The organism is Streptomyces sp. NPDC000983, assembly GCF_040299205.1.
GTDB lineage: Bacteria > Actinomycetota > Actinomycetes > Streptomycetales > Streptomycetaceae > Streptomyces.
The window spans coordinates 1-57,415 of record NZ_JBEPBM010000033.1 but is presented as its reverse complement, the minus strand read 5'-3'; the positions used below and the strand labels follow the sequence as shown (position 1 = coordinate 57,415).

At 69.1% G+C, this 57,415-nt stretch carries 50 protein-coding genes and 4 pseudogenes (1 of these 54 cut by a window edge); 29 read left to right on the top strand and 25 right to left on the bottom strand.

Annotation, left to right across the window (positions count from 1 at the left end; genetic code table 11):
- Positions 1-571, top strand: partial view of a fatty acid desaturase family protein gene (locus ABT296_RS29615; protein WP_351931738.1) — the 3' portion only. The gene continues 473 nt to the left of window position 1, outside the view; the window shows 571 of its 1,044 coding nt (coding positions 474-1,044); its start codon lies off the left edge, out of view; its stop codon occupies positions 569-571.
- Positions 572-684: 113 nt separating this feature from the next.
- Here the strand turns inward: ABT296_RS29615 and ABT296_RS29610 are convergent, their stop codons facing one another.
- From ABT296_RS29610 to ABT296_RS29600, 3 genes are all read right to left on the bottom strand, one after another.
- Positions 685-1,365, bottom strand: a complete 681-nt coding sequence (locus ABT296_RS29610; protein WP_351931737.1) for a hypothetical protein — start codon at positions 1,363-1,365, stop codon at positions 685-687.
- Positions 1,362-1,730, bottom strand: coding sequence for an STAS domain-containing protein (locus ABT296_RS29605; RefSeq protein WP_351931736.1), 369 nt, complete (start codon positions 1,728-1,730; stop codon positions 1,362-1,364). Before ABT296_RS29605 ends, ABT296_RS29610 begins: the two co-directional genes overlap by 4 nt.
- Before the next feature lie 730 nt (positions 1,731-2,460).
- Positions 2,461-3,063 carry a DUF5994 family protein gene (locus ABT296_RS29600; protein WP_351931735.1) on the bottom strand — a complete coding sequence of 201 codons (603 nt, stop codon included), beginning with the start codon at positions 3,061-3,063 and terminating at the stop codon, positions 2,461-2,463.
- A gap of 277 nt (positions 3,064-3,340) precedes the next feature.
- On the opposite strand from ABT296_RS29600, the gene ABT296_RS29595 reads away from it, so the two are divergent.
- Positions 3,341-3,778, top strand: a complete 438-nt coding sequence (locus ABT296_RS29595; RefSeq protein ID WP_351931763.1) for a TetR/AcrR family transcriptional regulator C-terminal domain-containing protein — start codon at positions 3,341-3,343, stop codon at positions 3,776-3,778.
- Positions 3,779-3,991: 213 nt separating this feature from the next.
- Here the strand turns inward: ABT296_RS29595 and ABT296_RS29590 are convergent, their stop codons facing one another.
- Positions 3,992-4,264 (bottom strand): hypothetical protein, encoded by a 273-nt coding sequence (locus tag ABT296_RS29590; RefSeq protein WP_351931734.1) that lies wholly within the window; start codon positions 4,262-4,264, stop codon positions 3,992-3,994.
- 244 nt (positions 4,265-4,508) lie between these two features.
- Here ABT296_RS29590 and ABT296_RS29585 point away from each other — a divergent pair, with 244 nt between their 5' ends.
- Positions 4,509-5,045 (top strand): DUF5994 family protein, encoded by a 537-nt coding sequence (locus ABT296_RS29585; protein WP_351931733.1) that lies wholly within the window; start codon positions 4,509-4,511, stop codon positions 5,043-5,045.
- A gap of 811 nt (positions 5,046-5,856) precedes the next feature.
- Here the strand turns inward: ABT296_RS29585 and ABT296_RS29580 are convergent.
- Positions 5,857-6,456, bottom strand: coding sequence for a DUF5994 family protein (locus tag ABT296_RS29580; RefSeq protein ID WP_351931732.1), 600 nt, complete (start codon positions 6,454-6,456; stop codon positions 5,857-5,859).
- Positions 6,457-7,190: 734 nt separating this feature from the next.
- Positions 7,191-7,586, bottom strand: coding sequence for a winged helix-turn-helix transcriptional regulator (locus tag ABT296_RS29575; RefSeq protein ID WP_351931731.1), 396 nt, complete (start codon positions 7,584-7,586; stop codon positions 7,191-7,193).
- Between the two features lie 158 nt (positions 7,587-7,744).
- On the opposite strand from ABT296_RS29575, the gene ABT296_RS29570 reads away from it, so the two are divergent.
- Together ABT296_RS29570 and ABT296_RS29565 are read left to right on the top strand one after the other, a co-directional pair.
- Entirely contained in the window at positions 7,745-8,476 is a 732-nt protein-coding gene (locus tag ABT296_RS29570) for an alpha/beta hydrolase (RefSeq protein ID WP_351931730.1), read from the top strand.
- A 282-nt stretch (positions 8,477-8,758) separates the two neighbouring features.
- On the top strand, positions 8,759-9,175 hold the full coding sequence (locus ABT296_RS29565) for a hypothetical protein (protein WP_351931729.1): 417 nt from the start codon (positions 8,759-8,761) through the stop codon (positions 9,173-9,175).
- 124 nt (positions 9,176-9,299) lie between these two features.
- Here ABT296_RS29565 and ABT296_RS29560 read toward each other — a convergent pair whose 3' ends face one another.
- Positions 9,300-9,908, bottom strand: a complete 609-nt coding sequence (locus ABT296_RS29560) for a YdeI/OmpD-associated family protein (RefSeq protein WP_351931762.1) — start codon at positions 9,906-9,908, stop codon at positions 9,300-9,302.
- Positions 9,909-10,175: 267 nt separating this feature from the next.
- Between ABT296_RS29560 and ABT296_RS29555 the strand changes: the two genes are divergently transcribed.
- The gene (locus ABT296_RS29555) at positions 10,176-12,596 is read left to right on the top strand and encodes a helicase C-terminal domain-containing protein (protein ID WP_351931728.1); all 2,421 of its coding nucleotides are present in this window, start codon (positions 10,176-10,178) and stop codon (positions 12,594-12,596) included.
- Between the two features lie 133 nt (positions 12,597-12,729).
- On the opposite strand, the pseudogene ABT296_RS29550 reads toward ABT296_RS29555, so the two are convergent.
- Positions 12,730-13,069 (bottom strand): annotated as a pseudogene (locus ABT296_RS29550) (NAD-binding protein); the annotation flags it as partial.
- Positions 13,068-14,135 carry an enoyl-CoA hydratase/isomerase family protein gene (locus tag ABT296_RS29545; protein WP_351931727.1) on the bottom strand — a complete coding sequence of 356 codons (1,068 nt, stop codon included), beginning with the start codon at positions 14,133-14,135 and terminating at the stop codon, positions 13,068-13,070. The pseudogene ABT296_RS29550 and the gene ABT296_RS29545, both read right to left, overlap by 2 nt.
- A gap of 170 nt (positions 14,136-14,305) precedes the next feature.
- On the opposite strand from ABT296_RS29545, the gene ABT296_RS29540 reads away from it, so the two are divergent.
- Entirely contained in the window at positions 14,306-15,490 is a 1,185-nt protein-coding gene (locus ABT296_RS29540) for an RNA-guided endonuclease InsQ/TnpB family protein (protein WP_502977352.1), read from the top strand.
- A gap of 892 nt (positions 15,491-16,382) precedes the next feature.
- On the opposite strand, the gene ABT296_RS29535 is transcribed toward ABT296_RS29540, so the two are convergent.
- A complete protein-coding gene (locus tag ABT296_RS29535) occupies positions 16,383-16,880 on the bottom strand; it encodes a peptidoglycan-binding domain-containing protein (protein ID WP_351931726.1) in 498 nt (165 codons plus the stop codon).
- 151 nt (positions 16,881-17,031) lie between these two features.
- On the opposite strand from ABT296_RS29535, the gene ABT296_RS29530 reads away from it, so the two are divergent.
- Positions 17,032-17,181, top strand: coding sequence for a hypothetical protein (locus ABT296_RS29530; protein WP_351931725.1), 150 nt, complete (start codon positions 17,032-17,034; stop codon positions 17,179-17,181).
- A gap of 237 nt (positions 17,182-17,418) precedes the next feature.
- Here ABT296_RS29530 and ABT296_RS29525 read toward each other — a convergent pair whose 3' ends face one another.
- Positions 17,419-17,856, bottom strand: a complete 438-nt coding sequence (locus tag ABT296_RS29525) for a peptidoglycan-binding domain-containing protein (RefSeq protein ID WP_351931724.1) — start codon at positions 17,854-17,856, stop codon at positions 17,419-17,421.
- A gap of 632 nt (positions 17,857-18,488) precedes the next feature.
- On the opposite strand from ABT296_RS29525, the gene ABT296_RS29520 reads away from it, so the two are divergent.
- The 6 genes from ABT296_RS29520 to ABT296_RS29495 all read left to right on the top strand — a co-directional run bounded on the left by ABT296_RS29520 (position 18,489) and on the right by ABT296_RS29495 (position 24,004).
- Positions 18,489-19,154 carry a TetR/AcrR family transcriptional regulator gene (locus ABT296_RS29520; protein WP_351931723.1) on the top strand — a complete coding sequence of 222 codons (666 nt, stop codon included), beginning with the start codon at positions 18,489-18,491 and terminating at the stop codon, positions 19,152-19,154.
- A gap of 84 nt (positions 19,155-19,238) precedes the next feature.
- A complete protein-coding gene (locus ABT296_RS29515; protein WP_351931722.1) occupies positions 19,239-20,414 on the top strand; it encodes an alkane 1-monooxygenase in 1,176 nt (391 codons plus the stop codon).
- 254 nt (positions 20,415-20,668) lie between these two features.
- A complete protein-coding gene (locus ABT296_RS29510; protein WP_351931721.1) occupies positions 20,669-21,553 on the top strand; it encodes a DUF1963 domain-containing protein in 885 nt (294 codons plus the stop codon).
- Between the two features lie 338 nt (positions 21,554-21,891).
- Positions 21,892-22,722 (top strand): AraC family transcriptional regulator, encoded by an 831-nt coding sequence (locus tag ABT296_RS29505; RefSeq protein ID WP_351931720.1) that lies wholly within the window; start codon positions 21,892-21,894, stop codon positions 22,720-22,722.
- An 83-nt stretch (positions 22,723-22,805) separates the two neighbouring features.
- A complete protein-coding gene (locus tag ABT296_RS29500) occupies positions 22,806-23,273 on the top strand; it encodes a cupin domain-containing protein (RefSeq protein WP_351931719.1) in 468 nt (155 codons plus the stop codon).
- Positions 23,274-23,284: 11 nt separating this feature from the next.
- Positions 23,285-24,004, top strand: a complete 720-nt coding sequence (locus ABT296_RS29495; RefSeq protein ID WP_351931718.1) for an SGNH/GDSL hydrolase family protein — start codon at positions 23,285-23,287, stop codon at positions 24,002-24,004.
- A gap of 185 nt (positions 24,005-24,189) precedes the next feature.
- Here the strand turns inward: ABT296_RS29495 and ABT296_RS29490 are convergent, their stop codons facing one another.
- Complete coding sequence (locus ABT296_RS29490; RefSeq protein ID WP_351931717.1) at positions 24,190-25,431, bottom strand: Rieske 2Fe-2S domain-containing protein; 1,242 nt, start codon at positions 25,429-25,431, stop codon at positions 24,190-24,192.
- 495 nt (positions 25,432-25,926) lie between these two features.
- On the opposite strand from ABT296_RS29490, the gene ABT296_RS29485 reads away from it, so the two are divergent.
- A complete protein-coding gene (locus tag ABT296_RS29485; protein ID WP_351931716.1) occupies positions 25,927-30,228 on the top strand; it encodes a HAMP domain-containing hybrid sensor histidine kinase/response regulator in 4,302 nt (1,433 codons plus the stop codon).
- Between the two features lie 258 nt (positions 30,229-30,486).
- A complete protein-coding gene (locus tag ABT296_RS29480; protein WP_351931760.1) occupies positions 30,487-32,847 on the top strand; it encodes a SpoIIE family protein phosphatase in 2,361 nt (786 codons plus the stop codon).
- Between the two features lie 154 nt (positions 32,848-33,001).
- Here the strand turns inward: ABT296_RS29480 and ABT296_RS29475 are convergent, their stop codons facing one another.
- Positions 33,002-33,991, bottom strand: coding sequence for a LacI family DNA-binding transcriptional regulator (locus ABT296_RS29475; protein ID WP_502977351.1), 990 nt, complete (start codon positions 33,989-33,991; stop codon positions 33,002-33,004).
- 288 nt (positions 33,992-34,279) lie between these two features.
- Between ABT296_RS29475 and ABT296_RS29470 the strand changes: the two genes are divergently transcribed.
- The 5 genes from ABT296_RS29470 (at position 34,280) to ABT296_RS29450 (ending at position 41,889) form a co-directional block, all read left to right on the top strand.
- The gene (locus tag ABT296_RS29470; RefSeq protein WP_351931715.1) at positions 34,280-35,206 is read left to right on the top strand and encodes a carbohydrate ABC transporter permease; all 927 of its coding nucleotides are present in this window, start codon (positions 34,280-34,282) and stop codon (positions 35,204-35,206) included.
- Between the two features lie 3 nt (positions 35,207-35,209).
- Positions 35,210-36,148, top strand: a complete 939-nt coding sequence (locus tag ABT296_RS29465) for a carbohydrate ABC transporter permease (RefSeq protein WP_351931714.1) — start codon at positions 35,210-35,212, stop codon at positions 36,146-36,148.
- Positions 36,149-36,255: 107 nt separating this feature from the next.
- Positions 36,256-37,593 carry an ABC transporter substrate-binding protein gene (locus ABT296_RS29460; protein WP_351931713.1) on the top strand — a complete coding sequence of 446 codons (1,338 nt, stop codon included), beginning with the start codon at positions 36,256-36,258 and terminating at the stop codon, positions 37,591-37,593.
- A 79-nt stretch (positions 37,594-37,672) separates the two neighbouring features.
- Positions 37,673-39,718, top strand: coding sequence for a beta-galactosidase (locus tag ABT296_RS29455; RefSeq protein WP_351931712.1), 2,046 nt, complete (start codon positions 37,673-37,675; stop codon positions 39,716-39,718).
- Between the two features lie 140 nt (positions 39,719-39,858).
- The gene (locus ABT296_RS29450; protein ID WP_351931711.1) at positions 39,859-41,889 is read left to right on the top strand and encodes an RICIN domain-containing protein; all 2,031 of its coding nucleotides are present in this window, start codon (positions 39,859-39,861) and stop codon (positions 41,887-41,889) included.
- A gap of 282 nt (positions 41,890-42,171) precedes the next feature.
- Here ABT296_RS29450 and ABT296_RS29445 read toward each other — a convergent pair whose 3' ends face one another.
- Positions 42,172-43,371 carry an RNA-guided endonuclease InsQ/TnpB family protein gene (locus ABT296_RS29445; protein ID WP_351931710.1) on the bottom strand — a complete coding sequence of 400 codons (1,200 nt, stop codon included), beginning with the start codon at positions 43,369-43,371 and terminating at the stop codon, positions 42,172-42,174.
- 181 nt (positions 43,372-43,552) lie between these two features.
- Between ABT296_RS29445 and ABT296_RS29440 the strand changes: the two genes are divergently transcribed.
- The 3 genes from ABT296_RS29440 (at position 43,553) to ABT296_RS29430 (ending at position 45,238) form a co-directional block, all read left to right on the top strand.
- Positions 43,553-44,293, top strand: a complete 741-nt coding sequence (locus tag ABT296_RS29440) for a Type 1 glutamine amidotransferase-like domain-containing protein (RefSeq protein WP_351931709.1) — start codon at positions 43,553-43,555, stop codon at positions 44,291-44,293.
- An 82-nt stretch (positions 44,294-44,375) separates the two neighbouring features.
- Positions 44,376-44,672: a hypothetical protein gene (locus ABT296_RS29435; RefSeq protein WP_351931708.1), complete on the top strand. Its 297-nt coding sequence runs from the start codon at positions 44,376-44,378 to the stop codon at positions 44,670-44,672.
- Between the two features lie 62 nt (positions 44,673-44,734).
- Complete coding sequence (locus tag ABT296_RS29430; protein ID WP_351931707.1) at positions 44,735-45,238, top strand: GNAT family N-acetyltransferase; 504 nt, start codon at positions 44,735-44,737, stop codon at positions 45,236-45,238.
- A 124-nt stretch (positions 45,239-45,362) separates the two neighbouring features.
- Here the strand turns inward: ABT296_RS29430 and ABT296_RS29425 are convergent, their stop codons facing one another.
- The 3 genes from ABT296_RS29425 to ABT296_RS29415 form a co-directional block, all read right to left on the bottom strand.
- Positions 45,363-46,289 (bottom strand): hypothetical protein, encoded by a 927-nt coding sequence (locus ABT296_RS29425; RefSeq protein WP_351931706.1) that lies wholly within the window; start codon positions 46,287-46,289, stop codon positions 45,363-45,365.
- A 199-nt stretch (positions 46,290-46,488) separates the two neighbouring features.
- Positions 46,489-46,860: a RidA family protein gene (locus ABT296_RS29420; RefSeq protein WP_351931705.1), complete on the bottom strand. Its 372-nt coding sequence runs from the start codon at positions 46,858-46,860 to the stop codon at positions 46,489-46,491.
- Positions 46,861-47,093: 233 nt separating this feature from the next.
- Entirely contained in the window at positions 47,094-48,971 is a 1,878-nt protein-coding gene (locus ABT296_RS29415) for an AMP-dependent synthetase/ligase (RefSeq protein ID WP_351931704.1), read from the bottom strand.
- Between the two features lie 603 nt (positions 48,972-49,574).
- Between ABT296_RS29415 and ABT296_RS29405 the strand changes: the two genes are divergently transcribed.
- Positions 49,575-50,309: an ASCH domain-containing protein gene (locus ABT296_RS29405; RefSeq protein ID WP_351931703.1), complete on the top strand. Its 735-nt coding sequence runs from the start codon at positions 49,575-49,577 to the stop codon at positions 50,307-50,309.
- A 290-nt stretch (positions 50,310-50,599) separates the two neighbouring features.
- Here the strand turns inward: ABT296_RS29405 and ABT296_RS29400 are convergent, their stop codons facing one another.
- From ABT296_RS29400 to ABT296_RS29380, 5 genes are all read right to left on the bottom strand, one after another.
- Positions 50,600-50,992 (bottom strand): hypothetical protein, encoded by a 393-nt coding sequence (locus ABT296_RS29400; protein ID WP_351931702.1) that lies wholly within the window; start codon positions 50,990-50,992, stop codon positions 50,600-50,602.
- Positions 50,993-51,020: 28 nt separating this feature from the next.
- The gene (locus ABT296_RS29395) at positions 51,021-51,230 is read right to left on the bottom strand and encodes a hypothetical protein (protein ID WP_351931701.1); all 210 of its coding nucleotides are present in this window, start codon (positions 51,228-51,230) and stop codon (positions 51,021-51,023) included.
- Positions 51,231-51,408: 178 nt separating this feature from the next.
- Positions 51,409-51,807, bottom strand: coding sequence for a hypothetical protein (locus ABT296_RS29390; RefSeq protein ID WP_351931700.1), 399 nt, complete (start codon positions 51,805-51,807; stop codon positions 51,409-51,411).
- Positions 51,804-52,658, bottom strand: coding sequence for an IS5 family transposase (locus ABT296_RS29385; RefSeq protein WP_351931699.1), 855 nt, complete (start codon positions 52,656-52,658; stop codon positions 51,804-51,806). Before ABT296_RS29385 ends, ABT296_RS29390 begins: the two co-directional genes overlap by 4 nt.
- 101 nt (positions 52,659-52,759) lie before the next feature.
- Positions 52,760-53,326 (bottom strand): hypothetical protein, encoded by a 567-nt coding sequence (locus tag ABT296_RS29380; RefSeq protein WP_351931698.1) that lies wholly within the window; start codon positions 53,324-53,326, stop codon positions 52,760-52,762.
- Positions 53,327-53,585: 259 nt separating this feature from the next.
- Between ABT296_RS29380 and ABT296_RS29375 the strand changes: the two genes are divergently transcribed.
- A complete protein-coding gene (locus ABT296_RS29375; protein WP_351931697.1) occupies positions 53,586-54,047 on the top strand; it encodes an NUDIX hydrolase in 462 nt (153 codons plus the stop codon).
- An 88-nt stretch (positions 54,048-54,135) separates the two neighbouring features.
- A pseudogene (locus tag ABT296_RS29370) lies at positions 54,136-54,387 on the top strand (integrase core domain-containing protein); the annotation flags it as partial.
- 141 nt (positions 54,388-54,528) lie between these two features.
- Here ABT296_RS29370 and ABT296_RS29365 read toward each other — a convergent pair.
- Positions 54,529-55,014: a GNAT family N-acetyltransferase gene (locus ABT296_RS29365; protein ID WP_351931758.1), complete on the bottom strand. Its 486-nt coding sequence runs from the start codon at positions 55,012-55,014 to the stop codon at positions 54,529-54,531.
- A 325-nt stretch (positions 55,015-55,339) separates the two neighbouring features.
- A complete protein-coding gene (gene kilB / locus ABT296_RS29360; protein ID WP_351931696.1) occupies positions 55,340-55,747 on the bottom strand; it encodes a plasmid transfer protein KilB in 408 nt (135 codons plus the stop codon).
- Positions 55,748-56,274: 527 nt separating this feature from the next.
- Between kilB and ABT296_RS29355 the strand changes: the two genes are divergently transcribed.
- Positions 56,275-56,679 carry an FKBP-type peptidyl-prolyl cis-trans isomerase gene (locus ABT296_RS29355; RefSeq protein WP_351931695.1) on the top strand — a complete coding sequence of 135 codons (405 nt, stop codon included), beginning with the start codon at positions 56,275-56,277 and terminating at the stop codon, positions 56,677-56,679.
- 157 nt (positions 56,680-56,836) lie between these two features.
- Here the strand turns inward: ABT296_RS29355 and ABT296_RS29350 are convergent.
- A pseudogene (locus ABT296_RS29350) lies at positions 56,837-56,968 on the bottom strand (IS5/IS1182 family transposase); the annotation flags it as partial.
- 266 nt (positions 56,969-57,234) lie between these two features.
- Between ABT296_RS29350 and ABT296_RS29345 the strand changes: the two are divergent.
- Positions 57,235-57,415, top strand: a pseudogene (locus ABT296_RS29345) (hypothetical protein); the annotation flags it as partial.

Sequence of the window (57,415 nt, the reverse complement as noted above, 5' to 3'; positions counted from 1 at the left end):
GATCGGCCGCTGGCAGGCGTTCCTGTTCTTCCCGCTGCTCACACTGGAGGGCTTCAACCTGCATGTGTCGAGCGTGCGGGCGCTGGGCAATCGCGCGCTCAAGCACAGAACACTCGACGGCGCTCTGCTGTTCGCGCACTTCGCGGTCTATGCGACCGTCCTGCTCTGGCTGCTGCCGCCCACCATGGCGATCGCCTTCGTCGCCGTCCACCAGGCCCTGTTCGGCGTCTACCTGGGCTCCCTCTTCGCGCCCAACCACAAGGGCATGCCGATACTGTCCGGCAAGGACCGCCCGGACTTCCTCCGCCGCCAGGTACTCACTTCACGCAACGTGCGCGGCGGCCTGTTCACCGACATCGCCCTGGGCGGGCTGAATCATCAGATCGAGCACCATCTGTTCCCCAGCATGCCCAGCCCCAACCTCCGCCGGGCCCGGGACCTCGTGCGACGCCACTGCCAGGAACTGGACGTCGACTACGTGGAGACCGGGCTGCTCACCGCCTACCGTCTGGCCCTGGCAAGTCTCCACCGGGCGGGAGCCCCGCTCCGCCACCCTCGCGTCCCTGCGTAGCGCTCCGGCAGGTGTGCGCCCCGTCAAGGAGCGGCGTCCGGTGGGTGCTCTCCGGCCGGCGGTGGAGGATGCCTCGTCACTCACCCCCTCACGGCCGGGCCGAGCAGCGTTCGTCAATCGGGGCGTTGGGTGCGGTTCTCATGGGCGAGGCCGTTCGGCTGGGACGTTGAGCGGGTGCCGAGGGGCAGCACCAGGGCCCTCAGCAGCACAGGGGCGGACGGCTGGCGGGCGGCGGGATCCGATGGCCGACGTACCGCCCCGATGTCCTGCCAACCCCACGACAGGAAGGCATCGCGGGCCTGGCCGTCGGCAGGGTCGACCAGCGTCGCCCCGAGCGAGGCGTAGTGGTCGCCGAGCAGGCGACGCTGGAGCCGGCGGGCGAGGTCCTCGTCGCCGCTGTGGGGGTGCACCATGATCTCGATGATCGCGAAGACGTGTCCGGACGCGGTGAGCTGTTCGACGCCGGGGGGAAGGCTCCCGTGGAACCCGCTCCACCAGGTCCCTTCGCGCGGTACGGGAAATCCGTAGGCGCACCCGGCGAAGGCCGTGCCCTCCGCGATCAGCAGGGCGAATCCTGGCCGCCTGATGGCGCTGGTGAGACGCCGTAGAAAGGCCTCCCGGCCACGGTAGCGCCGGCCCGCCCCCGTGCGTGCCGACTCCACGGACAGATCCGCCAGGTCCTCCCGCAGAGTCTCTGCCTGCCAGCGGTTCAGCCGGCGCAGCCGTAACGCTTGTACGGGAGTCGCCGTGCCCTCCGGACCCGGACGCGGCTCCCGGCGGTCCGCGGCGGTCACAGCGAACCGCCCGCGACGGCTGCCGCCCGGCGTCGGGCCGGCAGGCCCTCGTGTACGTCGAGGAGGAAGCCGGAGCCAGTCATCTCGATGACGCGGGCCAGGCCCGGAGGCGGATGGTGCAGTCGGAGGATGGTTCCCCTGTCGGCACCGAGCCGGAATGCGGTGAGAAACGCGTTCAGTCCGCTGGCATCGCAGAAGGTGACCGCCGTGAGATCGACGTCGATGGTACGCACACCGTCGCGCAGGCATCCGGCCAGTGCGCCGCGCACGAGCGGGGCGGTGGCCAGGTCGATCTCCCCCGCGAAGGTGACGAGCGAGCGGGTGGTGCGGTCGTGCCGGTAGACGTTCAACTGGGGCAGGGACATGGTTCCCTCGGTTCTCGAGATCCGCCGGCGGTTCCGGGCGGCAGGGCGAGTAGCCCTGCCCTTCGCGGTGTGCAGCCGATACGGAGGGGGTGGATACGGTGACGTACGAACAACCGTTCCGTTCACGATGGTTGGCAGGAGCGCCGACGCATCGGACGGCCGGGGAATCCCCGTGGAAGCGGCAGGACTCGGGGCGCGGCCGGTGGGCCTCGTGACCTGCCGGTGTTCCGCGCTCGGGCACGGACGGCGGTGGCGGACGACTCGTCGTCCCCCGGTCCCGGCCACCTCCGCCCCGACCGAAGCCGGGCCAAGGGCCACCGGAGCCACCGGGGCCAGGCAACTCGGGACAGTGGAAGCAGTCGGCTTGTCAACCGAGGTGCCATGCCCGGGAGCCCGGGGCACGCACCTCGTTGGCTGCTTCGGCCGGTTCTGATGGGTCCTGCAGCCTATGGGCACGCCGTGTGCGAGCGGGCCCTGACATCTCCCTGACGGGTGCGGCGCGGCAGGCGCAGGCGTCCACCTCCGGCGTCACGCCGACAGCCCGTGCCGGTCGCCCGCGTCCGGACATGGGCCTTCCGGTGAGCAGACGGTGGCGGTCCTGGGACTGACGTCCTGGGGTGGCCGTGCTGGAAGGCGGAGACACGGTCGCCGTGCTGTGAGTTGAACCGTTGGACGACGATCGCGCCGAAGGCGATGATCACGATCAGGGTCAGGATGGTCTCCACGGTTCTCACCGCCCCGACGGCTGCTGCGGCATCGCTGCGGTCATGGCCTCGATGCCCGACCCGGCAGTCGGGGCGCCGGCCTCACTTCCCCCTTCGGAATCCCAGACCGCCTCCTCGGCCCGGTCTGTCTCCGCCCCCGCCCGCAGGCGCGCCTCCACCTCCATCAACCGGCTCGCGGTCGACGTGCCCAGGGGGTCGCTCGCCGCGGCCATCAGCCGGGCTGCAGACGCGGCGGGCGTCTGCGGTGGGATCACCAAAAGGTTCCAGCGGCCCACATGGTAGGAGAGCAACAACAGTTCATGCGGGTCCTGCTCCGACCGGAACCAGCCCACCTTCACCACATGTCCCGCAACGGGCACCTTGCGCGGAACGACCGGCCAGTGGACGGGATTCACCGTCACGCGTGTGATCCGCCCCCACAGCGGGTCCAGTACGGCGGTCAGAGAGAGGAGTTCCGTCCCGAGATCGCGGGAGCGGGGCCACCAGGCACCGTCCAGCAGAGCCGGCGCGGGGCCCACGGGAGCAAGCGACAGACGGAGCGAGGGCGAGGGCGAGGACAGACGGTCAACGGCTTCGGCTGTCGGCGGGTGGTGAACGGTCACGGTCATGACACGGACCCTGCCCCGGGCCTCGGACGACCGGCCCGGCGTATTCGTTCGCCGAAAACGACACGAGCCTGAAAGCCGGTGTGCGAAGTATCCTCGGTGTGGTCGAGCCTACTCCTCGAACGGGCCCCGCGGACCACCGCTTGACGGAGACCCTTCTCCCGTACGGGAGCCCCGGTCCCGTAAGCCCCTCGAACCCCCCGGACCCCGGCAACGAAGAGCTGCATTGGCTGATTTCACGGCTCTGTCCGCAGTTCCGTGACCGAACGGCTCCCCACCCCTGACCTCTCGTCTTCCAGCGAGCGCTCGCCACCCTGGCGGCGACCGGCGCCTGACCGACCAGGGGCTGTTACGCATCGACGACCCACTCCTGGCCGCGAACCACTTCTCCGGCCTGCTGCTGTGGATCCCGGCAAACAAAGCCATGTTCGCCGGAAGAGCCCAGCACAACGGCCTCGACCGCCACGCTGCCGCCGACGTCCGTGTCTCCTCGCCGCCTGCCGCTGACCACCGGACCATCCGGGCCTCGCCGACTCGCGCGCTACCGCCGGGTGCGACAACCGACCGCAGGCTGGCCGCACACCGGGCGGCCGCGTCACCAACGTGCCGCAACGACACGGGTAGGGCCAGGCCCTACCGGGACCGTGGAGCCGAGCATCACGTCGACGCGCCCTCGCAGCAGCCCGCCTCCGTACGGCGGGTCTTCAGCACGCCGTAGAGCACCGTCCTGTCGACAAACGGTGTCTTGAGTTCGGTGCGCGGAACCGGCAGGGATGTGGGCGGCTGAGCCCAGGCGGGGCAGGAGCGATGGGCGGCGGGCGACGCCATGGGCCGGTGCTGACGGGCCGGTCCGACGGCGTCACCCTGCGGCTTGCGGGACGCTCCACCGCGGCCGGGACGGCCACGGCGCCCGGCGCCCTCCGCAAGCCGGTCAGGATTCCTCGGTGTGGGGCCCGGTGCCGCTCGGGGGCCTGCTGGCGGCCAGCCAGGACCGGGCCGGTTCGGCGGTTCGAGCGGTGTCGACGGTGAGGTGGAGTCGGGTCCCGCCGCCCGGGGCGGGATAGCTGCGCTGCTCACCGCCGGCGAAACAGCGGCGAAGGACGTCAGCCACCATCCGGGCGGCGTCCGGGGTGGCGGCGACGATACGGACCTCGGCGTACCCCGCCTGGGGCACGGCTTCGGCATCCGGCTCATTGCGGTCCAAGGCGGCACCGTCCTTTCCCAGCAGTTGCGCCCGCGAACGTCCGGCACGGCGGCCGGGCATGACTCCGTACCTCCACGGTACGTCCGAGGCCCCCGTGTCCATCGGTTTCGCGGGGTGCGGCGCGTCCGTGCAGCCCGCCGGAGTACCGTGAAGGAACGGGGCCGTCGCCCCGCCCGCCGGCCCGGCGTCCGCCGAGGCACCGGTCCGGGCGGCAACGGCACCACCCGTGGACGGGCGGACCGACATGAACGACGTAGGCATCTCACGCCACCAGGTCCCCGCGCCCCCGCGCCTCCTGCCGGACGAGGTCCATCGGGCCGCAGGACCGGGTACGGCGCTGCTCCGGCTGGAGACGACGGGGTCCCGGCAGAACCTCCTCGACGGCGCCTGGTGGCCGCGCTCACGTGACGTGGAGCAGGAGCTCCCGCCGCTGATCACCGCCCTGACCGGGTATCTCGGGCCCATCACCCGGGTCGGCCTGGACACCTCCGCCTGGAACGGCATCCCGACCCGCCTGGTCGTAGACGACCGCGTCGTGCACCTGGACTCCTTCCCCATCGGCGACGACACCGTCCTGATCACCCGCGGCGACAACGACCACTTCTCCCTCATGGTCGTGCCACCGGCCACGCCGCCCGAGGCCGCCCGAGCCGTCATGGCCCGTGTCGTCCACGCCGACAACGCCGCCCAGGCTGCCGAGATCCTCCTTGCCCAACTCCCCCGCCCCGCCGCCCCGTCGGCCGGCACCGACCTGGAGAACCACGAGACTCCAGACCCCTGACCGTCGAGGGCCGCGGGCGGCCCAACACTGCTGACCGAAGGGCATCGCCCCACCCACCCCAGCAGTCAACTGGAGACGGCGATCCGTCCACGATCCAGTGCCGAGTTCTTCGATTCGACGAGCAAAGTACCCGTCGGACGGTGCCGCGCCGAGGGCCGGTCCGCTCACTTCACTCGTGTGCAGCCGCTGCGGCGGGGCCCGGTGATGGGTCCATGCAGGTACGGCAAAGAAGGTCGGCGAGCGCGGTGGCCGGCGGCCGATCGGTCATCCGGGATGCGCGTTGAGGGATCGGACAGAAGGTCCGCACCCGCGGGCACTGTCAGGGCGTTTCCGCCGGGCCCCGACTGCCTTGTCGGCCGCCTGCTCGGAGGGCCGGGGGCGTGGGTGGACAGTAGGGCGACCGACCGACGATCTGCTCCGTACGGCGTGCCAGCCGGCCTTCTTGGCTCGGTGCCGTCCCCGGCCTGGCATTCCGGCCCGGAGGCACGGGAGACCGGAGCCGGTCATGTTCGGTGCGGGGGCCGGGGTTCCGGGCTGGGGTCGATGCCGTCGGTTCGGTCTCCTCGGTGCGTTCGGTCGGCTCGGGCCGTCCGCAGGAAGTGCATGTGGCGTGCGGTGCCACCCATTCCCGCCCGACCGCGGGCCTTCCGCGGAGTCAATGGGTCCGGTCCCGGGACGGGTGTTCCGGAACGGCCGTAGTGGTAGGCGGAGATGCGCGTGCTGTGCTGAATGTTGAGCTGGTGGATGAGGAGCACTCCGAAAGTGATCATCGCGAGGATCACGACCGCGGCCACGAAGGTCTGCATGGTTCTCACCTCCGCATCGGCCGGTTCGGCATCGCGGCGGTCACGGTCGGGCCCCATGGACGTGCGGCCGGATCACGGGCCGCATGTCCTCCTTCGGAGTCCCAGACAGCTTCCCCGGCCCGATCCGTCTCGGGCACAGCCCGCAGGCGCGCTGCCTCGTGCATCAACCGGCTCGCGGTGGAGGTGCCCAGTGGGTCGCTCGCGGCGGCCATCAGCCAGGCGGCCGAGGCGGGAGTCGTCCGCGGCGGGACCACCAAGAGGTTCCAGCGCCCCATACGGTACGAGAGCAACAGCAGTTCGTGCGGGTCCTGCTCGGCCAGGAACCAGCCCACCTTCACCACATGCCCGGCGACGGGCACCTCGCGCGGAACGACCGGCCAGTGGGTGGGATTCACCACGACCCGAGTGATCCGCCCCCACAACCGGTCCAATACGGCTGTGAGGGAAGGGAGTTCGAGCATGAGATCGCGGGAGCGAGGCCACCACGCACCGTCCAGCAGAGCCGGTGCGGGGTCGGCCGGAGCGAGCGACAGACGCAGAGAGGACGAGGAGAACGCACGGTCTGCGGCTTCGGCTGTCGTCGGGAGGGAAATGGTCGCAGTCATGATGCGAACCCTGCCCCCGGGCCGGTCATGACCGGCCCGGCGTATTCGATCGCCGAAAACGACACGAGCCTGGAAACCTGTGTACGAATTATCCTCGGTGATTTCAGCCTACTCCTCGGACACTTCCGACGGGCCGTATTCCCAGACAAGAATTAGCCCCGTGCGCCCCTGCACAGAACTTGCCTCCCAGGGCCGACAGTCCGCGCGGGCCGTACGCGGCCTTGAATCAAAGATAGGACCCGGCAGGCCCCGCGAACGGCATCCGGTCGAGTTCGGCTGCGAGAGGCGGGACTCCGTCGGAGGTGGGGGCGCGGCGAGAGGAGGGCAGCGACTGCAGTGACCGGGCTGACAAAAGCGGTTGGGCGCAAGCTCGCCGAGCGGCACCCGATGAGGAGGTAACCATCAAATGCTGATCGAGAAGCCACGGACAGTTCCCTGGCAACCCGGATTCTGGCATACGCACGCCGCCACCTCACCGATCCCGACCTCGGACCCGAACGCATCGCCGCGGAATTTAGCAGCGGCAGTTGTACGTCGTGCTGGGACGCGCGGGTATTTGTCTTGAGCAGTGACTCATCGGCGAGCGGCTCGACGCGGCCTGCCGACTGCTCGCCCCACACCGCCACGCCGCACTACCTGTCTCCGCCGTGGCGGCCCGTTCCGGCCTCACCAGGCCGAGCCAGGCCAAGCTCATGGAGCCGCACCTGCCGATGACTGAGTGCAGCCGGGCGGGTTCAGGCGGGCGGGGTGTCGGCACGAGCGTCGTACACGGCGCGGGCTGCGTCGATGTGCGCCAGGTGCGTGATGCTCCACTCCAACAGGGGAGCGGCGGCTTCGCGGAGGGTCCTGCCCATCGGAGTGAGTTGGTAACTGACGTGCGGCGGCATGACGTTGCGGACGGTCCGCGTAAGAATCCCGTCGCGTTCCAGGCCACGCAGGGTGACGGTGAGCATGCGCTGGCTGATCCCGTCGACGGCCCGCTTGAGTTCGGTGAAGCGACGCGGCCCCTGGCTGAGGTTGCGCACGATCAGCAGCGACCACTTGTCGCCGACGATGCCCAGGACCTCACGGGCCTGGCACGGGTCCTCCGGCCGTGCCGACCGCGACTCGCCGCCCGCTGTGCCGCTCATGGTTACCTCCAGAGAACCGGGGCACCGAAATGTGCCTTATTGATCGGCGTGCGGCAGGTGCAGCACGATGATCTCGGTTCCCGAAGAGTACCGAGGCACGAACAGGAACCGTAACGATCCCGCTCATCCACGCCCCGAAGACAAGGAACCTTCCCCTCATGTCAACTTTTCTGCTGGTACACGGTGCCTGGCACAGCGGCCGGTGCTGGGAGCGGGTGGTCCCGCTGCTGGAGTCGGCCGGACGGCGCGTGTTCGCACCCTCGCTGACCGGCTACGGCGACAAGACACACCTGCTCGGTCCCGAGGTGGGGCTCGACACGCACGTCGCGGATGTCGTGAAGCTGATCCACGAAGAGGACCTGACCGAGGTGGTGCTCGTGGGTCACAGCTACGCGGGGCTGGTCGTCTCGTCCGTGGCCAACGAGATACCGGAACGGATCGCGCACCTGGTGTACCTCGACGCGATGGTCCCGGAGCACGGCGAGACCGCCGTCGACGCGCAGCCCATGACCCAGAACCTGATCGACCTGGCTGCCAAGTCCGACAACGCATGGCGCATCCCCCCTCTGCCCGAGATGCCTCCGCCCCTCGGCCTGTTCGGGGTCACCGACCCTGCCGACATCGCATGGCTGCGCGCCACGCTCTCCGACCACCCAGTGCGCTGCCTGCAGCAACCGGTTCGGCTGGACAACCCCGCCGTGGACGCGGTTCCGCGCACACACATCCACTGCGTCGGCGCGGAACCGGAAGGCATCGTGCGGCGGCCCGTCCCCGCAACACAGCCCAACGGCTCCCCGGCACGGATACGGGAACTGCCGACCGGGCACGACTGCATGATCACTATGCCGGCGGACCTGAGCGGACTGCTGCTTGAACTTACCCCTCAATAGCGTCGGGACCGTGACTGCGGCCGCGAGCCGCAGAAGGCCCACCGCCATCGCACAGTGGACTCACGCAGGCCACCAGCGGCCACCCCGCCTCCCTCCACCCGCTACACCGAAGCGTTCGAGCGAAAACTCGCGGAGCCACTCGATCACCACGCGGGGGACAGCCCCCGCCAACTCGATCACCAACACCGGTCCGCTCATGGCCCGAAGCCCAATCAGCCGGGACCGTCACCCCAACTGAGACTCCTCAGCGCGGCCGCGTCGCAGACACTGGCCCTGTCTCATGTGAAAGCGCGTCGCCGCCCATCCCTGCGGATTCAGGCCGACGACCAGACCACACCGGCGATTCAGACCATCAGCGGTTCGACCGGGCACGTCGGCGGGAGTGAGAGCAAATTCAACAACGAGCGCAACACCGGTTTCCATGTGATCGTCTTCTTGGCCGTCGGTCAGGAGCCATCTGGTCGTCGCTACTTCCTGGGCTTCGACCCGGACGTCAGCCCCATGGCGGCATCCCAGACGAAGTGGAAGCCATTGGTCCTCGGTGGCACCGCGGCAAGGGTGCAGAAGTTCGACGACCAGAAAAGCGTTCAGGTCATCAAGGCCATGGTCCTCGGCGACGCGGAGAATGACCTCGGCCCGCTGGTGCGTAAGTACTACGTCCAAACGGACAGGGCCTTCCCCAAGGTCATCCCCTCCTGAGCGCGCCTCGCCCGGCCTGGTGCCGGTCCGGCGAGGGCCGTTCCACGCGGCCGCCCTCGCCTCACTCCGCCGGTTCCTCGCACCCCGGGCCGCTACCTGTACTGCCATGCCCCCCTTTGCATGGCTACGGGTGCAGCTTCTCGCCCTTCGCCAGCATCTCCACGTACTTCTCGATCCGGCGCGCCCGGGTCTCGGCCTTCTTGGCGTCCTGGATGCGGTACAGGATCGCGTAGCGGTTCTGCCGGTCCAGCGTCTCGAAGAACTCCGCCGCGGCCGAGTTGGCGGTCAGGGCCTCCGCGAGGTCGTCCGGCACCGTGGCGTTCTTCGCGCTGTCGTAGGCCGCCTCCCAGCGGCCGTCCGCCTTGGCGCGGTCGACCTCGGCCTGCCCCGGCGGACGCATCCGGCCCTGCGCGGCCAGGGCGGCCACCTTGTCCCGGTTGATCTTGGACCATTTGCTGCGGGACTTGCGCGGGGTGAACCGCTGGAGCCACCACTGGTCGTCAAACTTCTGCTTCTGGCCGTCGATCCAGCCGTAGCAGAGCGCCACGTCGAGCGCTTGAGCGTAGTCCAGCGCGACGATTCCGGGGCCCTTCTTCCGCAGCTTGAGCCAGATGCCCGGCGAGACGGCGTGATGCTCACCGAGCCATGCCTCGAACGCATCGGCAGATTCAAACGCGACGATCTCCAAGTCCTGAGTCACCCCGGCAGCGAACCACACCCGGCCAATTGTCATGACGTATTCGGGCACGGCGGTTTCCAAGGTCGGCATCCTCACCGACATCGACTTCGACCCCGAAGCGGGGACAGCCCTGGGCCTGGTCCCCTCGTTCGACGACTCCCGGCCCACGCCCTCATTGGCCCGGGCTCCTACGCCGTCGTCCTCCAGCCAAGCTGAAACACACGCGTCGTCGCACTCCCGGGTGGCGGGCGTTGTCCAATGCGCGTCTCTGCCGCATTGAGCCACTGACGGCTGCCACGGTCGGGCATCCTGGAACGGCCCATGCCCCACGTACTGAACCGAGGTGCCCTCATCGGCAAGCACAACGGATCGACTCTGGCCACATGGCTGAGCGGTCTGGACCTCGCTGCACTCGAACACGTACTCACGGCCCGTTCGGATGCCCTGCATCCCCCGCAGCCGCGTTCGTTCGGCGAACTGGCGGACCGGCTGCAACGACCGGGGGCGGTGTACTCGGCCGTGGCCGGCCTCACCCGCCCGCAGCTCCAGGTGGCCGAGGCACTGGCAGCCCTGGGACCCGCGCCCCGCACCACTCTCGCCGCTCTGCTGGGTGCGACCGGACCGCAGAGCGAGCGGGAACTGGACGCGGTGCTCGAAGCGTTGGCGAACCGGGCCCTGGTCTGGCCGGACGACGCACAGCAGCTGCGCATGGCCGCGCCACTGCGGGACGCCTGGGACCACCCTCTGGGGCTGGACGCTCCGCTCGCCCAACTGGTGGCGGACGCCACGTCCGAGGAACTGCGCAAGATGCTGGTGGCCTTGGGCGTCCCCTCCCCCGGCACCACTAAGAAGCAACGGCTCACCGCTCTCCTCGCCCATCACGCCGATCCCAAGCGCCTGACAGCGGTGCTCGACTCGGCACCCGAAGCCACCCGCGAACTCCTCCACCAGCGCGCCCGGCACCACACGGAACTGACGCCGGCGCTGCACGCGGACTCAGCCCACAGGGGGGCGCGGTGGGCCTTGGAACGCGGACTACTCGTCCAGGACCGCTACCAGTACGGGCCCGCCAGGATGCCTTCAGAGGTGGCGTTCGCGCTGCGCGGGCCCGACTGGCGGGCCCCGTTCACGGCTGCACCACCTCTGATTCCGACGGTGCCCGTGACCGCACGGGAGGTGAACGGGGAGGCCACGGCGGCGGCCACCGCATTCGCCGCCCAAGCAGCCTCGGTACTCACGGTGTGCTCCGCCCACCCGCCCACCCTGCTGAAGTCCGGCGGGGTCGGATCACGTGAACTGTCGCGGATCGCGAAGGCGGCACAGTGCGACGCCATCGCCGTACGCCTCGTCCTGGAGACGGCGTACGCCGCCGGACTGCTGGCCCGTGACGGCAGCGACGTCGTGGCGTCCAGCGCCTACGACGCCTGGGCGCAGAACGAACCGGCCGAGCAGCTCACCGCACTGCTGCGGGCGTGGCGGACTCTGCCCCTCGCCCCGTCACAGGATCGCGACGAGGACGGCAGAACCCGCCCCGCGCTGGCCGGATCGCCACCCTGCACGGGATGTGTACAGGCACGCGACGCGCTCCTGACCGCCTGTGCACGGCTCCCAGCCGGCCAAGCGGCGAACGAGCCCACCGCGCTGGGACAGCTGGTGACCTGGTACCGGCCACAGGCCCACCCGCTCCCCCAGGACACGACCCCCTTCGCCACTATGGTCCGGGAGGCGGAACTACTCGGAGTGATCGCCCGCGGCGCCCTCTCCCCCATCGGTGCCGCCGTGCGGGACGACAACGACCAGGCCCTTCTCACCGCCTGCCTCGACCTGCTGCCGACGGCCACTCGAACAGCCCGCTTCGGCGCCGATCTCACCGCCGTCGTCACCGGTACACCGTCCGCTTCGCTCGCCACGCTCCTCGACTCCGTCGCGGACCGGGAGAGCGGCGGCACGGCGAGCCTGTGGCGGTTCGCTCCGGCCACCGTCCGGCGCGCGCTGGACGCCGGTCGCGGCGCCGAGGGCATCACGTCCGACCTCGCCTCGGTCGCCGTCGGGGACCTTCCCCAGCCCTTGACCTACCTCATCCACGACACCGCACGCGGACACGGCCGCGTCCGCGTCACGTCGGCGGCATCCGTCCTTCACAGTGCGGAACCCGCGCTGCTCACCGAAGTGATGGCGCACCGCAAACTCACCAGCCTCGCACTGCGCCGACTGGCACCGACCGTACTGATCAGCCCGGCCCCCCTCGACAAAACGCTCGCCGCACTCCGGGACGCGGGCTACTTCCCCGGCGCCGAGGACACCGACGGAACCCTGCGCATCGAACGGAGCGCCCTCCGCCGCGTTGCCAGCTCCGTGCCGCCGCCCCGCGCCCCGTCGCGCCGACACCACTCCCGGGCGGACACGAAAGCGCCCCCGCCCCCTGGTGACGCGGGCCGACTGGCCGCCGCGCTGCGCGCAACGCCGTCGACAGCGCTGCACGCCGGCTCGATGACACACGCCGAGGAACTCGTCGCAGGGCACGCGAGCCTGCTCTCCCTCGCCGACGTACGTCAACTCACCCACGCCATCACTGAGAACCACGCCGTCACCATCGACTACGTCGCCGCGTCGGGCAGGCGCACCGTCCGCACCATCAGCGAACTCGACCTCGATCCGCCCTACCTGTACGCCTGGTGCCATCTGCGTGAGGACGACCGCGTCTTCGCACTCTCACGGATCCGGGGTGTCCTGCCCGACTGAACGGAATCCCCCTGCCCCCGCCGCCTCTCGTCGCACAGCATGGCCAGCTCGTCGAGAACTTTCGGACGGTGGAGGGCGAGCAGGGCCTTGCGTGCGACGAGGACGGTCTCATAGGTCCGCTCCGTGTCCGCGCTCATGCCCGCTCCCCACGCCGGTCCCCGATGGTTCGCACGATGCCGGAGAAGTCCTGCTTGTCACCGACGCTCGCAGCGAAGTCGGCGTAGAACTCGGCCGCCCGCAGGCCCAGTTCCGTTGGCCTGCGGGCCTCGCGCAGCGCGTTGGCGCCCGGTCCCAGGTCCTTCGCCACCAGGGAGGCGGCGAACCCCGGCCGGTAGTGCCCGGTTGGCCGGGCTGGCCGGAACGGGCCCGGGGCAGTTGACGCTCAACGTCCAGCACTGACCGGGCGCCGTGCAGGCGACGTCGTACAGGACCTGGTGCGACAGGCTGAGGCTCTCGCCGAGGACGAACGCCTCACCAGGCCACCTCCTCGCACCCGCCGGATCCGGGTGCGAGCCCGAGTTCACGCTCGCCGAGAGGGGTGAAGAACCGCTCGACGTCCTCGTCGGTGACCTCCTCGAGCGCCCCCGGCGACCAGCGCGGAGCGCGGTCCTTGTCGATGACCTGGGCGCGGATCCCCTCCACCAGGTCAGGTGTGGTCAGGGCGGCGCAGGAAACACGGTACTCCTGGTCCAGGACCCGCTCCAGCGGGCCGAGCCGCCGGGCGCGGCGCAGGGCCGCGAGGGTGACCTTCAGAGAGGTCGGCGACTTGGCGAGTACGGTCTCGGCAGCCTCCTTGGCGGCCGGGTCGCCGTGGGCGAGGAGCCGCCGCACGATCTCCTCGACGGTGCCGGCCGAGAAGCAGGCGTCGATCCATTCCCTGCGCCCGGCCAGCTCGCCCTCGGGCTCAGGCCTCACATGGCGGGCGACGGCCTCGCGTGCGGGCAGGTGGGCGAGGTCGTCGACGAAGGAGCCGAGCCGGTCCGAGGGCACGTAGTGGTCGGCGAGCCCGCACAGCAGGGCGTCCGAGGCCCCGATCGGCGCGCCGGTCAGCGCGACGAAGGTGCCCAGTTCGCCGGGGGCGAGCGCGAGGAGGTAGGTGCCGCCGACGTCCGGGACGAACCCGATTCCCGTCTCGGGCATCGCGACCTGGGACCGCTCGGTGACGATCCGGACGCTGCCGTGCGCGGAGACACCGACGCCCCCGCCCATCACGATGCCGTCCATCACGGCGACGTACGGCTTGGGGTAATGGGCGATACGGGCGTTGAGGCGGTACTCGTCGCGCCAGAACGCCGCGGACGCGGTGCCGTCGCCGTCGCGGGCGTCGTCGTGGATGGCACGGATGTCACCGCCGGCGCACAGCCCGCGCTCTCCCGCGCCGGTGATGACGACGGTCTCGACGGCCGGGTCGTGCTCCCAGTCCGTGAGCGCCTTGTCGACGCGAAGCACCATGTCGTGCGTGAGGGAGTTCAGGACCTTGGGCCGGTTCAGGATGATGTGCCCCGCCCGGCCGGTCGTACGGAACAGGACGTCGGTCATCGAGTCTCTCCTTCGTGGATACCCCTGGCTTCAGCCGGGGAGGAAGCGAAGCTCCTGCGGAGCAGGGCAGGGGAGGCCGGTTCGCCGCCAGGGCAGACTGGCGATCTCCCCCAACTGCCTGCGCTGTCACAAACGGTTGGGTTAGCGTGTGAACCATAAAGGCCACCCATGTGAAGCGGGCGTTCAAGTACCGCTTCTATCCGACCGATGCGCAGGCGGCAGAGTTGTCGCGCACGTTCGGTTGTGTGCGGAAGGTCTACAACCTGGCTCTTGCGGCGCGCACGGAGGCGTGGGCGCGGCAGGAGCGGGTGAACTACAACCAGACGTCGGCGATGCTGACCGCCTGGAAGAAGACCGAAGAGCTCGCCTACCTCAACGACGTCTCCTGCGTCCCGCTCCAGCAGGCTCTGCGGCACCTCCAGACGGCGTTCGCGAACTTCTTCGCCAAGCGCGCGAAGTACCCGCGCTTCAAGTCTCGGAAGAAGTCCAGGAAGTCGGCGGAGTACACCAGCAGCGCGTTCCGGTTCCGGGACGGCACACTGACCCTCGCGAAGATGGATGAGCCGCTCGACATCGTCTGGACCCGTCCGCTTCCAAAGGGTGCGTCCCCGTCCACGGTGACCGTGTCGCAGGACGCGACCGGCCGGTGGTACGTGTCCCTGCTGTGCGAGGACCCTTCCGTCCAGCCGCTCCCGGCCACGGATGCGGCCGTTGGTGTCGACGTCGGGCTGGAGCACCTGCTGACGCTCTCGACCGGGGAGAAGGTCTCCAACCCCCGGCACGAGCGCCGTGACCGCACCCGCCTGGCAAGGGCTCAGCGGGAGCTGGCCCGTAAGGCGAAGGGTGACGGAGCGAACCGCGCGAAGGCACGCCGTAAGGTTGCCAGGATCTATGCCCGCATTGCCGACCGCAGGCGTGATTACCTGCACCAGCTCACCACTCGGCTCGTTCGTGAGAACCAAACGATCGTGATCGAGGACCTCACCGTCCGGAACATGGTGAAGAACAGAAGACTGGCCCGTGCCATCAGCGATGCGGCGTGGGCCGATTTCCGGAGCCTGCTGGAGTACAAGGCCTCCTGGTACGGCCGTGAAGTGATCGCGGTCGACCGCTGGTTTCCCTCCTCCCGGCTGTGCTCCGCCTGCGGCGCCCTGCGGGGCAGGATGCCGCTGAACATCCGCACATGGACGTGCGACGGCTGCGGGACCACCCATGACCGGGACGTGAACGCGGCGAAGAACATTCTGGCCGTCGGGCTGACGGCGTCTGTCTGTGGAGCCGGTGTAAGACCTCAACGGAGTAGTCCGGGCGGGCAGTCGGCGACGAAGCAGAAACCCCTACAGCGCGAGCCGTAGGAATCCCCCTCCATCAGGAGGGGGAGGAAGTCAACCGAACGCCTCCGTCAGACCTCGGGCCACGATGACGCGCATGATCTCGTTGATTCCTTCCAGGATCTGGTGACTCTACCCGCGGGTGAACGCGTCGGCCTCCTGTGCCGGTGGCTGGGCCACCTCACAGCGGGTCGGCCTGGCCCTGTTGAGGACGTTCCTCGCGCCGACGTGGTCCGCGTTCGCCACGAAGGCGCACGTCATGCACTGGCCCCTCGCTTGAGTGACACGGTTCTCCTCGCGGTCTGCCCTCATCCGGGGCCTGTGCGAGAAGTGTTGCGCGCATCCACCGAAATCACGAGGCGACCGGCGCTCACAGCCGTGTTCGCCAGGAGCAGTATCCGCACTTCTCTCCGGAAGGCACCCGGTGACAGTGACAGCAACTGCGCCTCTTTCTTGCAGGTAAGGCCCGTCGCGGACCAGGAGAGCATCAGCTCGTCCACGGGGCCCAGACGCCGCTGTTGCTTCTTGACCAGTTGAGGCTCGATCCATCCGGACCTGTCCCGCGATGGCACGGTCTCGACCGGTCCCGACTCGATGGTCACCGTCTTGGTGCCCGTTACGGTGACTGTCACGGACGCCCTCGGCCCGCTCGCCGGGCTCGCGCCCCAAGTGATCCGAGAGCTCGCGGTCCAACCCCCGAGGCGGGTGAAGACCGGTGCACAGCGAAGCCCAGGTGGTGGCGCAGAGTGACCGGGCAGCGGGCCACTCTGTGCGGAACGGCGGTGCGCCCGTGCAGGCGGGCGGTGAGCCGGCGGGCGAGCCGGCCGGTCGTGGCCTCGGGCAGGCGGCAGTGGTACGGGCGACCGAGGCACACGTCATGAATGAGGAGGCACTTCGGCTGCGTGGCGGGAGCGCATCACCCCGTGTATCTGGAGCAACCTCCCGTGGTGGAGGTGGGGGTGAGGTTCGTGTGGTACCACAGCGCAAAGAGCATGTGGTCGCGGGCGTAGGGGCCGTAGACGCCGTCGACGTTGCTCCCGGTCAGGCCCCACACGTTCTTCTGGATCCACTTGAAGGCGTCTCGGGTGCCGGCGCCGTAGACGCCGTCAGCGCCACCGCTGTTCCTGATATAGGTCGCGGCGGGCGTCCCTGAGTAACAGACGAGGATGTTGACCTGCAGTGCGTAGACATAGTCGCCGCTCATGCCCTGTTGTACGTAGCAGATCGAGACCCCGGCCCGGATCCTGGGGACAATGATCAAAGTGTTGGCGATGCGCGTCCTGATCGTGGTGTCGCTGCACGGCGTGCTCGCAGCAGCCGCAGCGGGCTCGCCGGCGAGTACGACGCCGCTCAGACCGCCGATCACGACGGCGAGCGCGGCGAGCAGACCGCGAAGGCGGTGGGTAGTACGCATGCTGGAGCGTTCCTATCTATAGAGGAAGGGGCCCGGACCGGCCGTGGTAGCAGGGGGCCTCTGCGGCGCAGGACACTCTGGGCGTCCGGCACGGCCAGGGTCGGTGCTCTGATCGGCGGTTGCTCTCCCGTACCTGGCAGCGCAGGAGTTCATGGATCTGCTGGCAGACACCGTCGCACCGATGGCGGCGAAGTCGTGGTACGTCGCCCTCTTCGTCGGCAGATCGTTCGTCAGGAGAGCCATTGGGCAGCCGGTCCGGGACTGGTCAAAGACCGAGGTCACGATCTCCCACATCGCGTAACGGCCTCCCGTGGCCGCAGGCGGAATGACGCCGGCTCTTCCAGGCCGCAAGCGCCGGTCGATCATGCTCCGTTGTTCGTCCATCGAGTCGCCCTGGTGCGGCCCGCGTTCACTCACCGCACCGATTCAGCAGACCGTTGGCACCGCCCTGGCGCGTTCCGGCCTCGTCCGCAGCATGGGGGGGGACACCAGGACCCCTCACAGACTCACGAACCGCCCGCTTGGGCACCCTCTCGCTTCACGCGCAACGGACCTTGTCGCCCGTCTCGATGCTGTACCGGCCCCAGAGCATTGCGTTGCGTGTCACGGGACCGTACTCGCCGTCCTGGCTCACGCCGGCCCTGCCCTGCGCGTATTCGAGTGCCGCCTTCGTGGCGGCCCCGAAAACCCCGTCAATCGCGATGTTCCTGCCGTAACAGTGCCGCAGTGCCTTCTGCAGGGAGGTGACACCCGCGCCGGTGCTTCCCTGGGCCATGACGCATGTGATGTTGGTGTTGCTGGTCGACGGCCGGGTGGTCCAGGTGGTGTCCGCACTCTGTGTCCAGGCGGACGAGGTGCACCACGGGTATGCCGCAGCTGCGGCAGCGGGCGCAGCAGCGACGGCCCCTCCCAGCGAAGCAGCCACCAGCCCGCCAACAACAAGTGATGTGGCGCCCTTACGAGTGCGCAGGAACATTCTCAGTCCTCTCAACGATCCCCAACTGCCGGCCAGGTCGGGGTCCCCGCCCTCCGGCTTTCCTGGACCTTAGGGTCGTCGTGGGCTTCGGACTTTGTCATTCGTGCAAGGAAATTTGTCAGTAGTGCACCGTCTCAAGTCGACGCCAGAGCCCGCAGCAGCAGGCCGCCCTCGGGCCACGTCCGCTGGAGGATGCAAGGACGGTCGCTCCGGACCGACCTGGCTTTGATGGAAACTCTGGCGGTGGCAGTACCAGCCAACCCATGGGGCGATGGCGAGCTCGACCTCGGGCGGTGTCTTCTACGGACGGTTTGCCTGGGGTGGAGTGTCGGGCGCGGTGCCGCCGCCCTGTACGGCGGCCGCGACGACCTGCCGGGCGATCCGTGACGGCCGGGGGCGTATAACCGCGGCTCCCGACTCCGGTGCCCCGTACCGCCGTCGGCAGGGTGGCGAACGGCGGTACGGGGCGGACCAGCGCGGCGGGGATGGGGGGATGCCCGTCGGCGGTCAGCGTGCCACACCGGCCGGGCGGCACCCAGGGCAACCCGGTGTCAATGTTCTGACGTTTCGTCAGAGCGTCTGCGGGGCCGCATCATCGCATCCTGCCGACGCTACCGATACGAGGAGAGATCGTGGAAGACGAGCCCTTCACCGCCGTAACCGCGGACCGCGCCTCCCCTCTGCCACCCCGCGAGGCATGGCGACGGCAGATGCGGGACGACGTACTGGACGCGGCGCGCACGATGGCGGCGGAGAAGGGCTGGGACTGCGTCAGCCTGTCGCAGGTGGCGGCCCGCGCCGAGGTGTCACGGCCGACCGTCTACAAGGAGTTCGGCAGCCGCGGTGGCCTGAGCCGGGCGCTGGTGCACCGCGAGGCGGAGCGCTTCCTCACCGGTGTGGACCACGCGCTGCGACAGCCCGCGTCCACCGCCACAGACGCACTCGCCGCGGCAATCCTGTACGCGCTGCGGGAGGCCCAGGAGAACGTGCTCGTCGCCTCAGTGATCAAGGCGGCGCGCAACGGCACCGACTCCCTGCTGCCCTACCTCACCGCGCGCTCGGAACCGGTGGTCACCGGAGCCCGGCACCTGGTGCGCTCGTGGTGCCAGACTCACTACCGGCAGTTCGACACCGTACGAACGGACCAGGCAGCCGATGTCATCGTGCGCCTCACCCTGTCGCACATCGTGCTCCCACCACCCGAGCACTCGCTGCGCGAGTCGGCCGAGGTCATCACCGCGGCAGCCACGGCCGTACTGGCCCGACCGACCACACCTGATGCTCCGTCAAAACATTGACAAGGCGTCCCCGATTGTCAGTGCTCCGGGCCGCTGAGACGCTCTGCCCCGTCGCAGTCGACCGCCCGCAAGGAGCACACCCCGATGACAGCGCCCTCGACGACGCCACCCGCGTCCCCCGCCGACACGCCCTGGCGCGACCGCAAGCGCTACGCGTGGCTGCTCGGCCTGGCGGTCCCCACCCTGCCGTTCCAGGCAGCGGCGCTGGTCGCGGTGAGCGACTGGCAGGTGCTGTGGTGGTGGGGACCGTTCTTCGCCTTCGTCATCATCCCGCTGCTCGACGCACTGATCGGCCCGGACCAGGAGAACCCCCCGGACGAGGCCATCGGCATGCTGGAGCAGGACCGCTACTACCGCTGGTGCACCTACCTCTACCTGCCCCTGCAGTACGCCGGACTCGTGTACGCATGCATGCTGTGGTCCGACGGCATGAGCGTCGCCGACGCCCTGGGCTTGGCCGCCACGGTGGGCGTCGTCGCCGGTGTCGCCATCAACACCGCCCATGAACTCGGGCACAAACGGGAGACCGTGGAACGCCGGCTCGCCCGCCTCGCGCTCGCGCAGTCCGCCTACGGCCACTTCTACGTCGAGCACAATCACGGCCATCACATCCGGGTCGCGACCCCCGAGGACCCCGCGAGCTCGCGGCTCGGTGAGAGCCTGTGGGCGTTCCTGCCCCGCACCGTCGCGGGCAGCGTGCGGTCGGCCTGGCGCCTGGAGACCCGCCGCCTAGACCGCCGCCGGCACCGCGTCTGGTCACACCGCAACGACGTACTGACCGCGTGGGCACTGACCGTGCTGATGTTCGCGACCCTTGCCGCCGCCTTCGGCACCGTGGTCCTGCCCTACCTGGTCGTCCAGGCGGCATGCGGCGTCCTGCTGCTGGAGACGGTCAACTACCTGGAGCACTACGGCCTGTTGCGCGAGCGACGCCCGGACGGACGCTACGAGCGGGTCGCCCCACGCCACAGCTGGAACAGCAACAACACCACCAGCAACATCTTCCTGTACCAGCTCCAGCGCCACTCCGACCACCACGCCAACCCCCTGCGCCGCTACCAGACCCTGCGCCACTTCGACGAAGCACCCCAACTCCCCTCCGGATACGCCTCCATGATTGTCCTGGCCTGGGTGACCCCGCTGTGGCGCCGGGTCATGGACGCCAGGGTTCTGGCGCACTACGACGGCGACGTGCAGCGCGCCAATCTGCACCACCGCGGTTCGAGCCGGAGAATTGCCTCCAAGCGGCTGACCCCGTAAGGGGCGACGCCCATCCCATGTCCAGCTGACAGGACCGCACCCTCCCATAGCCAGGCGCCGAGCAGCACTTCGAAGTCAGAACTGTTCACACGCCGAGAGGACATACGCACCCTCGCCTTGGAGCTGCGCGGCTTCCTGGAGGGGATCTGCCGGGATGCCCCAAGGTGACGGACCGCTCGCTCCACCGCGAACCGCCCATGCTTACCAACCCCCTGATGAAGCAGGCGGGTTGGATAGGGTCTACCTTCTCGGGCATGGATCACCAGGGTGAGTTTCGTCGGGCAGCACTTGAGTTGGGCATCCCGGGCGACGAGATCAGCGGATTCAGCCAGCATCTTCGTTTATCGATCGGATTGTCCGCGGGGGGTGGTTCTCCGGTCGGGCAGTTCGGTGGGTTGCCCCGGCTGCCGGTGGGCATGAAGTGGCCGTCCGCCGAGGAAACTCCGTTGCCGTTGCTCCTTTCCGTCGATTGTGGGGCGCTGCCGAGAGTCGACGGATTCGATCTGCCGGTGGACGGGACGCTGCTCTTCTTCGCGAGCCAGGAGATGGACCACGAGGACAGTTCTGGGAGGTACGCGCGAGTCGTGTACGTACCGGACGGCATTGAAACCGCTGTCGCGGACGCCCCCAGCTCCAAGTGTGTCCGCAGGCAACTCGACGTCAGTGCCGAACTCAGGGCCGAACTGCCCCTTTGGCTCCAAGAGGGCGACGAGGACTGGCACGAGTTCTGGGAGGATCTCGAGTGGGAGGATATGTCACCCTTCCAGCAGCAGTTGTTCCGCTACATGGAGCGTGACCTCCCGCACCTGGCCGGACTTCGGGATCTGGCACACCGCCTCTGGCCGTCTGCCGCCGGCATCACCATCGGCGGTTACGCCGATGACGAGGTGATCAACAGCATTGCGGAGCAGAACCTCGCGGGACGCGAGAAGGCAGGCGAGATCCCGGCCATCCCGATCGCGAAATGGCCTTCCCACCTGGAGACGGAGAAGCACCGGCTGACGAGCGAATGGATATCGCTCGTCAGTGAGGCCCGCATCTACGATGAGTACTACACGAGTTTCGTGATCCGTCACGACGACTTGGCCGCGGCCCGAGTGGACAAGGCGTTAGCAGTAACCCATTTCGAGGCCCCGTGACGAGGCTCGGTGCATCTCCACCACCGCCCAACTCTGCCGGGGATTTTGTGGATCGGGCCCCTTTCCGGATCTGACCGTGACCGGCCGGAAGACGGCCGACGTCCAACGCGCAGCCGACGCACTACCCGGACTCCCGCCACCCGACAACGCAGAAGAGGTACTCGGCCGGCGATCGACTCGGTTCAAACCCCGCACCCACCGCAGCCCGGAACGTGCTGCCCGTCGCGCGGCTCTGCCTGGTGCGGGGATACGCACCCTGGGCTGGACACCGGGCGCGGTCGCTGCCTGGCGCCGATGCCTCTTCCTTTGTGCCGACGGCCGGTTCGTACACTGCGAGGGTGGAAGACCATACGGCCACGAAAATCTGTGCACGTCCGGCGCCCGCCTTACGGCGGTACGTCGGCTCGTACGTCGGTTTCGATCTTCGTGGGTTCCCGGCGGGGGTGCATTGCGGTCCGCCGGGCCGCGTGCTCACTGCGGTGGTCAGTCTGTCCGGCCCTTTGGAGGTGGCGGCGGGCGTCGACGACGGGTCTCCGGTCACCCGGTTCGACAGCGTGGCCGGGGGTCTGATGCGCCGGTCCGTCGCGATCCACCACGACGGACGCCAGAAGGGCGTGCAGGTGTCGCTGACACCGCTCGGTGCCCGGGCCGTCTACGGCATGCCCGCCGCTGAACTCGCCCACCGGCTGGTCCCGTTCGACGTACTTCTCGGAGCGCTCGGCGCCGAGCTGGTCGACCGGCTTCGCGCGGCGACGACTTGGACCGCACGGTTCGCCGCGCTGGACGAGTTGCTCCTGCGAGCCGTCGGCCGCGGCGCCGACCCCCTCTCCCAGTTCCGTCCCGAGGTCGCCGAGGCCTGGCGCCGGCTCTTGGCCGCGCGGGGCCGCGTCCAGGTCGGGAGGCTCGCCGCAGACCTGGGCTGGAGCCGCCGGTACCTCACCGAGCGGTTCCACGGTGAGTTGGGCCTGTCGCCGAAGACCTTCGCCCGGGTGTTGCGCTTCGAGCACGCGCACGAACTCGCCACCAGGCACGACCCGCTTCCGTGGGCCGATGTGGCGACCGTCTCCGGCTACGCCGACCAGGCCCATCTCGTCCGGGACTGGAGCGAGTTCACGGGCCGAACGCCGACAGCATGGCGTCACGGCGAAGTCCTGCTCGGTACTGGGTAGGCGCCGGCCAGCAGCCCTTCGCGCCGGCTTTCGTTCCCATTCCTTCAAGACCACCCCACGGCTGTCCTGTGACGATCGTCGGCATGAGACTCGTCGATCACGAACCCAATGCCATCGATCTGCGGACCACCCCCGTGCACCTCGGGCTGGGATCGAGAGCGCAACCCGTCGAGGGCTTCGCCTGGGATCCGGAGGTGCTCCAGGCCTACAGCGCCGCGGTCGCGGCGGACGGCGCCGAGGGCCGGCTGGTGACGATCTTCGACGGCGACGGCCTCGGCGACCACTGGGAGCGCCACCCCGCCGGCGACGAACTGGTCGTCTGCCTCAGCGGGTCGGTGACGGTCACCCGCGATGGGGACGCAGGGCCCGAACGGGTGGTGCTCGGGCCGGGCGAGGCCACCGTCAACCCGGCCGGGTCCTGGCACGCGGTCGACATGGCGGGGCCGGCGTCCATCCTGACCATCACCGCCGGCCTCGGCACCGACCACCGTCCCCGGACCGAAGCCCTCCCGACCGAGCACGCCGGCACGTCCGGCCCGCGAACACCGTGACGACCCGCACCGTGACGACCCGTGTCGCGTGCCTCGGCGACAGCCTCACCCGAGCGCAACTCAGCGTGGACTACCTGGACCTTCTCCAACGACGCCGCCCTCCCGGCGACCTACGGCTCGCCCGCTTCGGCGTCAACGGCGACTTCGCCCACAACCTCTCACAGCGCCTCGATGCCGTCGTCGCGGACCGACCCGACGTGATCACCGTGCTGATCGGGACCAACGACGCCCGAGCGAGCCTCGCCGGTTACCCCGTCGAGCGGGCCATGAAGCGCAAACAGCTCCCCCAGCGCCCGTCGGCCGACTGGTTCCAGCAGTGCCTGGGAGCCGTCGTCGAACGGCTGCGGACGCAGACCGACGCGACGATCGCCCTGCTGTCCCTCCCCGTCCTCGGCCAACAACTCGACGGAGCCGCGGCGCGGGCATCACAGGCGTACAGCCGCATGATCGCCGAGGTAGCCACCACCAACAAGGCGGCCTACCTCCCGCTCCACGAACGCCAGACCGAGGAACTACGCAAGGCGGACCCGGCGCAGATCCCCTACCGGGACCCGACGCCCGCGGCGAGCGTCGGCGTCCTCGTCCGGCGCGCCTTGCTGCGCGGCAGCCTCGACACGATTTCGCGGCGCCGGGGTCTCGTGCTCACGGCCGACCACATCCATCAGAACAGCCGCGGCGCCGCCCTTGTCGCCGAGGTCATCGACACCTGGCTCCTCACCCGGAGCGCGTAGCCGGTTCCGGCGGCGGCTCCCGTCTTTCGTGCGTGGTCGGCTGTGCTCGGGTGTACCGCCGATCGGTGCGCCGGCCAGGAGGGCCCCGACCGGGTGGCACCGCGGTGCCACCCGGGGCCGATCCGGCGGCGTGGAAGCGCGGGCCCGTGGACAAGGGGCCGCAGTCGGACCGCCGTTCCCGTGGTTCAGGCGTCCGGCAGTGCGACGGATTGCTCCGCTGCGGCAGAGGCGGCCGGTTCGGAGGCACGGCAGCCGGACGCCGACGCGCATCCTTCACCCGACGCGGGGTTGCAGGCGCTGGTCCCGTGCCCGAGCGGAACGCCATTGGTGCGCAGCACCTCGCGAACGTCGAGGATCAACGGGAACACCTCGTGATTGCGGTCCTCACCCTGTTCGTCCCACGCCCGCTGTTCGGCCTCGACGGCCATGCGGTCCTCGGCGAACACCCTCTCCGTGAAGCGTCTGATCAACGGCCAGGCGAGGTGAAGCGCGCCCGGAATCCCCGGTTTCTCGATCATGAGCAGGCCGTAGGCGTGGCAAGTGCGCTGCTCGGCGTCCTTCGGCACGTAGGCGACCCAGAGGCGGAAGGCCGGGCGTGCGGCGTTCTCCGGGACCAAGTCGAGGGTCTGGTAAGGGTATTCGGTGCGGATGGTCATGACGTCGCTGGAGTTGCTCCCGCCGAGTCCTTCGCCCGCCAGCAGGCCTGCGCCCCGGTTTCGCTTCCCCCCGGCGTGGGTGAACAGATACTGGGCTTCCACCGACCGCGCCGTGGTCCGGTACTCCAGCAGCTCGGGTCGAAGCTTGCCGACCACGCCCCGGTGGAGAAACTGGTGGTTCATGTCGAGGAGGTTCTCGTGCATGAAGGAGTAGTGGCAGCGCACGGTCCGGGAGAAGGTCATGGTCTTGTACTGGCGTGAGCCGAACGCCGGCAGCACGGGCAGCGCCGTAGCAGCGGCCTTGGCCGGGTCGCCGGGGAAGACGAACACCAGGCCGTACGCCTCACGGACGGGATAGCCGCGCACCCCGCGCGGCGGGCGGGCGTCGCCTTTGGACAGGTACGGGATCTGCGAGATGCGGCCGTCACCGCGGTAGGCCCAGGCGTGATAGCAGCAGCGCAGTGTCTCGCCGTCCACCACCCCCATGCTCAGCGGCACCTGGCGGTGAGCGCACCGGTCCTCCAGCGCGTGGACGGTACCGCTCCGGCCCCGGTAGAGCGCGATGCGTTCACCTGCGAAGACGGTTCCCATCACGCGACCGGCGCGCAGTCGCCCGGACAGCGCGACCGGATACCAGAAGTCCGGGTTCGCCCCGATGCGGCGAAGATCGATCACACCGGAACTACGGACTGCCTCGCCCGGCCTGGAGGGACCACCGCGCCCCAGCTCGGCGGCAAGGGGCACAGACCCGTCGGGCTCGGTCTCAGCCATGCTCACTCCCCCACAAGGACAGAAAGAAGCGCTGAAGGTCACACATCGCGGGTACGGCTTTACGTCGATACGACGGGCTTGCCCCGGCTTCTGCATCCTTAAAGCTGCCGGACTTCCGCGCGCCCCCGGCGCGTCCGGACGAGTGAGCGGCCGGCGCGTCCACTCCGGCCTGGCCCTGTACTCAGCATGGGGGGGCAGGCAGGCGCGCCCCGAGCAAGGACCGTCCCGAATCAGCGCCCGGTCCCGGGGCGCGGGGCGGCCGCGGGTTCGTCCACCGTGGCGTCCCGTCCCTCGCCACCCCTCGAATGCGTCCGATATGCCGGGCGCGGTCTCTCGCGGGGGCACCGGGCGCGATAGGCTGCCTCGTCTTTTGTCGCACGACAACTATTCCTGACCGGTCGTGCGGCGGAGCACGGGGATGGCCCTCCGCCGGGGGGCCACAGGCCTCCACCCGTCGTCGGCGGGAGGAGCCGAGTCAGGCTGATGAGGGTGGTCATGGCTGAGACGACGGTGACGGCGGGCAAGACACGGCCGGTTCAGCGCACGGGGCCGCACGAGGGGGGCGCCGTCGGGGAGCCCGAGCTCCGGCAGTTGCTGGCGGGGCTCACGGCCGTACGGGACGGCGACTTCGGCACGCGGCTCCCCGACGACGCCGACGGCCTGCTCGGCGAGATCGCCGGCGTGTTCAACGGAATGGTCGACCAGCTCTCCCTGTTCACCTCCGAGGTGACCCGGGTCGCCCGCGAGGTGGGCACCGAGGGAACGCTCGGCGGACAGGCCGAGGTCCCCGGTGTCTCGGGCACGTGGGCGGACCTCACCGACTCGGTGAACGCCATGGCCGGCAACCTCACCACCCAGGTACGGGACATCGCCCAGGTGGCGACGGCGGTGGCGCGCGGCGATCTCTCGCAGAAGATCGACGTGGACGCCCGGGGAGAGATCCTGGAGCTGAAGGAGACCATCAACACGATGGTCGACCAGCTCTCCGCGTTCGCCGACGAGGTCACGCGCGTGGCCCGCGAGGTGGGCACCGAGGGGATCCTCGGCGGGCAGGCGGACGTCAAGGGCGTCTCCGGCACCTGGCGGGATCTGACCGACTCCGTCAACTTCATGGCCGGCAACCTCACCGCCCAGGTGCGCTCGATCGCGCAGGTCGCGACGGCGGTGGCGCGCGGCGACCTGTCGCAGAAGATCGACGTGGACGCCCGGGGAGAGATCCTGGAGCTGAAGGAGACCATCAACACGATGGTCGACCAGCTCTCCTCCTTCGCCGACGAAGTGACACGGGTCGCCCGCGAGGTGGGCACCGAGGGCCGGCTCGGCGGCCAGGCGGACGTCAAGGGCGTCTCCGGCACATGGAAGGACCTCACCGAGTCCGTGAACGTGATGGGCGACAACCTCACCGCCCAGGTGCGCTCGATCGCCCAGGTCACCACGGCTGTCGCCCAGGGCGACCTCACCCAGAAGATCCGCGTGGACGCGCGGGGGGAGATCCTGGAGCTGAAGGAGACCATCAACACGATGGTCGATCAGCTGTCCTCCTTCGCCGACGAGGTCACGCGCGTGGCCCGCGAGGTGGGCACCGAAGGCAATCTCGGCGGCCAGGCGACGGTCCGGGGCGCCTCCGGCACCTGGAAGGACCTCACCGACAACGTCAACGTCATGGCCTCCAACCTGACCGGTCAGGTGCGTTCCATCGCGCAGGTCGCCACCGCCGTGGCGCGCGGCGACCTGTCCCGGAAGATCACGGTGGAGGCCAAGGGCGAGGTCGCCGCGCTGGCCGAGGTGATCAACACCATGGTCGACACCCTCTCCGCCTTCGCCGACGAGGTCACCCGCGTCGCCCGCGAGGTGGGCACCGAGGGCCGGCTCGGCGGCCAGGCCCGCGTACCGAACGTCGCCGGTACGTGGAAGGACCTCACCGACCACGTCAACTCGATGGCGACCAACCTGACCAACCAGGTGCGCAACATCGCCCAGGTCACCACCGCCGTCGCCAACGGCGACCTGTCGAAGAAGATCGACGTGGACGCGCGGGGCGAGATCCTGGAACTGAAGACGACCATCAACACGATGGTCGACCAGCTGTCCTCGTTCGCCGCCGAGGTGACCCGTGTCGCGCGCGAGGTGGGCAGCGAGGGCCGGCTCGGCGGCCAGGCCGAGGTCGAGGGCGTCTCCGGCACCTGGAAGCGGCTCACGGAGAACGTGAACGAGCTGGCCGGGAATCTCACCCGCCAGGTCCGCGCCATCGCCGAGGTCACCAGCGCCGTCGCCGAGGGCGACCTCACCCGCTCCATCACCGTCGACGCCTCGGGCGAGGTCTCCGAACTCAAGGACAACATCAACGCGATGGTGGAGTCCCTGCGTGCCACCACCCGCGCCAACCAGGAACAGGACTGGCTCAAGACCAACCTCGCCCGGATCTCCGGGCTGATGCAGGGCCACCGCGACCTCGCGGTCGTGGCCGAGCTGGTCATGGACGAACTCACGCCGCTCGTCTCCGCCCAGTACGGCGCGTTCTACCTCGCCGAGGACACCCACCACGGCACCGAACTCAGGCTCGTCGGCTCCTACGGGCGCCCCGCCGGCATCCCCGCCGAAGGCCGCTTCGGGCTGGGCGAATCACTCGTCGGCCAGGCGGCACGCAGCCGTCGTACGATCGCCGCCGACGACGTACCGGGTGACTACGTCATCTCCTCCGGACTCGGCCGTACGACGCCGGGCAGTCTGATCGTCCTCCCCGTCGTGGTCGACGAACAGGTCCTCGGCGTCATCGAACTGGCCTCCTTCACGCCCTTCACCCCGGTCCACCGGGACTTCCTGGGGCAGCTCATGGAGATGATCGGCGTCAACGTCAACACCATCGTCGCCAACGCCCGCACCGACGAGCTGCTCGACGAGTCCCAGCGACTGGCGACGGAACTGCAGTCCCGCTCCGAGGAACTCCAGGTCCAGCAGGACGAACTGCAGCGCTCCAACGCCGAACTGGAGGAGAAGGCGGCCCTCCTGGCGGACCGCAACAGCGCCATCGAGGGCAAGAACCTCGAGATCGAGCAGGCCCGGCAGGAACTGGAGGACCGCGCACAGCAGTTGGCGCTCGCCTCCCGCTACAAGTCGGAATTCCTGGCCAATATGAGCCACGAGCTGCGCACCCCGCTCAACAGCCTGCTGATCCTCGCCCAGCTGCTGGCGCAGAACCCGACCCGCAACCTCACCACGAAGCAGGTCGAGTACGCCGGCATCATCCACTCCGCCGGTTCCGACCTGCTCCAGCTGATCAACGACATCCTCGACCTGTCCAAGGTCGAGGCGGGCAAGATGGACCTCAACCCGGAGCGCATCGCGCTGCGTCCGCTCCTCGACTACGTCGAGGCCACGTTCCGGCCGGTCACCACGCAAAAGAGCCTCGACTTCACCATCACAAGCGCGCCCGGTGTCCCCGCGGCCCTGGTGACCGACGACTCCCGGCTCCGCCAGGTGCTGCGCAACCTGATCTCCAACGCGGTCAAGTTCACCGAACGCGGCAGTGTCGAACTGCGTATCGAAGTCGCGTCCGACGCCGAGCTGCCGGGCTCCGTCCACCGTGGCGAGGCCGTGGTCGCCTTCCGTGTCAAGGACACCGGCATCGGTATCGCCGAGCAGCAGTTGGAGGGCATTTTCGGTGCCTTCCAGCAGGCGGACGGCACGACCAGCCGCAAGTACGGCGGCACCGGCCTCGGACTGTCCATCAGCCGTGAGATCGCCCATCTGCTCGGTGGCGCGGTCACCGCCGAGAGCGTCCTCGGCCAGGGCAGCACGTTCACGCTCTACCTCCCGGCCGCACGCGCCGACTTCCAGCGGCAGGCCGATGACTCGCTCCGTCCGCCGGCACTGCCCGAGGACACCGAGCAGTTGGTCCACGGCGAACGACCCGCCGCGACGTTCGGCGCAGGCCGGACCCGGCAGACCCGCCGGCTGCTGGTGATCGAGGAGCGCCCCCGCGGTCTGCTGTCCCTCGTGGCCGAGAGCGCGGTCGGCGAACTCTCCAACGGAGATCTCCCCGACCGCGACAACTTCGAGATCGTCGCCTCCGTCGGGCCGGAGGAGGCGGCCGCCGCCCTCGCGACCGACCCGTTCCACTGCGTGGTCCTCGAACTCGACATGGCCGACGGGCAAGCCCTGCGCTTCCTCGACGCCATGGACGGGGACGCCGCGCTGCGGACCGTGCCCGTACTGGCCCACAACAACCGGCGGCTCGACGCGGCGGACGAACGCATGCTGCAGTCCCGCGTCCACGACCGGCCGCTGGAGCTGCTGTCGAGCCTGGACGAACTGCGTGAACGCATCGCCCTGTACCTGTCGGCCGAGCAGCCCGGCCACGTCGTACCGCTGGTGCGGGCGGAGGAGGGCCACCAGCAGTTGCCGAGCGCGGCCGACGGGCTCCAGGGCCGCACGGTCCTCGTCGTCGACGACGACGCCCGCAACCTGTTCGCGCTCAGCGGCATCCTCGAACTGCACGGCATCCGCGTCCTGCACGCCGAGAACGGCCGCCAGAGCATCGAGAAGCTGGCCGAGCACCCCGAGATCGACCTGATCCTGATGGACGTGATGATGCCGGAGATGGACGGCTACACGGCCACGTCCAGGATCCGCCAGATGCCGCAGCACACCCAGCTGCCGATCATCACCGTCACCGCGAAGGCGATGCCCGGCGACCGGGAGAAGAGCCTCGCCGCGGGGGCCAGCGACTACGTCACCAAGCCCGTGAACGCCGACGACCTCGTGGCCTGCCTCCGCAGGTGGCTGAGTGCACCGTGACGCACGCCGCGCCGCGGCGGCACACCCGTACCGGAGCACGCACAGCCTCCCCCACCGCCCTCACTGCGAGGAGTCCGCAGCGCCATGACCCGAACCGAACCCACCGGGAACCCTCCCGGTGACGACGCGCTGCTGGCTCCCGGGCACGTGCCCGCCCCCTCCGCGGGGACGTCGCACGGCAGCGGACCCGGCACGGACCTGGCGCACACATCCACACCGGACGCGCCTTCACCGGCCGCGACCGCACCCGTCCCCCGCATGCCGTCGGCCCCGACCGGGTCCGGCGCACCGGACCGCCCCTCCGGCGTCGGCCGACTGGCCGCCACGGTGGAACGCCTGCGCGGGGAGATCCGAGACGCGCACGCGGCCGCCGAGGGACGGGCCCTGATCGAGCTCGCCAAGGGCGTCCTGGTCGAAAGGCTCCGCTTCGGACCGGCGCAGGCCGCCTCCCAACTGGCCGAACTCGCCGCCCAGGCGGGCCTGTCGCAGCTCGAACTGGCCGCGGACATCATCAACCAGGCAGCCAGCGACGACGTCGCGGACATCGCGTCCGAGTTCGTGCGACGTGCCAAGGCGGACCCGGACGCGGAGCGCTCCGGCCCGTCCGTGTCGGTGCGGCTGCGCACCGCCGAGAGCGCCGCGCTGGCCTCCGGCGACACCCAGGCCGTCGCCGAGTCACTGCTCGAGCACGCCCTCGCCCCGCTCGGGGCGACGGCCGTCGCCGTGTGGACCGCGGGTGCCGACGGCTCCCTGACCCTCAGCGGCCACGCCGGCTTCAGCCATGAGGAGGCGGCACGCTGGCGTTACGTCCCGCCCGGCGTGGCCACCGTCGCCCGCCAGGCACTCGGCGAGCGGCGTGCGGTGCGCATCCTGTCGCTCACCGAGGCGGGCATCCCCTCCATCGGCCACCACCGGGCGGAGGAGAACGGGCGGATCGCCCTGCCGGCCGGGACCGGCGGCCGCATCCACGGCGTTCTGGAGATCTGCTGGCCGCAGCTCCTCCCCGACCGGGTGCCGGCCGTGGAGCGCCAGCTCGAAGCCCTGGCCGAACTGTGCGCCCACACGCTGGACAGCGCCCCGGGCCCGCGGGCCGCGGGGGAAGGCGCCGAAGTGTCCGAACTCGTGGAGCTGGCCGAGGGACTGCACGATCCGGCGCTCGTCCTGGTGCCGCAGCTCGACGCCGACGGGCACCTCGCCGACTTCCGGGTGCGCCACGCCAACAGCCGCTTCCTCGACCCGGCGGGGCGGCCCCGCAGCGCCGTCAACGGCGCCCTGCTGCTCGAGGCGTACCCCATGGCCGCCGCGGACAGCGAACTCTTCGACAAGGTCGAACGGGTCTACGCGACGGGGGAACCGTTCCGGGCCCGGCGGATGACCCTGACCGCCCTCGTCGACCAGGTACCCCTCGACACCGTCGCCGACCTCAGCATCAGTCGGCACGGCCGAGCGGTGCTGCTCATCTGGCGCATCGAGGACGAGACGGCACGGCTGGCCAGTCTGCTGCAGCACGCCCAACGCCTGGGCCGCATAGGGGGTTTCGAAGAGAACCTGATCAGCGGCGAGGTCACCTGGAACGGCCAGCTCTACTCCCTGTACGGCCGCGCCATCACCGACAGCCCCGTCCACCTGGCGGACCTCTCCGACCACGCGCACCCCGACGACGCGGTCACCATCGGCCGCTTCCTCCAGGCGGTACTGCACCACCGGCGGGCCGCCTCGACGGCGTTCCGCCTCCAGCGGACCGACGGCGTCACCCGGCACATCCGCGTCATCGCCGAACCCGTCCTCGACGCCGAGAACCGGCTCATCGCCGTCCGCGGCGCCTACCAGGACATCTCCTCGCAGCACTGGACCGAGGTCGCGTTGGCCGCCACCCGCGACCAGCTCGAGCACACCGAGAAGGAGTCGGCCGAACGCAACCGACTCGCCCTGCAACTCCAGCACGCCATCATGCCGCCACGCAGGGCGCCCCTCGACGCCCCCGGCCTGGAAGTCGCCGTCCGCTACCGGCCGGCCGAATCGGAGTCCCTCGTCGGCGGCGACTGGTACGACACGGTCGTCCTGCCGTCCGGGCGCATCCTGCTGTGCGTGGGCGACGTCGCCGGCCACGGGATCGAGGCGGCCACGGGCATGGTCGTCCTGCGCAACGCCATGCGCGGCCTGGCCGTCACCGGCGCCGGCCCCGCCCAGCTGCTGTCCTGGCTCAACGCCGTGGCGCACCACCTGACCGAACACGTCACCGCGACCGCCGTCTGCGGCCTGTACGACCCCGAGACCCGGATGCTGCGCTGGGCCAGGGCGGGGCACCTGCCTCCGGTCCTCGTGCGCGGCACCGACTCCACCACCCTGCCCATGCCCGGCGGACTGCTCCTGGGCGCCCTCGGGGATGCCCAGTACCAGGAACTGGACGTCCAACTGGTGCCGGGTGACACGCTGCTGATGTACACCGACGGTCTCGTCGAACGCCGCGACACCTCCGTCCACGACTCCCTGACCCAGCTGCTCGGCACGGCCAGGACCGCCTCGGCGACCCTGGAACGGCGCCTGGACCATCTGCTCACCCACAGCAAGTCCGACACCGACGACGACACCTGTCTGATCGGCGTCAGGGTGCTCTGATCCGGCCCCGGGGGGCGCGTCAGCGGCAATTCGCCCCACACCGGAACGCCTCCCACGCCCGGGCCGTGCGGAAGGGCGCCCGCGTCCTGCCCTGCCCCTCTCACCGCGGCGGCCCCGTCTGTGCCCCTCCTGCGGCGGAGGTCCCGGCCCTTCGTCACCGCCCCGGCGGCGGCGCCGTGCTCTCACGGAGGACCAGGCGGGTGGGGACCAGGGTCGTGCCGTGGGTGGCGTTGCCCTGGCGCATCTGGCGCAGCACGGCCTGGACGCACAGGCGGCCGACCTCGGCGAAGTCCTGGTGGACGGTGGTGAGCGGCGGCAGGAAGGACGCCGACTCGGCGAGGTCGTCGAATCCCACGACGCTGACGTCGTCGGGGACGTGGCGGCCGCTTTTGTGCAGGGCGCGCAGGAGGCCGAGCGCCATCTGGTCGTTGGCGGCGAATACGGCCGTGCAGTCGGGTTGTCCGGCGAGTTCGAGTCCAGCGAGGTAGCCGGAGGCGGCCGACCAGTCGCCGCGGATCAGTTCGGGGGTGGGGCGCCCGGCCTCGGTGAGGGCGGCGCGCCAGGCGTCGGCGCGGCGCTGGGCGGCGAAGGAGTCGGCGGGTCCGGCGAGGTGCCAGACGGTCTCGTGGCCGAGGCTGAGCAGGTGCTCGACGGCCGTGCGGCTGCCGCCGGCCTGGTCGGTGTCGACGACCGTGTAGTGGTCGCCGGCGTCGGAGTCGACGACGAGGACCTGGACGTGGGGCGGCAGCATGATGGTCGCGGCGTCCAGGAGGTGGACCTCCATGATGACGATCACCGCGTCCACGGCCAGCTCTTCCAGGCGGCTGAACGCGCCGCTGACCTCGTCCTGGGTGGGCAGGGCGACGGGGATCAGGGTGACCGCGTAACCCTCCGCGGCGGCGGAGGTGGCGATGGCCTCCAGGGTGCGGACGTTGCCGGTGGTGGAGAGCGAGAAGGTGATCACGCCGATGGTGCGGAACTCCCCGCGTTTGAGGGCGCGGGCGGCGCTGTTGGGCCGGTAGCCGAGTTCCCTCATGGCGTCGAGCACCTGGCGGCGGGTCTCCTCGTTGACGCCCGCGTAGCCGTTGGAGACCCGGGAGACGGTCTGGGAGGAGACCCCCGCGCGCTGTGCCACGTCGGCCATGGAGACGGAGGTGCGGGGCCGCCCCCGCCGTCTCGGCGTGTCCTCTTCGGCCATCCCCACGGTGCCCCCACCTCTCCAGCAGTCTTCGCCCCGGGCTTCCCGGAAGACCCTTGACCGTCGTTAACAGGGCAGTGTAGACATGCCGCCATCAGATGTTTACGTAAACATAACAGCTCCGCGGAGATCTTCCAGCGGTTCATGTTTACGCAAACATCCGATGGCGGCGACGCGCCGGAATCCTCCGTCCGCGCCACCGCCGGTTCCAGAACCGCACGAGCGAGGAACGACATGACGACGCTGCAACACCAGGCGGCCGCAGAACCCAGGCCGGCACCCCCTCCGGCGCGAGGAAACCGCCGCTCCTGGACGGGGTGGGGTTTCATCGGACCCTTCGTGGCCGTGTTCGCCCTCGTCTTCCTCGCCCCGATCGTGTACTCGATCTACCTGAGCCTCTTCCGCGACCAGCTCATCGGCGGCACCACCTTCGTCGGCCTGGACAACTACACCCAGGCCCTCAAGGACGAGCGGTTCTGGGACTCGCTGGGGCGCGTCACCCTGTTCCTGCTGATCCAGGTCCCGATCATGCTCGGCCTCGCCCTGCTGGCGGCCCTGGCGCTGGACAGCGGACGCCTCTACGGCAAGAGCTTCTTCCGCATCACGATCTTCCTGCCGTACGCGGTGCCCGCCGTGGTCGCCACCTTGATGTGGGGCTTCATGTACGGCACCAAGTACGGCCTGGTCGGCGACCTCAACGAGGCCTTCGGCGTCACCCTGCCCGACCCGCTCTCCCCCGACCTGGTGCTGGCCTCCATCGGCAACATCGTGACCTGGGAGTTCGTCGGCTACAACATGCTGATCTTCTACTCGGCGCTCCGGGTCATCCCGCACTCGCTCTACGAGGCGGCGGAGATCGACGGCGCCGGACAGTGGCGGGTCATCAGCTCGATCAAGCTCCCCGCGATCCGGGGCGCCCTCGTCATCGCGACCATCTTCTCCATCATCGGCAGCTTCCAGCTCTTCAACGAGCCGAGCATCCTGCGCCCGCTGGCCCGCAACGCCATCACCACGGACTTCACGCCGAACTTCTACACCTACTCGCTGTCCTTCAACGGCCAGCAGCACAACTACTCCGCGACGGTGGCCATCATCATGGGCCTCATCACGATGGTGATCGCCTACATCGTGCAGCTTCGCGGCATGCGCAAGGGAGCCTGACCGATGAGCAGCCCTGCCTCGACGCCCTCCTCGGCCACGCCCGCGCCCTCCGCCAAAAGCGCACCGCGCCTGCGCGGCAAGCGGGCGAACTCCCCGGCCCGCCCCCGCCGCAGCGTCCTGATGACGGTGCTGGCCTCGCTGGTCGTCCTGTACACCGTGGTGCCGCTGATCTGGCTCGTCATCAACGCCACCAAGACCCAGGCCGGCCTCGGCGCCTCCAGCGGACTGTGGTTCGCCGACGACTTCGCGCTGTGGGACAACATCCGCGACACGTTCACCTACGACGACGGGGTGTTCGGCCGCTGGCTGCTCAACACCCTGCTGTACGTGGTGCTCGGCGCCGGCGGCGCGACCCTGCTGGCCGTGCTCGGCGGATACGCGCTGGCGAAGTTCGACTTCCCCGGCAAGCGCGGCATCTTCGCCCTGGTCATCGGAGCGGTCGCCGTCCCCGGTACGGCGCTGGCGGTGCCCACCTTCTTGATGTTCAGCAAGATGGGGCTCACCGACACCCCCTGGGCGGTGATCATCCCCTCGCTGGTGTCGCCGTTCGGCCTCTACCTGATGTGGGTCTTCGCCTCGGAGGCCATCCCCACCGAGCTGCTGGAGGCCGCCAGGATCGACGGCGCCGGCGAGGCGCGCACCTTCTTCACGGTCGTGCTGCCGCTGCTCGCCCCCGGCATCGTCACCGTGCTGCTGTTCACCACGGTCGCCACCTGGAACAACTACTTCCTGCCGCTGATCATGCTCAAGGACCCCGACTGGTACCCGCTCACCCTGGGCCTGTCCGCCTGGAACTCGCAGGCCGAGACCATCGGCGGCGACGTGATCTTCAACCTGGTGATCACCGGATCACTCCTCACCATCCTGCCGCTGATCGTCGCGTTCCTGCTGCTCCAGAGGTACTGGCAGTCGGGCCTCGCCGCCGGAAGCGTCAAGGAGTGACCCCCGCGGCCCTCGGCCGCCCCACGACCCCACCCGCCCCCGGTCTCCGGGGCAGCGCACTCCCCCACCCTCACCTGTCCCACCCACGAAGAAGTGGAAGCACCGTCATGCGTCAAAAGTCCAGCCGCGTGCTGCGCGGCATCGCCCTCCTCGCCACCCTCGCCCTCGGCGCCACCGCCTGCGGCGGCTCGGACGACGACTCCGCCACCAAGGACGTCTCCGCCTCCGACATCCAGGCCGCCCTGAAGAAGGGCGGGGACATCACGGTGTGGGCCTGGGAGCCCACCCTGAAGTCGGTCGCCGCCGACTTCCAGAAGAAGTACCCCAAGGTCAAGGTGAACCTGGTCAGCGAGCGGTCCGGCGACAAGCACTACACCGCGCTGTCCAACGCGATCTCGGCCGGCAAGGGCGTCCCGGACGTCGCCCAGGTCGAGTACTACGCGCTCGGCCAGTACTCCCTCACCAAGGGCCTCGCCGACCTCGCCCCCTACGGCGCGGACAAGCTCGCCTCGCAGTACACCGCCGGTCCCTGGAACGCGGTGAGCGAGGGTGACGCGGTCTTCGGCCTGCCGATGGACTCCGGCCCGATGGCGCTCTTCTACAACAAGAAGGTCTTCGACAAGTACAAGATCGCCGTCCCCACCACCTGGGACGAGTACCTGGACGCCGCGCGCAAGCTGCACAAGGCCGACCCGAAGGTCTACATCGCCAACGACGCCGGTGATGCCGGCTTCACCACCAGCCTGCTGTGGCAGGCCGGTTCCCGGCCCTACCAGGTCGACGGCACCAACGTGAAGATCGACTTCGAGGACGCCGGTGCCAAGAAGTTCGAGGCCGTCTGGCAGAAGCTGCTCGACGAGAAGCTCCTCGCGCCGGTCAACGGCTGGACCGACGACTGGTACAAGGGCCTGGGCGACGGCAGCATCGCCACCCTGTCCCTCGGCGCCTGGATGCCCGCCAACTTCGCCTCCGGCGTCCCGGACGCCGCGGGCGACTGGCGCGCCGCCCCCCTGCCGGCCTGGACCGCGGGCGACAAGGCCAGCGCCGAGAACGGCGGCAGCTCCCTGACGCTGCCCGCGCTCGGCGAGAACAAGGAACTCGCCTACGCCTTCACCGAGTACGCCAACTCCGGTGACGGTGTCGCCACCCGCGTGAAGGAGGGCGCCTTCCCGGCCACCAAGGCGGAGCTGGAGTCCACCGAGTTCCAGAGCAAGAAGTTCGACTACTTCGGCGGGCAGGAAGCGAACAAGATCTTCGCCGAGTCGGCCGCCAACGTCGCCGACGACTGGTCCTACCTGCCCTTCCAGCCATACGCCAACTCGATCTTCAACGACACCGTCGGCAAGGCCTACGTCTCGGACACCACGCTCGCCGACGGCCTGAAGGCCTGGCAGGACGCCTCGGTCAAGTACGGCGAGGAACAGGGCTTCACCGTCGAGAAGTAGCTCGACCAGCGGCACGTCAACGCCGGGCGGCGCGGCCCTCGGGCCCCGCCGCCCCGTGCACCACTTCGGAAGGAACGCCATGATCTCCACCCTCCAGTCCCGCATGCTCCGCGGGGCGGACGGTGACCCCACTCCCCGTCTGGCCTACGGCGCCGACTACAACCCCGAGCAGTGGCCCCGGGACGTATGGGACGAGGACATCCGGCTGATGCGGGAGGCGGGCGTCACCGTCGTCTCCGTGGGGATCTTCTCCTGGGCGCGCATCCAACCGGACGCGGACACCTACGACTTCGGCTGGCTCGACGAGGTCATGGACCTCCTCCACGCCGGCGGCATCGGCGTCGACCTCGCCACCGCCACCGCCTCCCCGCCGCCGTGGCTGTCCACGGCCCACCCCGAGATCCTCCCGGTCACCGCGACCGGCGAGACCCTGTGGCCGGGCGCCCGCCAGCACTGGCGGCCCACCTCGCCGGTCTTCCGCGAGCACGCGCTGCGCCTGGTCCGCGAGATCGCGACGCGGTACAAGGACCACCCGGCGCTCGTGGCCTGGCACGTCTCCAACGAGCTGGGCTGCCACAACGTCTACGACTACTCCGACGACGCAGCCCGCGCCTTCCGGACCTGGCTGCGCGCCCGCTACACGACGCTGGAGAACCTCAACCACGCCTGGGGCACCGCGTTCTGGTCGCAGCGCTACAGCGACTGGGAGCAGATCCTGCCTCCGCGGCAGGCCGCCTCGCACCCCAACCCGACCCAACAGCTGGACTTCAAGCGGTTCTCCTCCGACGCGCTGAAGGACTACCTGATCGCCGAGCGGGACCTCCTGCGCACGATCACGCCCGGCATTCCCGTCACCACCAACTTCATGGTGATGGGCAACACCAAGGGCATGAACTACCCGGACTGGGCGGGCGAGATCGACTTCGTCGCCAACGACCACTACGTCCACCCCGGCCCGCAGGACCGCGACGAGCTGTCCTTCTCCGCCAACCTGACCAGCGGCATCGCCCTGGGCAAGCCGTGGTTCCTGATGGAGCACTCCACCAGCGCCGTCAACTGGCAGCCGGTGAACGTGGCCAAGCGGCCCGGTGACCTCGCCCGCGACGCACTGCTCCACGTAGCACACGGCGCGGACGCGGTCTGCTACTTCCAGTGGCGCCAGTCCGCCGCGGGCGCCGAGAAGTACCACTCCGCGATGCTCCCGCACGCCGGCGCCGACAGCGACCTCTTCCGTGCGGTGACCGCACTCGGCGCCACCCTCAAGTCCCTTGCCCCGGTGGCCGGTTCGCAGCGGGAGGCGGCCTCCGTCGGCATCCTCTACGACTGGGACTCCTGGTGGGCCAGCGAGCAGGACTCGCACCCCACCGAGCTGCTCGACTACCGGCAGGAGGCCCTCGACTGGTACTCGGCGCTGCTCGCGCTCGGCATCCGCGCCGACCTGATCACCACCCGCAACGACCTCTCCCGCCACCAGGTGCTCGTCGCGCCCGTGCTGCACGTCGTCCCGGCCGAACTGGCCAAGGAACTGACGCGCTTCACGGAACAGGGCGGCCATCTGATCACCACCTACTTCTCCGGCATCGTCGACGAGCACGACCGCGTGTGGCTCGGCGGTTACCCGGGTGCCCTGCGCGATCTGCTGGGCATCCGCATCGAGGAGTTCGCGCCGCTGCTCGCCGGTGTGGGCGTGGAGCTGGACGACTCCTCCACGGGCACCCTGTGGACCGACCGGATCACCGCGACCGACGCGGACACCGAGGTCGTCGTCCGCTACGCGAGCGGCGATCTGACCGGGCTCCCGGCGATCACCCGCCGCCCCACGGGCGCCGGTTCGGCGTCGTACGTCTCCACGCGCCTCGGCGTCGACGGGCTGACCCGGCTGCTGCCGCGCCTGCTGGAGCCGGCCAGCGTGCACAGCGAACTCCCCGCCGCACTGCGGGGATCGGTCGAACTGACCGTACGCCGCGGGACCGCGGAGCGGTTCCTGTTCCTGGTCAACCGGACCGACGCGAGCGTCCCGGTCACCGACCTCGCCGGTGACGTCCTCATCGGCACGACCGGCCAGGACGGTGCCCTCGTCCTCGGCCCGCGGGAGGTCGCCGTCCTGCGGCAGCCGGCCAGCTGAGCCGAGGCACCACCACTCGACGGACACCTCCACACCCCACGACTCCTCGGCGCGGCCCCGGCCGCGCCGAGGGCCATCCCCGCGTGCCGGCACGGCACCAGGGGCCCACCACAGCGACCGCACCGCAGTTGGGAGCATTGATGGCACGCCGTACCCGCAACAGACGCACCCTGTCCGCCGCCGCACTGACCGCCCTGGCAACCGGGGCCGCCCTCCTCACCGTCCCGGTCCCGGCACACGCCGAGGCCGCCGTCACGGTGACGCCCGACCCGTCGTACGCGCACGAGGAGTTCGAGGGCTGGGGCACCAGCCTGGTCTGGTTCGCCAACGCGACCGGCGACTACCCGCCGGCCGTCCGGGAAAAGCTCGCCAAGCTCCTCTTCGGCGACGACGGTCTCGCCCTGAACATCGCCCGCTACAACATAGGCGGCGGCAACGCCCCCGACGTGACGGACTATCTGCGGGCCGGCGGCGCCGTCGAGGGGTGGTGGAACGCCCCCGAGGGCACCACCCGCGAGGACACCGACTGGTGGAGCGCCGACGACAAGGCGGACTGGAACAAGGACGCGGACGCCACCCAGCGCTGGTGGGTGAACCGCATCAAGAACGACATCGACCACTGGGAGACCTTCAGCAACTCCCCGCCGTGGTTCATGACCGTCAGCGGCTACGTCTCGGGCGGCTTCAACTCCTCGGCCGACCAGCTCAAGACCGACTCCGTCGACGACTTCGCCGCCTATCTCGCGGGCGCGACAAGGCTGTTGGAGAAGTCCGAGGGCATCAAGGTCGACACGATCGACCCGTTCAACGAGCCCAACACGAACTACTGGGGCACCACCCTCGGTGCGGACGGCGAGCCGGTCGGCGGCCGTCAGGAGGGCGCCCACATGGGGCCCGCGCTCCAGCAGAAGGTGCTCGCCGCGCTTCCGGCGGCCCTGAAGAAGGCCAAGGTCAAGGCCGCCATCTCGGCGATGGACGAGACCAACCCGAGCACGTTCGCCACCAACTGGAACTCCTACTCCCAGGAGACCAAGGACGTCGTCGACCAGATGAACGTCCACACCTACGGCACCGGGCAGCGCACCACCGTCCGCGATCTGGCCAAGGCCGCCGACAAACCGCTGTGGATGAGCGAGGTCGAGGGCGACTGGGGCGACGGGCAGAGCTTCACCGACATGCGCCCGGGCCTGGGCCTCGCCCAGCGGATGGTCGACGACCTGCGCGAACTGGAGCCCACGGCCTGGGTGTTCTGGCAGCCGGTCGAGGACTACGACAACATGAAGCCGGGCGGCGAGTCCGCCAAGGGCGGCAACTGGGGTTCCATCCAACTGCCGTTCAGCTGCACCTCCACGGACACCCTGGAGTCCTGCCCGATCTACACGAACACCAAGTTCGACACGGCGCGGAACTTCACGCACTTCATCAAGCCCGGCGACCGGCTCATCAAGGTCGACGACACCTCCAGCGCCGCCGCCGTGACCAAGGACGGCAAGGGCGCCTCGCTCGTCCACGTCAACTCCACCACCGAGGCGCGGACGGTCACCCTCGACCTGTCCAAGTTCCGCTCGATCAAGCGGGACGCGACGGTCACCCCGACCGTGACCAGCGCCGACGGCAAGCTCCAGCGCCAAGCCCCGGTCAAGGCCGTCGACGGCAGGGCGACCTACACGGTCCCCGCCCAGTCGGTGACGTCGTTCGCCGTCAAGGGCGTCTCCGGTGTCGCGAAGGACGCCGGCCTGTTCAGCAAGGGCCACTCCTACACCCTGACCGGTGTGCAGAGCGGCAAGGCGGTCACGGTCGCCACGAACGGCACGAACCTGGTCATCGGCGCGGCGAACGGCACGGTCGCGCAGGAGTGGCAGCTCGACGCCCGCTACGGCAGGACCGGCAACCGCCAGCGGTACGTCTTCGCCAACCCCGCGGAGGGCGAGCGGCTCGCGGTGCGGGACAACGTACCCGTGGTGGAACCCGACACCGGCGAGCGGGACCCCGCGACCGAGTGGATCCTGTCGTCGACCGGTGACGGCACCTGGACCCTGGTCAACGCGGCCACCGGGCGCCTGCTCGAAGTCGGCGGCCAGGCCACCCACGAGGGCGCGGCGGTCACCACCTGGCAGGCCAACTCCGGCTCCAACCAGCGCTGGCGGATCACGGACGTGTCGGCCTCGTAGGACCGCACGACGCCGTGATCAACCCCGCCCACCGGATCCGCCTGGACTGCGGATCCGGTGGGCGGACGACCACGGGAGGCGGGCAACTCACCCTGGTCGGCGCGGACTCCACCCCCGCCCGCGCCCACCACGACACCGCCGGAATGTACATCGGCGAGGAGGCCCCGGACGCCCTCAGGTTCCGGCGGATCGGCTCACCGCCGACCATGCCGGCAGTCGGACTTCCGGCCGCGGCACTACGATCACGGCCTTGGCTTCCTCCCCTCTTGAAGGAGGGGGTTCCTACGGCTCGCGCTGTAGGGGTTTCTGCTTCGTCGCCGACTGCCCGCCCGGAGTGCTCCGTTGAGATCTTATACCGGCTCCACAGACAGACGCCGTCAGCCCGACGGCCAGGATGTTCTTCGCCGCGTTCACGTCCCGGTCGTGAATCGTCCCGCAACCGTCGCACGTCCATGTGCGGATGTTCAGCGGCATCCTGTCCCGCAGGGCGCCGCATGCGGAGCACAGCCGGGAGGAGGGGAACCAGCGGTCGACCGCGATCACATCGCGGCCGTACCAGGAGGCCTTGTACTCCAGCAGGCTCCGGAAATCCGACCAGGCCGCATCGCTGATGGCACGGGCCAGCCTTCTGTTCTTCACCATGTTCCGGACGGCGAGGTCCTCGATCACAATCGTTTGGTTCTCACGAACGAGCCGAGTGGAGAGCTTGTGCAGGTGGTCACGCCTGCGGTCACTGATGCGGGCGTAGATCTTGGCGACCTTGCGGCGTGCCTTGGCCCGGTTCGCTCCGTCCCCCTTCGCCTTGCGGGCCAGCTCCCGCTGGGCCTTGGCGAGGCGGGTGCGGTCACGGCGCTCGTGCCGGGGGTTGGCGACCTTCTCCCCGGTGGAGAGGGTCAGCAGGTGGTCGAGGCCGACGTCGATGCCGACGGCCGCATCCGTGGCGGGGAGCGGCTGGACGGAGGGGTCCTCGCACAGCAGGGACACGAACCACCGCCCGGCCGCGTCCTGCGACACCGTCACCGTGGACGGGGACGCACCCTCCGGGAGCGGACGGGACCACACGATGTCGAGCGGCTCCGCCATCTTCGCCAGGGTCAGCCTGCCATCCCGGAACCGGAACGCGCTGGTGGTGTACTCCGCCGACCTCCGCGACTTCTTCCTCGACTTGAAACGCGGGTACTTCGCGTGCTTGGCGAAGAAGTTCGCGAACGCCGTCTGCAGGTGCCGCAGGGCCTGCTGGAGCGGAACGGACGAGACGTCGTTGAGGTAGGCGAGTTCCCCGGTCTTCTTCCAGGCCGTCAGCATCGCCGACGTCCGGTTGTAATTCACCCGCTCCTGCCGCGCCCACGCCTCCGTGCGCGCCGCGAGGGCGAGGTTGTAGACCTTCCGCACACAACCGAACGTGCGCGACAGCTCAACTGCCTGCGCATCGGTCGGATAGAAGCGGTACTTGAACGCCCGCTTCACATGGGTGGCCTTCATGATTCACACGCTAACCCAACTCTTTGTGATGGCGCAGGCAGTTGAGGGTGAACGTCGCTCCCGCCCTGGCGGCGAACCGGCGTTCCCTGCCCTGCTCCGCAGGAGCTTCGTTTCTCCCCCGCAAGCGGGAGGTACCCCCACCCCCGGCTGAAGCCGGGGGTATCCACGAAGGAGAGACCCGATGACGGCACTGGAACCCACCATCCTGGCGACCTCCGGCGGGCATCGAGTCGGCGGGCGCACCAGGGTGGTGTTCGATGCGCTGGTGCATCATGCGGTAGACCTGTCCGGGGTCCATGGCCGGCGCCCGCGCATCATGTACGTCGGTACCGCCATCGGGGACGCCGAGCACTTCACGACTCGCATGGCCGAGGCCGCACGCGTAGCGGGCTTCGACCTGACACCCCTGCATCTGTTCCCGATGCCCAATGTCGACGACATCGAGGGCTCGGTCCTCGACCACGACGTCGTCTGGGTCATGGGCGGTTCGGTGGTCAACCTGCTGGCTGTGTGGAGAGCACATGGCCTGGACCGCATCATGCGCCGTGCCTGGCAGGCCGGTGTCGTGCTCAGCGGGGTCAGCGCGGGCTCCATCTGCTGGTTCCAGGGAGGCCCCACCGACTCGTTCGGGCCGGAGCTGCGGCCGGTTACGAACGCACTCGGTCTCCTGCCGTACGGCAACGGCGTGCACTACGACTCGGACGAGGGGCGGCGTCCGCTGACGCACCAACTCGTGGCGGACGGCACCATCCCCACGGCCCACTGCACGGATGACGGAGTCGGCCTCGTGTACCGGGGAACGGAATTGGTCGAGGCGGTGACCGAAGTCGCCGGCAAGGGCGCCTACATCGTCAGATCCGACGGAGCCAGGGTCGTGGAGGAGCGCATCGAACCTCGTCGGCTCACCTCTGTCGGACGATGACCGCCTGCCGTCGAGATGATTACCGTCAGAACACGTCGCGGGAATCCTCGGCTCTGGATGCCTCGGCGTCGTCGGCCTCTTCGTGCTCCTCGCCGCAATCGGAGCGGCTGTCGACGGAGGCGATTCCGACACCAGCGACAAGGGCACGTCCGCAAGCGCCTCCAGCGCACCGAAGGACAAGGCCGAGAAGGCGCCGGCCGCCAAGGAGCCCACGGCCGCGGAACCCGCCCCGGCAGCCCCGGTGAAGGTCACCGCGAAGGAGACCGCGTTCACGCCGAGCATCCTCGCCGACGGCAGCGACTACACCAGCGTCAAGGTGACGATCACGAACAACAGCGAACCCTCTCCGGCGGCAGGGCCTTCGCACGCCCGGCGGTGACCGTGCAGGAGCGGGGAAAATGCAGAGGAGCGGACGGCCGCGCGCTGCTACGGTCGGGCACCATGAGCTGGCTTCCCGATGACTTCGTCCACCCTGTCCATGTCCCGCTGCCGGGCGGTGGTCATCACCTGCGGCCGATCCGGGAGGCGGACACCCCGCTCGACTATCCCGCTGTGATGGGTTCGCGCGAGCGGCTGTGGACCATCTTCGGTCCGGCCTGGGGCTGGCCAGCGGCCACCATGACCTACGAGGCCGACCAGGCCGACCTGTTGCGGCACGAGAAGGAGATCGCCGCGCACCAGTCCTTCAACTACGCGCTGTTCGACGCGGCGGAGACGGCTCTGCTCGGCTGTGTCTACATCGACCCGCCGGAGAAGGCCGGCGCGGACGGCGAGATCTCCTGGTGGGTGGTGGACGACCTGGTGGGCAGCAAGGTCGAGCAGGCCCTCGACGTGCTGGTGCCGCAGTGGATCGCCGCCGACTGGCCGTTCGAGCAGCCGCGCTTCCTCGGCCGTGAGATCTCCTGGTCGGACTGGCTCGCCCTGCCGGAGCATTCCGACGCATAGGCAGTGATGGACCCTCTCGGCCACAGCCTGCTCGTACCGGGCAGCGCGCCCGGATTGCAGCAGCCGCAGACGGAGGGCGACGAAGGCGTCGGCGGAGACCCGTTCGGAGGCCGGCGGCGTCCTCTCAAGCAGTTCGCTCGGCACCGTAGTAGCCGTGGCTCATCCGGGACCTCATGGGGTCGGTGCCGTCGGCCTCGATGTGCTCGATCAGCATCGAACGCAGCGGTTCGGGCAGGTCCGTGCCTTGCGCTGCAGTCCACTCGAAGGAGCAGAAGAGCTGGGTCGCGCCGTCGAGCTGGACCGGGCTCGGCGAGCCGGTGGCGAGCGCGGCGATGATGAGTTCGGGGTCCTCGGCCAGCAGCATCTGCTGGACCGCCATGTCGTACCACTTCATGCCACTGGTGGGCTCCCTGGCGGAGATCCCGGCCCAAGCCAGGAGAACGCGGATCCGCTCGATCACTTCGGGACACTCATCCTGGGCGATCGTGGTGAGCCGAGTCCTGGCGTCCTTGAGCCGACGTGACCAGGCTTCCAGATCGCGCCCTGGCGGGATGGAAACCTCCGTGGCCGCGTCGCGCAGCCCGGAGGGTGCGGCCTGGAGCCAACGCAGCCGACGCCGTTCCTCCTCGGCCTCCTGCGCGGCCAGCCCCGCCTGAACCTTCCGCGACCGGGTCAGGCCTCGCTCCGCCAGCCACTCGGTGAGTGCCGGACCGTCCTGAAGGTCGGCATCGCAGTCACCGATTCCTCGAAGAGCGGACTGGTGGTGCAGGGTCCAGCAGGCGATGAGCCCACCCTTGACGTCGTAAACCATGATCGTCGGCCGGCCGTCGCACAGGCACCAGTCACCGGCGCCGCCCTCCACAACTGCGAGCAGCTGGGCCAGGTCCGCAATCTCAGCACCGCTCACCACGATCCGCGCCACGTCTGCGGAGTCCGCCACGGCAGGAGAACCCTCAGCGATCACGACGCGACCGGCACGGTTCAGCACCTCGCGCACGCGCGTCGTCGTCGGAGCGCCCTCACCCATGCCGCTCGTGCCCTCGTAGATCACGCCCGCGAGGATATCCGCGCCGATCCGGGGACTGCCCACCATTCTCGACGGACCGGCTTCGACAACTCATGGACCGATCAACGAGTCGCAGCAATCCGGGGCCACGGCCACGCGACGTGACACCCGCAGCTGCATATCTCCGGGCACTGTCACCATCGCAGACATCGGCGTACGGCTCCCCTCATGGCTGACGGGGGATCTACCGCGCGGCGACAGCTTCGATCTCCAACAGCCATGCCTCGTCGTAGATGCCCGTGATGACGACCGTCAACGCCGGAGCGTGGTCGCCCAGTACCTCCCGGCGAATCGCGGAGTTCTCCTCCCGGTAGGCCCTGTCCGACAGGAAGGTGGTCACCTTGACCAGGTCGGACAGCCCCATCCCATGATGAGCCAGCGCCGCGGCCAGGTTCGCCCATACCTGACGGCACTGCGCGGCGAACGCCTCCGGAAGAGTGCCGTCCGGGGCCACGGGAATCTGCCCGGAGACGTACACCAGCCGCGCGGGAGCGGCGACCTCGTAGGAGTGACGGTACCCACCGCCATCGGGAACCACAGGGCCAGGAGTAGTCATGCGCGGATGGTTGCAGCGGGGCAGAGCCGCAGCAACCGAAATGGCCGACCTGGCCAACAGGACACATCAGCCGGCGACGTAGGCCGGGGAACGACGGGAGGCGGGCCAGGTCCCCCGGAGCCGAGGACTGCGAATGGCCGTCCCTCCTGCCGGAGTTGTGGCTGCACGAGGTCCCGGAACCGAAGAGCGGGCCGCTGTCCGGTACGGAGCCCGTACCGGACAGCGCATGGATGTCAGGCTTCGCGGGCGCCTACGTACATGGCCTCGACCAGCTCGGCGTACGCCCGCTCGACGACGGGGCGCTTGACCTTCAGACTCGGGGTGAGCTCGCCGTGCTCGATGTCGAGGTCGCGGGGCAGGACGGTGAACTTCTTGATCGTCTGCCAGCGCTGGAGGCCGCTGTTGAGGCGCTGGACGAAGCCATCGATGAGGGCGTGGACGTCGGGCGAGGTGACAACCTCGGAATAGGGTCGGTCTGCCAGGCCGTTGGCGGCGGCCCAGGGCATGATCACGCTCTCGTCGAGGGCGATCAGGGCGGTGCAGTAGTTGCGGTCGTTGCCGATGACCAGGATGTTGCTGACGAAGGGGCAGACGGCCTTGAAACGGCCCTCGATCTCGGTCGGGGCCACGTACTTGCCACCGGAGGTCTTGAACAGGTCCTTCTTGCGGTCGGTGATCCGGACGTAGCCGTCCTTGTCGATCTCCCCGATGTCCCCCGTCAGCAACCAGCCGTCGGACTCCAGGACTTCGGCGGTCTTGTCGGGGAGGTTGTGGTAGCCGCGCATGATGCCCGGCCCTCGCAGGAGAATCTCGCCGTCCTCGGCGATGCGGACCTCGGTTCCGGGGAGGGGTTTGCCGACGGTGCCCACGCGGCTGTCGTCGGCCGGGTTGACGGTGCAGCCCGCGCTGGTCTCGGTCAGCCCGTAGCCCTCCAGCACGGGGACCCCGGCACCGGCGAAGAAGTAGCCGATGTCGGGCGCGAGCGCGGCGCTGCCCGAGGCGCTGCCGCGCAGCCGGCCGCCGAAAGCCGCGCGAATCTTGCCGTAGACCAGCTTGTCGGCAACGGCGTGCCGGATGGTCAGGGACAGAGGGACAGCGCGCCGGCCGGTGGCGACCATCTGCTCCTGGCCGGTTCTGGCGTAGTCACGGGCGACTTTCGCCGCCCACTGGAAGATCTTGTACTTGGCGCCGCCCTCGGCGCGCGCCTTGGCGGCGATGCCGTTGTAGACCTTCTCGAAGACCCGCGGTGCGGACGCCATGATGGTGGGCTGGACGACCGGCAGGTTCGTGATGATCCGGTCCACCCGGCCGTCCACGGCCATGACGTGCCCGGACTGCACCTGGCCGGCGATCAGGGCCTTGCCGAAGACGTGGGACAGCGGCAGCCACAGGAACTGCACGTCGTCGGCGAGTACCAGGCCCGTCGACTCCTGGGCGACACCCTGGTACGACCAGCAGTCGTGCACCAGCCGCACGCCCTTGGGGCGGCCGGTCGTGCCGGAGGTGTAGATCAGCGTGGCGAGCTGCTCCGGACCGATGCCCTGAACCGTCGTCTCGACGGCATCGGAGTGCTTGGCGAGATACTCGGAGCCGCGCTGCTCCAGCTCGTCGAGGGTGAGCACTTCCAGCCCTTCGACCGCGGCCGCATCAGGCGCGGGGTCGAAGAGCACCATGTACTCGAGGTCCGGCAGTTCGCTCTTGTGCGCGGCGACCTTGGACAACTGCTCGGCGTCCTCCACGAAGATCGCACGACTGCCGGAGTCGGCCAGGATGTACGCCGTCTCCTCCCCCGTCGTGCTGGGGTAGACGGCCGTCGCCGCAGCGCCCGCGCACATCACGCCCATGTCGGCCAGGATCCACTCGATCCGCGTCGACGAGGAGATCGCCACCCGCTCCTCGGGCCGCAGCCCCAGCGCCAGCAGACCGGCCGCGATGGCCTTGACCCGCTGCGCCGTCTGCGCCCACGTCAGCGATCGCCACTCCTCACCGCCGCCGTCGACCGCCGCGGGATACCGGTACGCCTCCCGATCGGGGGTGGCCTCGAGCCGTGACAGGAACAGGTGCGCCACGGAAGGCGGGCGGCTTTCGAGAGGGTACTGCGCGGTACTCATGTCGACCTCCGGGCCCGAGGGCACCCATCACAGATTGATTGACTGGCAAGTAACTTGAGGGGGCAATGCCGAGGCTAGGACGTAAATCGCGGCCTGTGTAGAGGCGTTGGGTCACAAACTCGCTTCCTCCCTCACATGGATGTCGTCGAGATTGCCGGGATCAATCCGGGCAGGCTGCGGCTGCGGCCGATCGCCGGCACTGACCCCGTGGGTGTCGTGCACCTTCACCCAGCGCAGAGGGGCCCAGGTGTTGAAGCCGAGTCGAGTTCGTCGACGGAGGCGAAAAGACGTCCGGCCAGGACGTGGTTGCGAACGATCAGGACCTGACCTTCGCCCCGGCCCTTCCTCGTGGGCCGGTAGGCGGCCAGCACATCGGTGCCGGAGTCGTGGTCAGGCGAACCCGACCGCCTTCGGGCGCAGGCGTACTGCCTCGCACGGTACGACGTGGCGACGGACGACGGTCTCGGTGCGGTCGTAGGCGATCGACATCGGCACCCCCTAATGTCGCGGGTCGCGATGTCAATGCACCGACCGCTCTGAGGGTGGAGTTCATCAGAACAAAGGTGTCGAGGAGTCGGGCTGGGCCGATCTAGGGTCGGCGTCATGGTTTTCACGAAGCTCTTCGACTCCGAGCGCCGCGTCATCGAAGCTGCGGAACGGCTCGCCACCACGCTCGGAAGCGATCCGAACCACACCGTAGCCGCAGCGGCGATGGACACGGCCGGCCGGATCCATGAGGCGGTCAACGTCTACCACTTCACCGGCGGACCGTGCGCCGAACTCGTCGTACTCGGTGCCGCCGCGGCAGCGGGAGCAGGCCCGCTCGTCACGATCGCCGCCGCGGGAGATCAAGGTCGCGGCCTCATTCCGCCGTGCGGCCGCTGCCGCCAAGCACTTCTCGACCTCCATCCCGACGTCACCGTCGCCGTACCGACCGACGACGGACCGGCACTACGCCCGATTCGGAACCTTCTGCCGGACACCTACTTCCACCCGGATGCGGATGCGCGTCGAATTGTTCGGTTCAACAAGCGCTACTACGAGGACATCGCCGCCGGGCGGAAGACCTCCACCGTCCGCCATGACGATCCGATCGCACTGGGTTCCGCGATCTTTCTCTTCGAGGACGACGCAGTCCACCGCACGCTGAATGGCACCGTCACCGGCATCGAACGCCATCGGCTCGATCGCCTCACCACCGAACAAGCTCGGCTCGATGGCTTCACGAGCCTCGACGAGTTCAAGAAGGGTCTCCAGGACCACTATCCCGGCTTGCCCTCCGATGCCGAAGTCGACTTGGTGACGTTTACCATCGAAGCGTCTGACGCCGTGCGGTGATGCAGATGCTGATGCAGCGTGAATGGGTCCACGCCTGATGGGGTTTGAGTGCGGCCGGGGCTGTCGAAGGACAGACATTTCGCGGTCCGTGCGACGGTGAGTCCTGTCCCGCTTGCAATCGCCGACAGGCCCACAGCCGCGCACTCAAGCAGCCCACGGAAGCGTCGAGGCTCAACCGGTTGCTCGGCCAGCCCCACCACTGCCTCAAGATCCGCCGACTGTTCGAGAACCGCCGCTTTCGCATCCTCGGATGAAGTCCTTGGCCCGGTGGCCGCATAGGCCTCGCCCGATCAAGCGGGAGGTTTCACCCAGGGGGCCAGTCGCTCCCCGACTGCCAGATTCTCGCGCCAGTATCGGAAGACGGTTCCCTGGACAATGTCGAGCCGCCCGGCCGCTACCAGGCCGCACGCAGGACTCGGCCCGCCCGCATCGGCCTCGAAGGCAATCAACACCGGAGGGGTCTCACCGACCTGCCGGGCAATGAGAAGAACCTCCTCGGGCGTCGGCGAGCGAAACACAGGGTCCTGGAAGGCAGCCGGACACATGACGAAGACCGGGTCGCTGAACACCAACTCCAGCCTGTGCGCGTACGAGATGTCGTGCCCGGCGCCCAGACGCAACTGGCCGGGGTCCCAGGCGACAATGTCCCAATCCCACCATGACCCTGCGGGAAGCTCGATCACGGCTCGTCGACGGCCCGGGACCGCGCCGTCAATCGGGGATCACCACACCGAGCTCCCGCAGCTGCGGAAGGCAGACCTCCAGGCATGCCTCCGGGGAGACAGCATCGGTGCGAACCAGAAGATCATCCCGCAACGGAGCCCCACTCGCGACGAAGGTCCAGGGCTTCGCTCCATCGCGCATGCGCTCGGCGTCGACCTTGAACAACACCGTCACCCCCTGCTCGGCCAACGACTTCATGACCCGCGCTACGTCCAATGCATCACACCCCCTGCCAGAAATCGAAAAGCCAGGACGCCACACCGGCTCCTTACGGCTCCGGCTTGACCGCCTGGCGTCGCCAGGTGTCTCCGTCCCCGCTACCGCCACCGCCGCCACTGGAGCACAGTCGGCATCGGAGTCGTGCTCTCAGTGGACGTTAAGTCCGTTTCTGGTAGCGGCCTCGTCCGGGCTGGGTGAGGAAGCCTTGCCGGAGGAGGCGTCCGAGACGGCTGCGGGTGATGTTGACGGATGCCTCGTCGGTAGGCATGCCGAGGAGTTCGTGCAGCTCACGGGCTCGGAACTCCTGGCCGGGGTGCTGGTTGAAGGCGTTCACGATGGCCTGGTAAACGCTGTTCGTCGCGGGCGCTTCGGAGTCTTCTTGGGTCGGTGCGAGCTCGGCGATGACTTTCCGGGTGGTCGCCAGGTCCGTGAGTCGTGCTTCGATCTCGGCCAAGGCGGCGCTCAAGCGCCCGATCTGGTCGCGTAGTTCACCGGCCCGAGCCGTGGCCTGCTCGTGCTGCGTCTGGAGGTCTGCCAGGAGCTCGAGGATGTTCACGCAGCCAGCTCGAGGGTGTCGCGCCAGGCCGGACTCGGGGTGGTGAGGCGGCGGGTCATGTTCGCGATGGAGGCCCAGTAGACGCGCGAGGCAGAGGTGTCGGGCCGGTGGTCGTACTCACGGGCCAGACGCCGGTGCAGCATCAACGTGCCGTTGACCTGCTCCACGATCCACCTTTTCGGTTGCGGGACGAAGCCTTTGCCCTGGTCGGCCGGGTTGCGGCGGACGACTTCGACGTCGATGTCCAACAACGCGCCATGGATGAGGACTTCGTCCTTGAAGCCCTGGTCCACCAGGGCCTTCTCCAGCCGCATCCCGCACCGCTCGGCCGCCTGGTCGAGCAGGGCGGTGCCGGCGGTGTTGTCGTGGGCGGATGCGGCCAGCACCACGACGCCGATGATCAGCCCCAGCACGTCCACGGCCAGTCCCCGCTTGCGGCCCGACACCTTCTTGTTGGCGTCCAGCCCCGTCGTGGTCTTCGGGACACCCGCGGCCGCGTGCACGGACTGGGTATCGAGGATCACGAGGGACGGGTCCTCTAATCGCCGGGCTCTCTCCCGTACCTGGCAGCGCAGGAGTTCCTGAATCCGCTGGTCGAGCCCGTCCTGGCGCCACAGGCCGAAGTAGTAGAACACCGCCGACCAGGACGGCAGGTCATGGGGCAGATAACGCCACTGGCAGCCCGTCCGGTTCTGATAGAAGATCGCGTTCACGACCTCCCGCAGATCACAGGATCCAGGATCTCCGGTCGCTGACCGTGCCACCCGGTCCTGTTTCCAGGCCGTGATCATCGGCTCGATCAACGCCCACTGCTCGTCCGATAAGTCGCTGGGGTACGGCTCTCGCTCCATGGCCGTATCTCAGCATGCACATGCCCAGCGGATGGCCCGCCCGACGATCAGTACCTCGATCGAGCGATCACGAACCGAGAAAGATCGGACTTAACGTCCACTCAGCCCAAGCTGCCGACGGTGCGACCAAGTACGGTGCGGAACCGTTCCCGCCCCGCCTCGATGCTTGCTTCCCACACCCCTGCGGCGTCACCGGACACCGAGAGGGACTGGAGCCTGTGCTCCTGGGCGCGGAAGCCTGCACCGACCACATTCTGGTCCAGCATCCCCATCGCCGTGAGCGTCGCATGACCACAGGACACGGCGTCATCAGGGCTCCCGGAGCCGTTGGCCAGCAAGGCCCAACGCAGGACCAGGACGGAGAAGGTGGTGTAGATGCCGACGACATCGGCGATTTCCACATCGTCGCCCGTCGACCTCAGCTCCGGGAACCGCTCCAGCACACGTACGCGCTCCGCGGCATCGCAGAGCGGGCGGTCCACATGCCAGAGGTCGCGTACGGACTCCACGTAGAAATCCACGTCGCCTTTACGGCCCTCTTCACCCACTCGCAGACCCACGAACAGCGGCGCCATGCGTTCGGCGCAGGCGGCTACGTACAGACGGAGCGTCTCTGCGTTCGCGCTTCGGAGGGCCGTCGCGACATCCGGTTCTACCAATGTCTCCACGCCTCCACCTTCCTGTGAGCCGACCGTACAACCGACATGCTCGCAGGAGTCTGGCGCGCTCCAGTGCGCAGGGCACCGGTCGCGGTCGCGGTCAACGCTCGGCGGGTGGGCCAGCCGGGAAAAGCTCGGGGGTCCGGGAGTCATTGGCCGCCGAGGTCCCATGCGTCGAGTCCGCCGTGGATGCCTATCGCCAGCGCCTGGCAATGCCAATCAGCGCAAGTCTTGATCGACATGTCGAGCACCGCATAGCGTCAGGAGGGTGGAAGCAACCCACCGGCCCGCCGCCCGGGTCATCTGCCTGGACGCTGGCCACCGCGTGCTGCTCCTGCATTGGCGGGATCCATTCGACGGGACCTGGCTCTGGGAGCCGCCCGGTGGCGGCATCGAGCCCGGCGAGACACCGCTGGTGGCGGCGCGACGGGAACTGGCCGAGGAGACCGGACTCGACCCGTCTGCCGTCCTTGACCGGTGGGTCCTCGTCGACCGCGATGTGCGGTGGAACGGCAAACGGCACACCGGGACGGAACACTTCTTCGTCGCTCAGTTCGCCGTCGAACAGCCATCCCCGGTGCGGACCGGCCTGCTCCCCGACGAGCAGGCCAACCTGGACACGCATGCCTGGATCCCATGGTCGGATCTGGACTCGCTGCCGGACCAGGTCGAGCCGCCCCAGTTGCTGACCGTGCTCCGCGCCCTCGTGCCGGACGGCCCGTGGGTGTGAACGTCCAACCGACCAGGCGCGCCCCGCTCCGGTTGATGCCGATCATGAGTCCGTCTCGGGCGACGTCGGATAGTTCGCGCTCGCAGCATCCATCGGCTCGGTCGGCGACGCGCTGGACAATGCGCTGATGGAGTCGACCATCGGCCTGTACAAGACCGAGCTGATCAAGCCCCAGCGACCCTGGCGCACGCTGTCCGAGGTCGAGCTCGCCACTGCCGAGTGGGTCGACTGGTACAACCACCGCCGGCTCCACGAAAAAATAGGCCACGTCCCGCCCGCCGAATACGAAGCCGCCTCCTACCTGACAGTCACAAAACCACTGGTCACAGTCACACCATAGAGTCTCCGGCCAAGCCGGTGCGGTTCAGTTCTGCCACCTGAGTAAGGCATGCGCTGGGGTGGACGCCCGCTTGCCGCCTCGGCCCGACCACCGTGCCGGATATCGCGGTCGCAGCTCACCCTTGTGCCACGACCCCTCCCATCAAACTGGTGGAACTCGAGGAACAGGAACCTCAAAGACGAGTTCGAGACCGTCCTCCTCGTCCCATTGCTCTCCGACTTCAACGAAGCCGAAGCCCGCGATCGTGGCCAGGGATGCCGCGTTGTCGGGACTGATCGTCGCCCGCACGGTGGTGACGGCGGGTTCGGCAGCTGCCCGGCGGAGCAACTCGATCAACGTGGATCGGGCGTACCCCTGGCGCCGGAATTCCGGCGCGATGGAGTAGCCGATCTCGACCATGCCAACCTCATCGGGCGGTCCGTGGAACCCGGCATGTCCGACGACGAGACCCTCGTCGCCAACGACGGCTTGCCGCACCATCCAGCGCGCATGGTCTGGATCAGCAGCCATCTGGTTGAGCCGGAACTGCCACAGCCACCGTGCTCTGTCGGTCACGAAGTACTCGGTGAGCGAAACCCCGGCCGTCCTGCCGGCTCCGGACAGGTCTCCGTCCAGCAAAGCGGCCATCGCCCCGCCGGACAGCTCGACGAAACGGACGACTTTTGGGCTCCGCGTGAGCGGTCTCTCATGATCGGCTTCATCTGTCACCTGCGGATGTTCGCTGACCGGCCCGAAGTGTGTCCACCGATTTCAAAGCTGCCCGGCAAGCGACCCGCAGCATCGTGCGCCATCGCACGGCCACGCCGGTGAACGCCACACCGTCGCAATGCTCACGACCACCAGAACGCCCCGCCTCGCACGAGGCGGGGGCACCTTCACGCAAGGGAATCCACTCCACCCGTGCCGTACAGGCACGACCGGACGGCACGGACGCCGACAGGGTCGCCCTCGGTCAGCGGCTGTTGGGGCTCAAGCGCGCGGCAGCCGCGGCGACGAAGGCCACGGACGCTTCCTTGGCCGCATGCCGTCGGGCGTCCAGTTCGGTGCGGTCAGTGGCCTTGCGCAACGCGTACGTGGCATCCGCGGCCTGCTGGGCGGGACCGGCCAGTTCGGGGACCAGGACCTGAAGGCGCAGGTGGGGCGCGGTGATCGCCGCCCGGGTGTCGTGGGACCTCGTCTGGGCCTCCAGCTGGTGCTCGGTGCCCGCCTCGGTCAGGGCCAGACGCTCCCGATGGAAAATCGCCGAGCGGTGCGCGTCCAGGGCAGCCGCGAAGTCAGTGACGGCGCCGAGCTGGTCCTGGCGATGGCTGTCGGCGCGCTGCTCGGCGCGCGCGGTGCGTGCCGAACGGTGCTGGAGCACTCCGGCAGTCAGGGCACCGGCCAGGGTACCGAGTACAGCAACGATCGAAGGCCATATAGACATTAAGTGTCAGGTCCTCTCAGGCAGTCGGTCCGGTGGTCAGGCCTGGTGGACAGCAAGATACGCGGCGGCGATGTCAGGGGCCCGGGTCACGTCCGCAGCGCCCGGGGCCCGGCGGTCGGTATCCCGCGGCTGGCGCTTCCGAAGCTCGCCGACTGCGCGCCTCCCTGCGCGCTGTGGGAAGTTCTGTGAACCCGTACGTCGCTGCCCTCTGGTGCTGGCCGAACCCGATCCGCCTGGGCAGGACGGGTTTCCCATCGTCTGTCCGAGCGCCATGTACCGCTCGTGTCCGCGGGTGCGTGCCGGTCGCATTGTCATCGATCGCGCCAAAGATCATCAGGTGTGGCCCCTGGATCTGGCGTGCTCCGGGGACGTGCGCTTTCGGTAGCGTGACCATGTACTGCACGGGGTGTCCATGTGCCCAACTGGTCCGTGCGACGGCTTCCGGCTAATGGTGTGAGGCGGCAATGAGTGATCTGACGAAGCCCGAGGTGGACGTGCCGGAGGGAGAGGCTCCCACCGAGCTGACCATCCGGGACCTGGTCGTGGGGGACGGAGCCGAGGTGAAGCCGGGCATGGTGGTCAGGGTCCACTACGTCGGGGTGACCTTCGAGTCCGGGAAGGAGTTCGACGCGTCCTGGGACCGCGGTCAGCCGTACAAGTTCGCCCTGGGCGGCGGCAAGGTCATCAAGGGCTGGGACCGGGGGGTGCGGGGGATGAAGGTCGGCGGTCGGCGCGAGATCATCGTTCCCCCGCGTCTCGGCTACGGCAATCAGTCGCCTTCGCCGTTGATCCCGGCGGGCTCGACGCTGGTCTTCGTGGTGGACCTGCTGGACTCGTATTCCAGCACAACCGGCTGGAGCATCCCTTAGACAGAGCCGGCAGTCACAGTCAGGCCAGTTGGGGCGGCTGCGAACAGGGCACGCTTTTCGACGTCGCACGCAGACGGGGAGCGGCCGATGCATGCTCCCTCGGGGCACTGCGACGCGGGGCTCGTGTGCGAAGGGAGAGACGCGATGAGTGGCTCATGCGGGTTCCTGGCAATGACCGACCGACCGCGACGACCAGCGCAGTGTCAGCGTCGAAGACGACCTGACGGGCAATGAAGTGGCGGCAGTTCTTCACTTGTTCGGCCACCGAATGATCACGGGTGGGTACCAGGGGGCGTCAAGGAACACTGCGGGGCAGCACACGACCGTTTCTCGGCTGCCATCCGCATGGGCGCGCAAAGCACCTTCGACATGCGCACCAGCCCCAGCACATGTGGCCGGTTCCTCGCGTGCTCCACCACTGACAATTGTTCCGGAATGCGACCTTCCAGGCTTTCGGGGTGGAGTGCGGGGTACGCGAGCGATCACAGCGTGACCGACACCACTGGAGTGGCGCGCTCGACAGATGAGCCCACAGAGCGGACGAGGGAGCACAGAATGCGTTTGACCAGGCGGGTCGCGACGATGACAGTGGTCGGCATTTGCGTTTTAGGCATGGCCGGCTGCGGTTCGGACGACAGTGCCGAGGGGGCGTTCGAGGGCGAGAGTGCGGACGCGATCGCGGCGAAGGCGGTCGAGGCGACCCGGGATGCCGATTCCATGCGCATGCAGGGTGAGG

Bases quoted from the DNA above. Each gene is read 5' to 3' on its own strand.
- ABT296_RS29385 (WP_351931699.1), bottom strand. From the start codon at position 52,658: ATGGAGCGAGAGCCGTACCCCAGCGACTTATCGGACGAGCAGTGGGCG.
- ABT296_RS29530 (WP_351931725.1), top strand. From the start codon at position 17,032: ATGGATCTGCTGGCAGACACCGTCGCACCGATGGCGGCGAAGTCGTGG.
- ABT296_RS29470 (WP_351931715.1), top strand. From the start codon at position 34,280: ATGACGACGCTGCAACACCAGGCGGCCGCAGAACCCAGGCCGGCACCC.
- ABT296_RS29535 (WP_351931726.1), bottom strand. From the start codon at position 16,880: ATGCGTACTACCCACCGCCTTCGCGGTCTGCTCGCCGCGCTCGCCGTC.
- ABT296_RS29545 (WP_351931727.1), bottom strand. From the start codon at position 14,135: ATGACCGACGTCCTGTTCCGTACGACCGGCCGGGCGGGGCACATCATC.
- ABT296_RS29570 (WP_351931730.1), top strand. From the start codon at position 7,745: ATGTCAACTTTTCTGCTGGTACACGGTGCCTGGCACAGCGGCCGGTGC.
- ABT296_RS29395 (WP_351931701.1), bottom strand. From the start codon at position 51,230: ATGAAGTCGTTGGCCGAGCAGGGGGTGACGGTGTTGTTCAAGGTCGAC.
- ABT296_RS29585 (WP_351931733.1), top strand. From the start codon at position 4,509: ATGAACGACGTAGGCATCTCACGCCACCAGGTCCCCGCGCCCCCGCGC.
- ABT296_RS29355 (WP_351931695.1), top strand. From the start codon at position 56,275: ATGAGTGATCTGACGAAGCCCGAGGTGGACGTGCCGGAGGGAGAGGCT.
- ABT296_RS29475 (WP_502977351.1), bottom strand. From the start codon at position 33,991: ATGGCCGACGTGGCACAGCGCGCGGGGGTCTCCTCCCAGACCGTCTCC.
- ABT296_RS29445 (WP_351931710.1), bottom strand. From the start codon at position 43,371: ATGAAGGCCACCCATGTGAAGCGGGCGTTCAAGTACCGCTTCTATCCG.
- ABT296_RS29480 (WP_351931760.1), top strand. From the start codon at position 30,487: ATGCCGTCGGCCCCGACCGGGTCCGGCGCACCGGACCGCCCCTCCGGC.
- ABT296_RS29600 (WP_351931735.1), bottom strand. From the start codon at position 3,063: ATGACCGTGACCGTTCACCACCCGCCGACAGCCGAAGCCGTTGACCGT.
- ABT296_RS29490 (WP_351931717.1), bottom strand. From the start codon at position 25,431: ATGGCTGAGACCGAGCCCGACGGGTCTGTGCCCCTTGCCGCCGAGCTG.
- ABT296_RS29555 (WP_351931728.1), top strand. From the start codon at position 10,176: ATGCCCCACGTACTGAACCGAGGTGCCCTCATCGGCAAGCACAACGGA.
- ABT296_RS29415 (WP_351931704.1), bottom strand. From the start codon at position 48,971: ATGAGTACCGCGCAGTACCCTCTCGAAAGCCGCCCGCCTTCCGTGGCG.
- ABT296_RS29465 (WP_351931714.1), top strand. From the start codon at position 35,210: ATGAGCAGCCCTGCCTCGACGCCCTCCTCGGCCACGCCCGCGCCCTCC.
- ABT296_RS29460 (WP_351931713.1), top strand. From the start codon at position 36,256: ATGCGTCAAAAGTCCAGCCGCGTGCTGCGCGGCATCGCCCTCCTCGCC.
- ABT296_RS29420 (WP_351931705.1), bottom strand. From the start codon at position 46,860: ATGACTACTCCTGGCCCTGTGGTTCCCGATGGCGGTGGGTACCGTCAC.
- ABT296_RS29430 (WP_351931707.1), top strand. From the start codon at position 44,735: ATGAGCTGGCTTCCCGATGACTTCGTCCACCCTGTCCATGTCCCGCTG.
- ABT296_RS29365 (WP_351931758.1), bottom strand. From the start codon at position 55,014: ATGGCCGCTTTGCTGGACGGAGACCTGTCCGGAGCCGGCAGGACGGCC.
- ABT296_RS29605 (WP_351931736.1), bottom strand. From the start codon at position 1,730: ATGTCCCTGCCCCAGTTGAACGTCTACCGGCACGACCGCACCACCCGC.
- ABT296_RS29510 (WP_351931721.1), top strand. From the start codon at position 20,669: ATGGATCACCAGGGTGAGTTTCGTCGGGCAGCACTTGAGTTGGGCATC.
- ABT296_RS29485 (WP_351931716.1), top strand. From the start codon at position 25,927: ATGGCTGAGACGACGGTGACGGCGGGCAAGACACGGCCGGTTCAGCGC.
- ABT296_RS29455 (WP_351931712.1), top strand. From the start codon at position 37,673: ATGATCTCCACCCTCCAGTCCCGCATGCTCCGCGGGGCGGACGGTGAC.
- ABT296_RS29450 (WP_351931711.1), top strand. From the start codon at position 39,859: ATGGCACGCCGTACCCGCAACAGACGCACCCTGTCCGCCGCCGCACTG.
- ABT296_RS29560 (WP_351931762.1), bottom strand. From the start codon at position 9,908: ATGACAATTGGCCGGGTGTGGTTCGCTGCCGGGGTGACTCAGGACTTG.
- ABT296_RS29525 (WP_351931724.1), bottom strand. From the start codon at position 17,856: ATGTTCCTGCGCACTCGTAAGGGCGCCACATCACTTGTTGTTGGCGGG.
- ABT296_RS29500 (WP_351931719.1), top strand. From the start codon at position 22,806: ATGAGACTCGTCGATCACGAACCCAATGCCATCGATCTGCGGACCACC.
- ABT296_RS29405 (WP_351931703.1), top strand. From the start codon at position 49,575: ATGGTTTTCACGAAGCTCTTCGACTCCGAGCGCCGCGTCATCGAAGCT.
- ABT296_RS29440 (WP_351931709.1), top strand. From the start codon at position 43,553: ATGACGGCACTGGAACCCACCATCCTGGCGACCTCCGGCGGGCATCGA.
- ABT296_RS29580 (WP_351931732.1), bottom strand. From the start codon at position 6,456: ATGACTGCGACCATTTCCCTCCCGACGACAGCCGAAGCCGCAGACCGT.
- ABT296_RS29515 (WP_351931722.1), top strand. From the start codon at position 19,239: ATGACAGCGCCCTCGACGACGCCACCCGCGTCCCCCGCCGACACGCCC.
- ABT296_RS29575 (WP_351931731.1), bottom strand. From the start codon at position 7,586: ATGAGCGGCACAGCGGGCGGCGAGTCGCGGTCGGCACGGCCGGAGGAC.